General features: G+C 50.1%; 57 protein-coding genes and 1 pseudogene (1 of these 58 running past the window's edge). 35 read left to right on the top strand and 23 right to left on the bottom strand.

Going from position 1 to position 57,333, the window contains the following annotated elements; genetic code table 11:
• The first annotated feature begins 48 nt into the window (after positions 1-48).
• The 4 genes and pseudogenes from FEK50_RS12140 to clcB all read left to right on the top strand — a co-directional run bounded on the left by FEK50_RS12140 (position 49) and on the right by clcB (position 2,602).
• A complete protein-coding gene (locus tag FEK50_RS12140) occupies positions 49-354 on the top strand; it encodes a DUF1161 domain-containing protein (protein WP_131161936.1) in 306 nt (101 codons plus the stop codon).
• Between the two features lie 52 nt (positions 355-406).
• Positions 407-493: pseudogene (locus FEK50_RS24510) on the top strand (hypothetical protein); the annotation flags it as partial.
• Between the two features lie 42 nt (positions 494-535).
• On the top strand, positions 536-1,150 hold the full coding sequence (dmsD, locus tag FEK50_RS12130; RefSeq protein WP_131161914.1) for a Tat proofreading chaperone DmsD: 615 nt from the start codon (positions 536-538) through the stop codon (positions 1,148-1,150).
• 159 nt (positions 1,151-1,309) lie between these two features.
• Entirely contained in the window at positions 1,310-2,602 is a 1,293-nt protein-coding gene (gene clcB, locus FEK50_RS12125) for a voltage-gated ClC-type chloride channel ClcB (protein ID WP_131161915.1), read from the top strand.
• Here clcB and bioD read toward each other — a convergent pair.
• From bioD to FEK50_RS12110, 3 genes are all read right to left on the bottom strand, one after another.
• Entirely contained in the window at positions 2,555-3,250 is a 696-nt protein-coding gene (bioD, locus tag FEK50_RS12120; protein ID WP_130209293.1) for a dethiobiotin synthase, read from the bottom strand. The genes clcB and bioD overlap by 48 nt on opposite strands.
• A gap of 125 nt (positions 3,251-3,375) precedes the next feature.
• Complete coding sequence (mlc, locus tag FEK50_RS12115) at positions 3,376-4,596, bottom strand: sugar metabolism global transcriptional regulator Mlc (RefSeq protein WP_130209295.1); 1,221 nt, start codon at positions 4,594-4,596, stop codon at positions 3,376-3,378.
• 134 nt (positions 4,597-4,730) lie between these two features.
• On the bottom strand, positions 4,731-5,624 hold the full coding sequence (locus FEK50_RS12110; protein WP_130209297.1) for a LysR family transcriptional regulator: 894 nt from the start codon (positions 5,622-5,624) through the stop codon (positions 4,731-4,733).
• A gap of 106 nt (positions 5,625-5,730) precedes the next feature.
• Here FEK50_RS12110 and FEK50_RS12105 point away from each other — a divergent pair, with 106 nt between their 5' ends.
• From FEK50_RS12105 to FEK50_RS12090, 4 genes are all read left to right on the top strand, one after another.
• The gene (locus tag FEK50_RS12105) at positions 5,731-6,984 is read left to right on the top strand and encodes an MFS transporter (RefSeq protein ID WP_130209299.1); all 1,254 of its coding nucleotides are present in this window, start codon (positions 5,731-5,733) and stop codon (positions 6,982-6,984) included.
• A gap of 413 nt (positions 6,985-7,397) precedes the next feature.
• The gene (gene asr, locus FEK50_RS12100) at positions 7,398-7,706 is read left to right on the top strand and encodes an acid resistance repetitive basic protein Asr (protein WP_214251102.1); all 309 of its coding nucleotides are present in this window, start codon (positions 7,398-7,400) and stop codon (positions 7,704-7,706) included.
• A gap of 92 nt (positions 7,707-7,798) precedes the next feature.
• Positions 7,799-7,882, top strand: a complete 84-nt coding sequence (locus FEK50_RS12095) for a hypothetical protein (RefSeq protein WP_000233091.1) — start codon at positions 7,799-7,801, stop codon at positions 7,880-7,882.
• 99 nt (positions 7,883-7,981) lie between these two features.
• Positions 7,982-8,803: a serine protease gene (locus FEK50_RS12090; RefSeq protein WP_130209303.1), complete on the top strand. Its 822-nt coding sequence runs from the start codon at positions 7,982-7,984 to the stop codon at positions 8,801-8,803.
• Between the two features lie 38 nt (positions 8,804-8,841).
• On the opposite strand, the gene mdtI is transcribed toward FEK50_RS12090, so the two are convergent.
• Both mdtI and mdtJ read right to left on the bottom strand, forming a co-directional pair.
• Positions 8,842-9,171 carry a multidrug/spermidine efflux SMR transporter subunit MdtI gene (mdtI, locus tag FEK50_RS12085; RefSeq protein WP_130219061.1) on the bottom strand — a complete coding sequence of 110 codons (330 nt, stop codon included), beginning with the start codon at positions 9,169-9,171 and terminating at the stop codon, positions 8,842-8,844.
• Positions 9,158-9,523: a multidrug/spermidine efflux SMR transporter subunit MdtJ gene (mdtJ, locus tag FEK50_RS12080; protein WP_130209307.1), complete on the bottom strand. Its 366-nt coding sequence runs from the start codon at positions 9,521-9,523 to the stop codon at positions 9,158-9,160. The genes mdtI and mdtJ overlap by 14 nt, the downstream gene beginning before the upstream one ends.
• Positions 9,524-9,929: 406 nt before the next feature.
• On the opposite strand from mdtJ, the gene tqsA reads away from it, so the two are divergent.
• Complete coding sequence (tqsA, locus tag FEK50_RS12070) at positions 9,930-10,964, top strand: AI-2 transporter TqsA (protein WP_130209311.1); 1,035 nt, start codon at positions 9,930-9,932, stop codon at positions 10,962-10,964.
• Positions 10,965-10,988: 24 nt separating this feature from the next.
• On the opposite strand, the gene pntB is transcribed toward tqsA, so the two are convergent.
• On the bottom strand, positions 10,989-12,377 hold the full coding sequence (gene pntB, locus FEK50_RS12065) for a Re/Si-specific NAD(P)(+) transhydrogenase subunit beta (RefSeq protein ID WP_131161917.1): 1,389 nt from the start codon (positions 12,375-12,377) through the stop codon (positions 10,989-10,991).
• Positions 12,378-12,387: 10 nt separating this feature from the next.
• A complete protein-coding gene (gene pntA, locus FEK50_RS12060) occupies positions 12,388-13,920 on the bottom strand; it encodes a Re/Si-specific NAD(P)(+) transhydrogenase subunit alpha (protein WP_131161918.1) in 1,533 nt (510 codons plus the stop codon).
• Between the two features lie 521 nt (positions 13,921-14,441).
• On the opposite strand from pntA, the gene ydgH reads away from it, so the two are divergent.
• The 3 genes from ydgH (at position 14,442) to folM (ending at position 17,717) form a co-directional block, all read left to right on the top strand.
• The gene (ydgH, locus tag FEK50_RS12055) at positions 14,442-15,386 is read left to right on the top strand and encodes a DUF1471 family protein YdgH (protein WP_130209317.1); all 945 of its coding nucleotides are present in this window, start codon (positions 14,442-14,444) and stop codon (positions 15,384-15,386) included.
• A 188-nt stretch (positions 15,387-15,574) separates the two neighbouring features.
• Positions 15,575-16,957: an amino acid permease gene (locus FEK50_RS12050; RefSeq protein ID WP_130209319.1), complete on the top strand. Its 1,383-nt coding sequence runs from the start codon at positions 15,575-15,577 to the stop codon at positions 16,955-16,957.
• A gap of 37 nt (positions 16,958-16,994) precedes the next feature.
• Positions 16,995-17,717, top strand: coding sequence for a dihydromonapterin reductase (gene folM / locus FEK50_RS12045; protein ID WP_131161919.1), 723 nt, complete (start codon positions 16,995-16,997; stop codon positions 17,715-17,717).
• Here the strand turns inward: folM and FEK50_RS12040 are convergent.
• On the bottom strand, positions 17,714-18,049 hold the full coding sequence (locus FEK50_RS12040; protein ID WP_130209323.1) for a GlpM family protein: 336 nt from the start codon (positions 18,047-18,049) through the stop codon (positions 17,714-17,716). The two genes, folM and FEK50_RS12040, sit on opposite strands and share 4 nt — an antisense overlap.
• Before the next feature lie 128 nt (positions 18,050-18,177).
• On the opposite strand from FEK50_RS12040, the gene rstA reads away from it, so the two are divergent.
• The 3 genes from rstA (at position 18,178) to tus (ending at position 21,206) form a co-directional block, all read left to right on the top strand.
• Positions 18,178-18,897 (top strand): two-component system response regulator RstA, encoded by a 720-nt coding sequence (gene rstA, locus FEK50_RS12035; protein ID WP_135524355.1) that lies wholly within the window; start codon positions 18,178-18,180, stop codon positions 18,895-18,897.
• A 3-nt stretch (positions 18,898-18,900) separates the two neighbouring features.
• Positions 18,901-20,202, top strand: a complete 1,302-nt coding sequence (gene rstB, locus FEK50_RS12030) for a two-component system sensor histidine kinase RstB (RefSeq protein WP_130209327.1) — start codon at positions 18,901-18,903, stop codon at positions 20,200-20,202.
• 74 nt (positions 20,203-20,276) lie between these two features.
• A complete protein-coding gene (tus, locus tag FEK50_RS12025; protein ID WP_130219049.1) occupies positions 20,277-21,206 on the top strand; it encodes a DNA replication terminus site-binding protein in 930 nt (309 codons plus the stop codon).
• Here tus and fumC read toward each other — a convergent pair.
• Positions 21,203-22,606 carry a class II fumarate hydratase gene (fumC, locus tag FEK50_RS12020; RefSeq protein WP_131161920.1) on the bottom strand — a complete coding sequence of 468 codons (1,404 nt, stop codon included), beginning with the start codon at positions 22,604-22,606 and terminating at the stop codon, positions 21,203-21,205. The two genes, tus and fumC, sit on opposite strands and share 4 nt — an antisense overlap.
• Before the next feature lie 139 nt (positions 22,607-22,745).
• Positions 22,746-24,392 (bottom strand): class I fumarate hydratase, encoded by a 1,647-nt coding sequence (gene fumB / locus FEK50_RS12015; protein WP_130209333.1) that lies wholly within the window; start codon positions 24,390-24,392, stop codon positions 22,746-22,748.
• Between the two features lie 198 nt (positions 24,393-24,590).
• Between fumB and manA the strand changes: the two genes are divergently transcribed.
• The gene (gene manA, locus FEK50_RS12010) at positions 24,591-25,766 is read left to right on the top strand and encodes a mannose-6-phosphate isomerase (RefSeq protein WP_131161921.1); all 1,176 of its coding nucleotides are present in this window, start codon (positions 24,591-24,593) and stop codon (positions 25,764-25,766) included.
• Between the two features lie 100 nt (positions 25,767-25,866).
• On the top strand, positions 25,867-27,375 hold the full coding sequence (locus tag FEK50_RS12005; RefSeq protein ID WP_131161922.1) for a YdgA family protein: 1,509 nt from the start codon (positions 25,867-25,869) through the stop codon (positions 27,373-27,375).
• A 44-nt stretch (positions 27,376-27,419) separates the two neighbouring features.
• Here FEK50_RS12005 and uidC read toward each other — a convergent pair whose 3' ends face one another.
• The 6 genes from uidC to malI form a co-directional block, all read right to left on the bottom strand.
• Entirely contained in the window at positions 27,420-28,685 is a 1,266-nt protein-coding gene (uidC, locus tag FEK50_RS12000) for a glucuronide uptake porin UidC (protein ID WP_131161923.1), read from the bottom strand.
• Between the two features lie 38 nt (positions 28,686-28,723).
• Positions 28,724-30,097, bottom strand: coding sequence for a glucuronide transporter (uidB, locus tag FEK50_RS11995; protein ID WP_130209341.1), 1,374 nt, complete (start codon positions 30,095-30,097; stop codon positions 28,724-28,726).
• The gene (gene uidA, locus FEK50_RS11990) at positions 30,094-31,905 is read right to left on the bottom strand and encodes a beta-glucuronidase (RefSeq protein WP_130209343.1); all 1,812 of its coding nucleotides are present in this window, start codon (positions 31,903-31,905) and stop codon (positions 30,094-30,096) included. The genes uidB and uidA overlap by 4 nt, the downstream gene beginning before the upstream one ends.
• A 384-nt stretch (positions 31,906-32,289) precedes the next feature.
• Entirely contained in the window at positions 32,290-32,877 is a 588-nt protein-coding gene (gene uidR, locus FEK50_RS11985) for a DNA-binding transcriptional regulator UidR (RefSeq protein ID WP_130209345.1), read from the bottom strand.
• A gap of 232 nt (positions 32,878-33,109) precedes the next feature.
• Complete coding sequence (gene hdhA, locus FEK50_RS11980) at positions 33,110-33,877, bottom strand: 7-alpha-hydroxysteroid dehydrogenase (protein WP_131161924.1); 768 nt, start codon at positions 33,875-33,877, stop codon at positions 33,110-33,112.
• A 111-nt stretch (positions 33,878-33,988) separates the two neighbouring features.
• Positions 33,989-35,017, bottom strand: a complete 1,029-nt coding sequence (malI, locus tag FEK50_RS11975; RefSeq protein ID WP_131161925.1) for a mal regulon transcriptional regulator MalI — start codon at positions 35,015-35,017, stop codon at positions 33,989-33,991.
• Positions 35,018-35,191: 174 nt separating this feature from the next.
• Between malI and malX the strand changes: the two genes are divergently transcribed.
• The 3 genes from malX to add all read left to right on the top strand — a co-directional run bounded on the left by malX (position 35,192) and on the right by add (position 39,071).
• Positions 35,192-36,784, top strand: coding sequence for a PTS maltose transporter subunit IICB (gene malX, locus FEK50_RS11970; protein WP_131161926.1), 1,593 nt, complete (start codon positions 35,192-35,194; stop codon positions 36,782-36,784).
• A 9-nt stretch (positions 36,785-36,793) separates the two neighbouring features.
• Complete coding sequence (malY, locus tag FEK50_RS11965; RefSeq protein WP_131161927.1) at positions 36,794-37,966, top strand: bifunctional maltose regulon transcriptional repressor/cystathionine beta-lyase MalY; 1,173 nt, start codon at positions 36,794-36,796, stop codon at positions 37,964-37,966.
• Positions 37,967-38,069: 103 nt separating this feature from the next.
• Entirely contained in the window at positions 38,070-39,071 is a 1,002-nt protein-coding gene (gene add / locus FEK50_RS11960) for an adenosine deaminase (protein WP_130209355.1), read from the top strand.
• A gap of 35 nt (positions 39,072-39,106) precedes the next feature.
• Here add and FEK50_RS11955 read toward each other — a convergent pair whose 3' ends face one another.
• Entirely contained in the window at positions 39,107-40,147 is a 1,041-nt protein-coding gene (locus FEK50_RS11955) for an oxidoreductase (RefSeq protein ID WP_064530016.1), read from the bottom strand.
• Positions 40,148-40,389: 242 nt separating this feature from the next.
• Between FEK50_RS11955 and blr the strand changes: the two genes are divergently transcribed.
• From blr to gstA, 12 genes are all read left to right on the top strand, one after another.
• On the top strand, positions 40,390-40,515 hold the full coding sequence (blr, locus tag FEK50_RS11950) for a division septum protein Blr (protein ID WP_032147885.1): 126 nt from the start codon (positions 40,390-40,392) through the stop codon (positions 40,513-40,515).
• 272 nt (positions 40,516-40,787) lie between these two features.
• Positions 40,788-41,003, top strand: coding sequence for a transcription modulator YdgT (gene ydgT / locus FEK50_RS11945; RefSeq protein WP_064530017.1), 216 nt, complete (start codon positions 40,788-40,790; stop codon positions 41,001-41,003).
• Positions 41,004-41,089: 86 nt separating this feature from the next.
• A complete protein-coding gene (locus tag FEK50_RS11940) occupies positions 41,090-41,530 on the top strand; it encodes a DUF2569 domain-containing protein (protein WP_130209359.1) in 441 nt (146 codons plus the stop codon).
• Between the two features lie 76 nt (positions 41,531-41,606).
• A complete protein-coding gene (rsxA, locus tag FEK50_RS11935) occupies positions 41,607-42,188 on the top strand; it encodes an electron transport complex subunit RsxA (RefSeq protein WP_000133193.1) in 582 nt (193 codons plus the stop codon).
• Positions 42,188-42,766, top strand: coding sequence for an electron transport complex subunit RsxB (gene rsxB / locus FEK50_RS11930; RefSeq protein ID WP_130209361.1), 579 nt, complete (start codon positions 42,188-42,190; stop codon positions 42,764-42,766). Before rsxA ends, rsxB begins: the two co-directional genes overlap by 1 nt.
• Positions 42,759-44,981 (top strand): electron transport complex subunit RsxC, encoded by a 2,223-nt coding sequence (gene rsxC / locus FEK50_RS11925; RefSeq protein ID WP_131161928.1) that lies wholly within the window; start codon positions 42,759-42,761, stop codon positions 44,979-44,981. Before rsxB ends, rsxC begins: the two co-directional genes overlap by 8 nt.
• Positions 44,982-46,040 (top strand): electron transport complex subunit RsxD, encoded by a 1,059-nt coding sequence (rsxD, locus tag FEK50_RS11920; RefSeq protein ID WP_131161929.1) that lies wholly within the window; start codon positions 44,982-44,984, stop codon positions 46,038-46,040. It begins immediately after the preceding gene.
• A gap of 3 nt (positions 46,041-46,043) precedes the next feature.
• Entirely contained in the window at positions 46,044-46,664 is a 621-nt protein-coding gene (rsxG, locus tag FEK50_RS11915; protein WP_131161930.1) for an electron transport complex subunit RsxG, read from the top strand.
• A 3-nt stretch (positions 46,665-46,667) separates the two neighbouring features.
• Positions 46,668-47,363, top strand: coding sequence for an electron transport complex subunit RsxE (gene rsxE, locus FEK50_RS11910; protein ID WP_064530022.1), 696 nt, complete (start codon positions 46,668-46,670; stop codon positions 47,361-47,363).
• A complete protein-coding gene (gene nth / locus FEK50_RS11905) occupies positions 47,363-47,998 on the top strand; it encodes an endonuclease III (protein WP_001030332.1) in 636 nt (211 codons plus the stop codon). Before rsxE ends, nth begins: the two co-directional genes overlap by 1 nt.
• Before the next feature lie 609 nt (positions 47,999-48,607).
• A complete protein-coding gene (dtpA, locus tag FEK50_RS11900; RefSeq protein ID WP_064530078.1) occupies positions 48,608-50,110 on the top strand; it encodes a dipeptide/tripeptide permease DtpA in 1,503 nt (500 codons plus the stop codon).
• A gap of 105 nt (positions 50,111-50,215) precedes the next feature.
• Positions 50,216-50,821: a glutathione transferase GstA gene (gene gstA, locus FEK50_RS11895; RefSeq protein ID WP_130208170.1), complete on the top strand. Its 606-nt coding sequence runs from the start codon at positions 50,216-50,218 to the stop codon at positions 50,819-50,821.
• A 44-nt stretch (positions 50,822-50,865) separates the two neighbouring features.
• Here the strand turns inward: gstA and pdxY are convergent, their stop codons facing one another.
• The 5 genes from pdxY to anmK all read right to left on the bottom strand — a co-directional run bounded on the left by pdxY (position 50,866) and on the right by anmK (position 55,442).
• Positions 50,866-51,726 carry a pyridoxal kinase PdxY gene (gene pdxY, locus FEK50_RS11890; RefSeq protein WP_130208172.1) on the bottom strand — a complete coding sequence of 287 codons (861 nt, stop codon included), beginning with the start codon at positions 51,724-51,726 and terminating at the stop codon, positions 50,866-50,868.
• 61 nt (positions 51,727-51,787) lie between these two features.
• Positions 51,788-53,062 carry a tyrosine--tRNA ligase gene (gene tyrS / locus FEK50_RS11885; protein WP_131161931.1) on the bottom strand — a complete coding sequence of 425 codons (1,275 nt, stop codon included), beginning with the start codon at positions 53,060-53,062 and terminating at the stop codon, positions 51,788-51,790.
• Positions 53,063-53,190: 128 nt separating this feature from the next.
• Entirely contained in the window at positions 53,191-53,847 is a 657-nt protein-coding gene (pdxH, locus tag FEK50_RS11880) for a pyridoxamine 5'-phosphate oxidase (protein WP_064530026.1), read from the bottom strand.
• Positions 53,848-53,905: 58 nt separating this feature from the next.
• Entirely contained in the window at positions 53,906-54,235 is a 330-nt protein-coding gene (mliC, locus tag FEK50_RS11875; protein WP_130208174.1) for a C-type lysozyme inhibitor, read from the bottom strand.
• Positions 54,236-54,320: 85 nt separating this feature from the next.
• Positions 54,321-55,442: an anhydro-N-acetylmuramic acid kinase gene (anmK, locus tag FEK50_RS11870; RefSeq protein WP_131161932.1), complete on the bottom strand. Its 1,122-nt coding sequence runs from the start codon at positions 55,440-55,442 to the stop codon at positions 54,321-54,323.
• Between the two features lie 274 nt (positions 55,443-55,716).
• On the opposite strand from anmK, the gene slyB reads away from it, so the two are divergent.
• Positions 55,717-56,184, top strand: a complete 468-nt coding sequence (slyB, locus tag FEK50_RS11865) for an outer membrane lipoprotein SlyB (RefSeq protein WP_064530029.1) — start codon at positions 55,717-55,719, stop codon at positions 56,182-56,184.
• Between the two features lie 46 nt (positions 56,185-56,230).
• On the opposite strand, the gene slyA is transcribed toward slyB, so the two are convergent.
• The gene (gene slyA, locus FEK50_RS11860; protein WP_064530079.1) at positions 56,231-56,665 is read right to left on the bottom strand and encodes a transcriptional regulator SlyA; all 435 of its coding nucleotides are present in this window, start codon (positions 56,663-56,665) and stop codon (positions 56,231-56,233) included.
• A 200-nt stretch (positions 56,666-56,865) separates the two neighbouring features.
• Between slyA and FEK50_RS11855 the strand changes: the two genes are divergently transcribed.
• Positions 56,866-57,102, top strand: coding sequence for a DUF1656 domain-containing protein (locus FEK50_RS11855; protein ID WP_130208178.1), 237 nt, complete (start codon positions 56,866-56,868; stop codon positions 57,100-57,102).
• Positions 57,103-57,104: 2 nt separating this feature from the next.
• A protein-coding gene (locus FEK50_RS11850) for an HlyD family secretion protein (protein WP_131161933.1) crosses the window boundary here: on the top strand, positions 57,105-57,333 show its start. It continues 629 nt past the right edge of the window; only the first 229 of its 858 coding nucleotides appear in the window; its start codon is at positions 57,105-57,107; its stop codon lies off the right edge, out of view.

The following is a 57,333-nucleotide window of genomic DNA, read 5'->3' as shown; positions in this document are numbered from 1 at the left end:
ACGTGAAATGCTATGCTTAGTGAGTAATATTCATTTAAGGAGCCAATGATGAAAATCTCAACTTATTGCGCCGCGCTACTGCTCACAATTGCCTCACCCGCCGTGCTGGCCGCGCCAAATTCTTGTGAACGGATAAAGAGCGATATTTCACAGCGTATTATCAATAACGGTGTGCCAGAAAGTAGCTTTACTTTAAGTATTGTGCCAAATGATCAGATCGATCAACCTGACACCAGGGTGGTTGGCCATTGTGCCAATGATACTCATAAAATTCTCTATGACCGCACCACCAGCGGTAACAATTCTGCCCCTGCACAACCGACTCAAGATGGCGCGCCTGCCGAACCGCAGTAAAAAGTATGATGGACGCTGGCGCGTCTTATCAGGTCTACATACTGCAACGTGCTTGTGTCTCATACCGGGCGGTGAGATGATCGGGCGAGCGCGATTTTATGGCCTGCATATGACGGTAGGAATGGCCGTCGCAGGTTAACAACTTGGTGCGGGGCAAGCCGCACGTTTCAGGATGATAAGAATGACGCATTTTTCACAACAAGATAATTTTTCTGTCGCGGCGCGTGTGCTGGGGGCGCTGTTTTATTACGCCCCAGAAAGCGAGGAAGCCGCGCCTCTGGTTTCTGTAATGACCAGCGATGGCTGGGAAACTCAGTGGCCTCTGCCGCAAACTTCTTTAGTGCCGCTGGTAACGGCTTTTCAGCAACAGAGTGAAGAGTCGCGTACACAGGCCTGGCAGCGTTTATTCGTTGGCCCGTGGGCGTTGCCGTCCCCGCCGTGGGGATCGGTCTGGTTGGATCGTGAATCGGTACTGTTTGGCGATTCAACGTTGGCACTTCGTCAATGGATGCGCGAAAAAGGCATTCAGTTTGAGATGAAGCAAAACGAGCCCGAAGATCACTTTGGCTCCTTGCTACTGATGGCGGCCTGGCTGGCGGAGAGCGGTCGTCAGACTGAGTGCGAAGAGTTGCTGGCGTGGCATCTTTTACCGTGGTCGACGCGCTTTCTCGAGGTGTTTATCGAAAAAGCAGAACACCCTTTTTACCGCTCGCTTGGTGAACTGGCTCGCTTAACGCTGGCTGAGTGGCAGTCACAATTGCTGATTCCCGTCGCAGTTAAGCCACTTTTTCGTTAAGGTTCCCGTAGCATTACCGGATGGCGACATTAGCGCGCCATCCCATATTAAATAAGTTACAGTGTCACACCATTTCCCCACTTAAAGCACGTACAGCTTTTGCGCCTGACGTCTTTTCCCGCAAAATAGATGCCCGTGTTTAACTTGCCATTTCTACTCATGCATCATCTACACCTTTACCCGGATCTGCGCACCATGTTTCGTCGTCTGCTTATCGCAACGATAATCGGTATTCTCGCGGCGTTTGCCGTTGCCGGATTCCGTCATGCCATGCTGTTGCTCGAGTGGATGTTCCTGAGCAATGATTCCGGGAGTCTGGTCAATGCTGCGACAAACCTTTCTCCGTGGCGACGCTTGTTAACTCCTGCGCTCGGTGGTCTGGCGGCAGGTTTATTGCTCATGGGTTGGCAGAGAGTTACGCAGCAACGACCCCATGCACCGACTGATTATATGGAAGCGTTGCAGAGCGAGGGGCAGTTCGATTACGCAGCAAGCCTGGTAAAATCACTTGCCTCTCTGCTGGTGGTGACAAGCGGTAGCGCAATTGGCCGTGAAGGGGCGATGATTCTGCTGGCGGCTCTTGCTGCATGCTGGTTTGCCCAACGTTTTACACCGCGTGAAGAGTGGAAATTATGGATTGCCTGCGGTGCTGCGGCAGGCATGGCTGCAGCCTATCGCGCACCGCTTGCCGGGAGTTTATTTATTGCCGAAGTGCTGTTTGGCACCATGATGCTTGCCTCTCTTGGCCCTGTGGTGATTTCAGCCGTGGTGGCATTGCTTGTCAGCAATCTTATTAATCACAGCGATGCATTGCTCTACAGCGTTCAGCTCGAGGTGACGCTGCATGTGCGGGACTATGCGCTAATTATCAGTACCGGCGTACTGGCTGGTCTTTGCGGACCATTACTGTTGAAAATGATGAGCGCCAGTCATCAAGGTTTTGTTCACCTAAAACTGACGCCGCCCTGGCAGTTGGCGTTAGGGGGGGTGATCGTCGGACTGCTTTCCCTGCTCACGCCTGCCGTATGGGGCAATGGTTATAGTACGGTGCAATCCTTTTTAACCACCCCACCACTGTTTACGGTCATTGCTGCGATCTTCATCTGCAAACTTTTTGCCGTGCTGGCCAGTAGCGGTTCCGGCGCGCCTGGCGGCGTGTTTACGCCAACGCTATTTATCGGGCTTGCAATTGGCATGCTGTATGGACGTAGCCTGGGGTTATGGCTTCCAGGCGGCGAAGAAATGACGCTTTTACTCGGACTAACAGGGATGGCAACTCTGCTGGCTGCGACCACGCATGCGCCAATTATGTCGACATTGATGATATGTGAAATGACCGGGGAGTATCAGCTACTCCCCGGTTTATTGATTGCCTGCGTGATCGCGTCGGTAATGTCGCGGACCTTACACCCTGACTCTATCTACCGACAGCACACTACGCAGCATGGCTAAGCGGATGTATTGACCCAGTTCTCGCTGTTCAGCTCGGGGCAGATAAGGCAGTTCACCAATGAGCGGTGCCGGAAGTTTTTTACCCAGCACATCAATGATTTCAGCATAATGCGCTAACCCAGGGTTAATACGATTAGCCACCCAGCCAATGAGAGGCAGACCGTCGTTCGCAATCGCTTGTGCGGTCAGAAGCGCATGGTTAATACAGCCTTCCTGAATACCCACCACCATCAACACTGGTAGCTGCTCCTGGACCACCCATTCAGAGAGCGGACGCAGATCATTCATCAGGCTACGCCATCCGCCAGTCCCCTCAACGACAACATGATCAACTTTGTCAGTCAGGTTAGCCAGACCATTTGAAATGAGCGTGTAATTGATTGGACAACTGTGCGCCACGCTACTTTCTTCTTCGCTTAACGCAATGGGATTGACTGCTTCATAAGGCAGTTCAATTGATGAAACACTCTGCAACACCAGGGCATCTTTGTTACGCAGCCCCTCAGGTGTCTCTTTGCTCCCCTTCGCTACGGGTTTGTATCCCGCAACTGTTTTTCCCTGGGAGGCTAACGCTTGTAGCAATGCGCGGGAAACCACCGTTTTCCCTACAGAAGTGTCTGTACCTGTTATAAAGAAACGCTTCAGCATCACTAACTCCACCGTTATGCTTCACTAATATAAGCCAGGAAAATAATTCAACGTGGAAAGTCTAAGTTATGCTTTCTGCACTCAATTTGAGATAGCGCAAATTTTGGTAGAACAGTTAAAAAATGTTAACCCTGCAACAGACGAATCAGCAAAGATCCATTATATAGCGCATCTTTTACCAGCGCGGCCCCTGCCATTGTCCCCTGATTGGTGAACTGAGTGCTCTCAACGCTAATATGCTGGCTGTATGCTGGAAGCGCCTGCTGACGGATGCTGTCAGAAATCACAGGGAACAGAATATTTGCCGCTTTGCTTAACGGCGAGCCAATCAGTATTTTTTGTGGGTTAAATAAATTCACCATGATGGCCAGAATGCGCCCAACATGCGCGCCTACGCCAGTGATAATATCCTTTGCCAGCAAGTCACCCTGCAACGCCGCATGGCATAATGAATCCACGCTCAAAGGCTGCCCGTGCAACATCGAACTCATTGACTGATTAAGGCGTAATTGCGCCAGTTCGAGGATGCTGTCCACACTGGCGATGGTTTCCAGACAACCGTGGTTACCGCAATAACAGCGTTTACCATACGGATCCACCTGGGTATGACCAATTTCTACCAGGCTACTGCTTCCAGCATGTAACAAGTGACCGTCGGTAATCACGCCCGCGCCAACATTGTGATCAATTACCACCTGAATCACATCGCGCGCCCCGCGAGAGGCTCCAAATAATGCCTCGGCCATCGTCCATGCACTAATATCATGCTGAATGTAAACCGGTACACCTGTGTGCTGCTCCAGCGCTTCGCCGAGCGGCATCTCTTTCACATCCTCGTAAAACGGCATCCGGTGCACAATACCATTTTCCGTATCAATAATTCCCGGCAAAGTAATGGCGATGGATGTCAGGCGTTCGAGTTTTTTCTGATGACGGATAAAAAACTGATCAATATGCGCAATGATACGTTCCAGCAAAGGCAATTCATCCTGAAGCGCCAGCTCCTGTGTCTCTTCCACCACCAGCTTGCTGCTTAAATCACGCAGGGCAAGAAAAATTAAACCACGACTGATGCGCAGAGAAAGATAATGCCAGGCTTCTGTTTCCACCACCAACCCCACCGCAGGGCGGCCACGGTTTCCCCCTTCTTTAATTTCTAACTCTTGCACCAGATGCGCTTCTAGCATTTCGCGGACAATTTTGGTGATACTGGCGGGAGCCAGTTGCGCCATGCGGGAAAGGTCGATACGCGAAATGGGACCAAGCTGATCAATCAGGCGATAAACAGCACCCGCGTTGGTCTGCTTTATTTGATCAATATGTCCAGGCTGGTTTTCTGCAACCACCTTATACTCCCTATATTTTCGCGCTCCGAAATAATCTGTAGGCTATGGTGAAACACTTCAATGCGTGCCGTCAAATTTTTACTTAGCCATGTGATTAACAGCACACTTTTCGGGTTTTTTAGCTGAATTTTACCTCACCTGAGAGCATTCAGCAGCTGAATACGAAAGTTTCGCGCTGCCGGACTTTGTTCATGATGCGTCGGCCAGACCAACCACATTTCAGAAACCGCATCTTCTTCAGCAATAGGTATCCAACGCATTTCATTAAGCTGAACACGCTTAAATGAGGCGGGCAAAATCGAAACGCCCAAACCGGCAGACACAAGGCCAATGATGGTCATCGCCTCGCCCACTTCCTGGGTAATAACCGGTGTAAGATTGTAGCGTCGCATCAGGCCCAGAATGTCATCATAAAGCCCGGTCCCGACGTGAGGATCAAAGAAAACAAACGGCTCTTTTGCCAGTTCCGCCAACGTAACTACAGATTTACCGGCTAACGGATGATCGTGCGGAATCATCGCCATAAGCGGTTCATGCACAATTACCGCATGGTTCAACGTCTCCGGCAGCAAAGTATTGCGTAACAGTCCCATATCGAGCGTCCCTTCGATAAGGGGCGCAATTTGCTCGCGGGTATTCATCTCGCGCGTCTGCAAATGGACATCAGGAAATTCGCGGCGAAATAACGATAAGGTATCTGACACTGCGCGAATGAATGGCGCCGATGAGGTAAAACCAATGCGTAACTCTCCCGCCTCCCCCTGATGCAGTCGTTCTGCTCGCGCGGCGGCATCGTCTACCAGAGAAAGAATTTGACGACTATCGGCAAGAAATTGTTTGCCTGCAGCGGTGAGCGCGACGCTTCGATTAGTTCTGGCCAGCAGGCGCGCGCCAATTTGTTGCTCCAACGCCTGAATCTGTTGGCTTAGTGGCGGTTGAGAAATATTCAGGCGCGCAGCAGCTCGACCAAAATGCAATTCTTCTGCAACAGCGATGAAGTAACGTAGGTGACGCAATTCGATATTCATATTTCATACATATTATTTGAGACTATTAATATATTAGACATAACAATTCGATTTTCCTACTCTATTCCTGAGCTAACACAACGCGCATATTTAGTAAGGATTTCAAGTGAGTCGTACCACAACTGTTGATGGCGCTCCGGCAAGCGCCACTGACAAGCAAAACGTTTCCCAGCCAAACCTGTTCATTAAACGCGGTACGCCGCAATTTATGCGCGTGACCCTGGCGCTTTTTTCTGCCGGACTGGCAACCTTCGCACTTCTCTATTGTGTGCAACCTATCCTTCCGGTTCTTTCGCAGGAGTTTGGCTTAACACCCGCAAACAGTAGTATTTCACTGTCAATTTCAACGGCAATGTTGGCTATCGGATTGCTGTTTACTGGCCCGCTTTCCGATGCCATTGGTCGCAAACCAGTGATGGTTACGGCGCTGTTATTGGCCTCCATCTGCACGTTACTTTCGACGATGATGACCAGCTGGCACGGCATTTTGGTGATGCGCGCCTTGATTGGCCTTTCATTAAGCGGCGTTGCTGCGGTGGGCATGACCTACCTTAGCGAAGAGATCCACCCGAGTTTTGTCGCCTTTTCGATGGGGTTGTACATCAGCGGTAACTCGATTGGCGGCATGAGCGGACGCTTAATTAGCGGTGTCTTCACCGATTTCTTCAACTGGCGAATTGCACTGGCAGCGATTGGCTGTTTCGCACTGGCCTCGGCGTTAATGTTCTGGAAAATTCTTCCAGAATCTCGCCATTTCCGCCCTTCCTCACTGCGCCCTAAAACATTGTTTATCAACTTCCGTCTGCACTGGCGCGACCAGGGATTGCCTTTATTATTCGCAGAAGGTTTTTTGCTGATGGGCTCATTCGTCACCCTGTTTAATTATATTGGCTATCGCTTGATGCTTTCCCCGTGGCATGTCAGCCAGGCGGTGGTGGGTTTATTATCGCTGGCCTATTTGACCGGTACCTGGAGTTCACCAAAAGCTGGAACCATGACCACCCGCTTCGGACGCGGTCCGGTGATGCTGTCTTCGACAGGTGTCATGCTTGTTGGCCTGTTAATGACATTGTTCAGTTCGATATGGCTGATTTTTGCCGGGATGTTGCTCTTCTCCGCCGGATTCTTTGCTGCTCACTCGGTCGCCAGTAGCTGGATTGGCCCCCGTGCTAAACGCGCCAAAGGCCAGGCATCCTCGCTGTATCTGTTCAGTTACTACCTGGGGTCAAGTATTGCCGGAACATTAGGTGGGGTCTTCTGGCATAACTACGGCTGGAACGGCGTTGGCGCCTTTATTGCGTCGATGCTGGTGGTCGCGATTATAGTGGGTACACGTTTGCACCATCGATTGCACGCCTGAAAAAATAAGCCCGGGCTGAGTAAAATACTCACCCGGGCTTATTGTCTGCTCAACTCAATGTTAATAACCATCCTAAAATAGACGAAGCGCCAGCCAATTCCCGCAGCGCATCTAATGTCATCAGGATAATAAATACCCAAATTAGCGGATTCATTTACTGTGTGTCATTTATTGATGATGCAAAGTAATTCTACCGTTTTGGGAACAGAGAAATAGTAAACTCGATCAAGACTACTGATATTAGTAGGGAATTTACCTTAAGTCACATCGCGTTATTATTTACCAATTTACTTTGTACATATCGTTACATGCCGAAACCAACCACTCACGGAAGCCTCTCATTACCCGAGATATAGTCATTACATCGGCCCCGTAGTGGGGTTGCATAAAAAAACCAAATTGAGGGTATGACAATGAAAAAAGTATTAGCTCTGGTTGTTGCCGCTGCGATGAGTCTCTCTTCTGCCGCTTTTGCCGCAGAGACTGCGACCACACCTGCCCCTGCAACTACTGTCACCAAAGCTGCACCTGCAAAAACCATGCATCATAAAAAACAGCATAAAGCAGCACCTGCCCAAAAAGCGCAGGCGGCTAAAAAGCATCATAAAAAAGCGAAAACCGAACAGAAAGCTCCGGAACAAAAAGCACAAGCCGCGAAAAAGCACACCAAGAAACACAGCCATCAGCAACCTGCAAAACCAGCTGCCCAACCAGCAGCTTAAGTTTTCAGCAGCAATAATGGCGCGCCCCCTCGCGCCTGAAAATTACGGCGCTAGACGGATAACGTTTAGCGCCGCCTTAAGCGGAGGGTACTATGGTGGGCCGTTATCGCTTTGAGTTCATTCTTATCATCCTTATTTTATGTGCATTGATTGCCACTCGCTTTTATCTTTTCTGATCGTAGTTATCTGATTTCACTCCCACTTTAATCCCGTCCCGGCTATAGTATTTATGAGGGTTTGCTTTTAATAATCATAATTACCCACCAGAGTGTGATATGCGTACAACCATTGCTGTAGTACTGGGTGCAATTAGTTTGACATCTGCATTGGTATTTGCAGATAAACCTGACAGTCCTGAATCGGCTAATGATGAAGTCAGCACCCTTTTTTTCGGTCATGACGATCGAGTGCCAGTAATTAACACGACCCAATCTCCGTGGGATGCGGTTGGGCAACTGGAGACTGCCAGTGGAAATCTCTGCACGGCCACCCTGATTGCGCCCAATCTCGCATTAACGGCGGGGCACTGTTTATTAACGCCGCCAAAAGGCAAACCAGACAAAGCAATTGCGCTGCGTTTTGTGTCGAATAAGGGGCTATGGCGCTATGAGATCCACAACATTGAAGGCCGCGTTGATCCGACACTAGGTAAACGGTTAAAGGCTAATGGAGATGGCTGGATTGTCCCGCCTGCTGCCGCGCCGTGGGATTTTGGTTTGATTGTGCTGCGCAATCCGCCTTCTGGCATTACACCCTTACCACTTTTCGAGGGAGACAAAGCAGCACTCACCGCCGCATTAAAAACGGCAGGTCGCAAAGTGACCCAGGCAGGCTATCCCGAGGATCACCTGGATACGTTGTACAGTCATAAAAATTGCGAAGTGACTGGCTGGGCGCAAACGTCGGTGATGTCGCATCAGTGCGATACCCTGCCGGGTGACAGCGGTTCGCCGCTAATGCTGCATACTGATGACGGCTGGCAGTTGATTGGCGTGCAAAGTTCGGCGCCTGCGGCTAAGGATCGCTGGCGGGCTGATAACCGGGCTATCTCTGTTACCGGCTTTCGCGACAAACTGGAAGAGTTATCCCGGCAATAGCGTTTAAATGCTGCCCGAAAATACGGGCAGCATAAACATCAGGCGAGTTTCACCATGATCATTCCGGCTAACAACAGGACCAGACCAACCCAGCCTTTGCGGTTTAACCGCTGACCAAACAGGACCCAACCGGCTGCTAATGTGGCGACAATACCAAACCCACCCCACAGCGCATACGCCACTGACAAGTCGATCCCTTTCACTGCCTGGGATAGTGCACTAAAAGCAGCAAGTACCGCCGCCAGCGACAACAAGCCATAGACTTTACGGCGAAAGCCATCAGAAAATTTCAAAAAGACGTTAGCAATAATTTCCAGCACTATCGCCAGTGCCAACCAGGCGGCGTGAATCCATTCAAACTGAGCCATGATTCTGCTCCAGCGTAGATTTACGCACTTTACGTGTACCCGATTTGATCAAGACAATCCCGGCAACCAGAGTTGTTAACCCGACAATTTTCATCAGCGATAAACTTTCATCAAATAACAGAACGCTAAACAGCGTAATAAATAAAATACCGATACCTTCCCACAGCGCATAGGCTACGCCTAACGCAATTTTTTTAACGGCGAAAGAGAGAAGTATATATGACAGAGAAATCATCACCAGCATTAAAATAAACCCGCTGTTTCCATCACTGACACTAGCCCATTTCATAGATAACGTGCCGGTAATTTCTGTGGCAATTGCCAGACCTAATAAAATCCAATAAAAATACATTACCCTTCTCCTGCAAGAGAATTATTTTAATATTCGCTTAATTCAGCGAAAGTAAAGAGGTCAAGCCCAGCGCATAGCGCAAGCTTCGGCAGAAGAAAGGACTAAAGCGCGTTGCGCCAGTGCTGCTCACCTGCGAGCAAGATAGTGGATGAGGTACGAAGATGGGTAAATGTAGAAAATAACGTCCTGAACAAATTGTCCATAAAATTACAATTATCCGCAGTGTTGCTTCTCGTCATCGCGGATGATAATTGTCCTCGGTAGTTGAACACGTCTGATTTGTATCATAGCTTAAGAATTAACTCAAAACATTTTCATTTCTTTACCTGAGTGGTTTGATTTTCGTTATAATGCCGCCGCTAAAAATAAAATATTATTAGCGAAGGAAGAATATACGGGGATAAGCATGGCAAAGCCGATCATCACACTCAATGGTCTAAAAATCGTCATAATGTTGGGAATGCTGGTCATTATTCTGTGCGGTATCCGGTTTGCCGCCGATATCATCGTCCCCTTTATCCTCTCGCTATTTATCGCGGTAATACTTAATCCTCTGGTACAACGCATGGTTCGCTGGCGAGTGCCGCGCGTACTGGCGGTGTCAATTTTGATGACCATTATCGTGATGGCGATGGTGTTAATGCTGGCCTATCTCGGTTCAACACTCAATGAACTGACCCGCACTTTGCCACAGTATCGCAGCTCAATCATAAAACCGCTGCAGGCTCTGGAACCTTTATTACAGCGCGTGGGTATTGATGTCTCAGTTGACCAACTGGCTCATTACATTGATCCGAACTCGGCAATGACGTTGCTCACCAACTTACTGACTCAGTTATCTAATGCCATGTCGTCAATATTTTTATTGTTGCTGACGGTGTTGTTTATGCTGCTCGAAGTTCCACAACTACCCGGTAAACTCCAGCAAATGATGGCGCGTCCGGTTGAAGGGATGGCGGCAATACAGCGCGCGATTGACAGTGTGTCGCATTACCTGGTACTAAAAACGGCTATCAGCATCGTCACCGGACTGGTCGCCTGGGCGATGCTCGCTGCACTGGATGTTCGCTTTGCTTTTGTCTGGGGATTGCTGGCCTTTGCGCTTAATTACATACCCAATATTGGTTCAGTTCTGGCAGCAATTCCCCCTATTGCTCAGGTACTGGTGTTTAATGGTTTCTACGAGGCGTTACTTGTACTGGCGGGATATCTGCTGATTAATTTGGTCTTCGGCAATATTCTGGAACCACGCATTATGGGGCGCGGGTTAGGACTTTCCACACTGGTGGTTTTTTTGTCATTAATTTTTTGGGGATGGTTGTTAGGACCTGTAGGTATGCTGCTTTCTGTGCCGTTGACGATTATTGTCAAAATTGCACTTGAGCAAACGGCGGGAGGCCAAAGCATCGCCGTTCTGTTAAGCGATCTCAATAAAGAGTGACGGCCTCCGTAGAGGCCGTTGAGGTTACAGAGCTTTGAGGATTGCATCCACGCTGGCTTTGGCGTCACCAAACAGCATGTGGGTGTTCTCCTTGAAGAACAGCGGGTTTTGCACGCCAGCATAGCCGGTGTTCATCGAGCGTTTAAAGACAATCACGTTCTGCGCTTTCCACACTTCCAGAACAGGCATGCCAGCAATCGGGCTCTTCGGATCGTCCTGTGCCGCCGGGTTAACCGTATCGTTGGCACCAATCACCAGTACGGTATCGGTATCAGCGAAGTCCTCGTTGATTTCGTCCATTTCCAGCACGATGTCATACGGTACTTTCGCTTCCGCCAGCAACACGTTCATATGCCCTGGCAAACGCCCCGCAACCGGGTGAATCCCGAAGCGCACATTGATACCGCGCGCACGCAGTTTCTCGGTGATTTCTGCGACCGGATACTGTGCCTGCGCTACCGCCATGCCATACCCAGGAGTAATGATTACTGAATGCGAGTTTTTCAGAAGCTCCGCCGTCTCTTCTGCGGTGATTTCGCGGTGCTCGCCCACTTCCTGATCATCGCCGGTAGAGGAACCATCAGTGCCGAAACCGCCCGCAATGACGCTGATAAAGGAACGGTTCATCGCCTTACACATAATGTAAGAAAGAATCGCGCCCGACGAACCGACCAGCGCACCGGTCACAATCAGCAGGTCGTTACTGAGCATAAAGCCCGCCGCTGCTGCCGCCCAACCGGAGTAGGAGTTCAGCATCGACACCACCACTGGCATATCAGCGCCACCGATGGAAGCCACTAAATGCCAACCGAAGACCAGCGCTATAGCGGTCATTATCAGCAATGCCAGCACCTGCAAGCCAACACTATCGGTACGAACAAACACCATCAACAGCAGGAAGGAAACGACCAATGCAGCCAGGTTCATTTTATGGCGGTTTGGCAGCATCAACGGTTTAGACGAAATCTTTCCGCACAGCTTACCGAACGCCACAACCGAACCGGTAAAGGTTACCGCACCAATAAAGATGCCAAGGAACACTTCCGTCAGGTGAATGTTGGCCAGAATCGGTGCCATTCCCGCGTCATGATGCAGATAGCTGTTAAAGCCAACCAGCACCGCCGCCAGCCCCACGAAGCTATGCAGGATCGCCACCAGTTCCGGCATTTCAGTCATTTCGACTTTCTTCGCCAGACGGATACCAATCGCGCCACCAATGACCATCGCAACCAGGATCCAGCCAACATTGCCAGTATCCGGCCCGAAGATGGTTGCAATTAACGCAATCGCCATCCCGGCGATACCGAAGTTGTTACCACGGCGAGACGTTTCATGTTTAGAAAGCCCGGCCAGACTGAAGATAAACAGGATCGCGGCAACAATGTATGCAGCTGTAACTAATCCTCCAGACATATGTTACCCCTTAGTTTTTGCGAAACATTTTCAGCATGCGCTGAGTCACGGTAAAGCCACCGAAAATATTAATGCTGGCGATAAGCACCGCGATAAAACTAAGGAAGCTAACCCAGCCGCCCTGGCCAATCTGCAATAGAGCTCCGACAACAATAATCCCTGAAATCGCGTTAGTAACCGACATCAGCGGCGTATGCAACGCGTGGGAGACATTCCACACCACGTAATAACCTACGACGCAGGCCAGCGCGAAAACGGTAAAGTGCCCGAGGAATTCTTTCGGTGCTACGCTTGCCAACCAGCCGAAAAGGATGATTGCCAGCGCCATCAGCGCATATTTACGCCACGGTGAGCAGGCACATTTTTCTTCGGTTTTAACATCAGGTGCCGCCTTCTGTGCTGCCTGCGGTTGGACAGAAACCTGAATCGGCGGCGCCGGCCAGGTAATTTCGCCAGAACGGATCACGGTCACGCCGCGAATCACCACATCATCAAAATCAACCGTGATATTGCCGTCTTTCTCTTTGCACAACAGTTTCAGCAGATTGACAAGGTTGGTGCCGTAAAGCTGTGAGGATTGCGTCGGCAGGCGACCAGGAAGATCGGTGTAGCCAATCACTTTGACACCATTCTCCGTGGTGAAGATTTCACCCGGCACGGTGTATTCACAGTTACCACCGTTTTGGGCTGCCAGGTCGACAATCACACTACCCGACTTCATAGAATCAACCATTTCACGGGTAATCAGTTTCGGTGCTGGTTTGCCTGGAATAAGCGCGGTGGTCACAATGATATCGACCTCTTTTGCCTGGGCGGCAAAGAGTTCCATTTCTGCTTTGATGAACGCTTCCGACATCACTTTGGCGTAACCATCGCCGCTACCGGCTTCCTCTTTAAAATCCAGCTCGAGGAATTCCGCCCCCATACTTTGAACCTGTTCTTTCACTTCCGGGCGGGTATCGAATGCACGCACAATTGCGCCGAGGCTGTTTGCTGCGCCAATGGCCGCCAGGCCCGCAACGCCCGCACCAATCACCATCACTTTTGCCGGAGGCACTTTACCTGCTGCTGTGATTTGCCCGGTAAAGAAACGCCCAAACTCATGAGCCGCTTCAACAATGGCGCGATAACCAGCGATGTTCGCCATCGAACTTAACGCATCAAGCGATTGAGCACGTGAGATACGTGGTACAGAGTCCATCGCCATCACGGTTACGTTACGCTCCGCGAGTTTTTGCATTAACTCCAGATTCTGCGCAGGCCAGATGAAGCTCACCAGCGTGGTTCCCGGATTTAGTAACGCAATTTCATCATCTAACGGCGCATTGACCTTCAGAATGATCTCTGACTGCCAGACGTTATTCCCTTCTACAATTTCGGCGCCCGCTTGCACAAACGCTTTATCGTCAAAACTAGCCAGTTGACCTGCGCCGCTCTCTACCGCGACGGTAAAACCTAGTTTCAGCAACTGCTCCACTGTTTTCGGCGTTGCTGCAACACGGGTTTCATTGGTTAACCGTTCTCTTGGTATGCCAATTCGCATGATATTCCCTTCCATCGGTTTTATTGATGATGGTTTGCCTGTGTTTTTGATACACAAGCCGCTCATGTACGAGCTAAATGTTACTCCGTTAAAATAAATTAGTAACAAACGCCTATAACGTACTGAAAATAATGCCTGTGATCTAGCGTCAAAAATCAGTATTTCGGCGTGAACTCGCAAAATATTAACGATTCAGCCTTGATAGCGGGATAAACACCATAGAACACAGGATAATGGGCGATAATTGTCTTTGATAATCAGGTAAAACATGAGATTTCACCGAGGCCAGCCACCGGTTAACATTAAATTAACTTATACAATTCAGCCAGTTCAGTCATTCTTCTGTTATTGTGGCTATTTTTTAAGCGCGATGCTCATTCGATCAGATTTAAAATCAAATCAAGAAGTCTGATATGAAAAAATCACGCAGACAGTTACACACTTTAAATGCAATAATCAGCCACGTTTCTCGTTAATAACAATACCAGTACCTGGTTTGCGCAAGGCGAAGGATTATTTTTATGAAGCTTAAGAACACCCTCCTGGCGTCGGCACTGCTTTCTGCTACGGCATTTTCCGTTAACGCAGCAACAGAACTGACACCGGAGCAAGCGGCAGCGGTTAAACCTTTTGACCGTGTAGTGGTTACCGGTCGTTTTAATGCCATTGGTGAAGCGGTTAAAGCCGTTTCCCGTCGCGCTGATAAAGAAGGCGCCGCCTCTTTTTATGTTGTCGACACTTCAGATTTCGGTAACAGCGGTAACTGGCGTGTAGTTGCCGATCTTTATAAAGCCGATGCTGAAAAAGCAGAAGCTGATAAGAATCGCGTTTTTAATGGCGTTATTGAACTGCCTAAAGACCAGGCTGTTTTGATCGAACCGTATGACACCGTGACCGTCCAGGGCTTCTTCCGCAGCCAACCGGAAGTGAACGATGCCATCACCAAAGCAGCAAAAGCGAAAGGTGCCTACTCTTACTACATCGTTCGCCAGATAGATGCCAACCAGGGCGGCAACCAGCGTATTACTGCGTTCATCTACAAACAAGATGCTAAAAAACGCATCGTCCAGAGCCCGGATGTGATCCCTGCGGATTCTGATGCTGGTCGCGCGGCACTGGCCGCAGGTGGCGAAGCCGCGAAGAAAGTTGAAATCCCGGGCGTTGCCACCACTGCATCACCAAGTGCTGAAGTTGGTCGTTTCTTTGAAACTCAGTCCTCAAAAGGCGGACGTTACACTGTCACGCTTCCTGACGGCACCAAAGTAGAAGAACTGAACAAAGCGACCGCAGCAATGATGGTTCCGTTCGATAGCATTAAGTTCTCGGGTAACTACGGCAACATGACCGAAGTCTCCTACCAGGTTGCTAAACGTGCCGCGAAGAAAGGTGCTAAGTATTACCACATCACCCGCCAGTGGCAGGAACGTGGTAACAACCTGACCATCAGTGCAGACCTGTATAAATAAATAACTATTCAGTATCACATTAAGGCGGCTTTATGCCGCCTTTCAGATTTTTAGCTACAAATTTTCCCGCAACCATTGCATGCCGCCACTTCTCTTCGTAAAATCCCGCGCTTTAGTGGCATTCACCATTTTTATGCGTTTTGCCCTAATATTTATTCTTCTGAACACGTTTTAAACACTGGATATCGATGGAAAAGAAACTGGGACTGAGCGCACTCACCGCGCTGGTATTAAGCTCAATGCTGGGCGCGGGTGTTTTCAGTCTGCCGCAAAATATGGCGGCGGTTGCCAGCCCGGCAGCACTGCTCATCGGCTGGGGTATTACTGGCGCTGGCATCTTATTGCTGGCCTTTGCCATGCTGATCCTGACACGCATTCGTCCCGACCTTGACGGCGGTATTTTTACCTATGCACGGGAAGGGTTTGGTGAGTTAATCGGCTTCTGCTCCGCGTGGGGATACTGGCTATGTGCGGTTATCGCCAACGTCTCTTATCTGGTTATCGTCTTTTCCGCATTAAGTTTCTTCACCGATACGCCGGAACTACGCCTGTTTGGCGATGGTAACACCTGGCAATCGATCGTCGGTGCATCGGCATTGTTGTGGATTGTTCACTTTTTGATCCTGCGCGGCGTACAAACCGCCGCCAGCATTAACCTGGTGGCGACATTGGCAAAATTATTGCCGCTTGGTTTGTTTATTGTGCTGGCGATGATGATGTTCAAACTGGACACCTTCAAGCTCGACTTTACTGGCCTTGCGCTTGGCGTGCCGGTATGGGAACAGGTGAAAAACACCATGCTGATCACACTGTGGGTATTCATTGGTGTGGAAGGTGCGGTGGTTGTTTCTTCACGGGCGCGGAATAAACATGATGTTGGCAAAGCGACGCTTCTGGCGGTGCTTTCTGCACTGGGCGTTTATTTATTGGTCACGCTGCTTTCGCTGGGGGTGGTTGCTCGTCCTGAACTGGCTGAGATTCGTAACCCGTCTATGGCCGGTCTGATGGTGAAAATGATGGGGCCGTGGGGCGAGATTATCATCGCTGCCGGATTGATCGTTTCTGTCTGTGGCGCGTATCTAAGCTGGACCATTATGGCGGCAGAAGTCCCCTTCCTGGCAGCGACGCATAAGGCATTCCCGCGTATTTTTGCGCGCCAGAATGCACAAGCCGCACCGTCTGCCTCGCTGTGGCTGACCAACATCTGCGTGCAAATTTGTCTGGTTCTGATCTGGCTGACCGGCTCTGATTACAACACGTTGCTGACCATCGCCTCAGAGATGATTCTGGTGCCCTATTTCCTGGTTGGCGCGTTCTTGTTGAAAATCGCTACTCGTCCACTGCATAAAGCGGTAGGTGTCGGTGCCTGCATTTATGGCTTATGGTTATTATACGCTTCAGGCCCAATGCACCTGTTGTTGTCCGTCGTTTTGTATGCGCCAGGGCTACTGGTCTTCCTGTACGCGCGTAAAACGCATACACATGATAATGTATTGAATCGTCAGGAAATGGTGCTGATTGGCATGTTGTTAATTGCCGCAGTTCCGGCCACCTGGATGCTGGTGGGATAACTTTCGTCCCATCGTTTGCTTGCAAAGGAGATTAACGATGGGGAAAACCCAGCCCTTGCCAATATTAATCACTGGCGGAGGCCGTCGTATCGGCCTCGCTCTCGCCTGGCATTTCATTAATCAAAAGCAACCGGTGATTGTCAGCTATCGGACGCACTATCCTGCCATTGATGGACTGGTTAATGCAGGTGCGCAGTGTATTCAGGCTGATTTTTCAACGAACGACGGCGTGATGGCGTTTGCCGATGAAGTGTTAAAAACCACCCACGGCCTGCGTGCCATTTTGCATAACGCCAGTGCGTGGATGGCAGAAAAACCAGGTATGCCACTGACTGATGTTCTGTCCTGCATGATGCAGATCCATGTTAATACCCCTTACCTGCTCAACCATGCGCTGGAAAGATTACTGCGCGGTCACGGACACGCTGCCAGCGATATCATTCACTTCACCGATTATGTGGTGGAGCGCGGAAGCGACAAACATATTGCCTATGCTGCAAGCAAAGCGGCACTGGATAATATGACCCGTTCATTTGCCCGCAAGCTGGCACCGGAAGTGAAAGTGAATTCTATTGCACCATCGCTGATCTTGTTTAACGAGCATGATGATGCCGAATATCGCCAACAGGCTCTGAATAAATCACTGATGAAAACCGCGCCCGGTGAGAAAGAAGTTATCGATCTTGTCGATTACTTACTCACCAGTTGCTTTGTAACCGGACGCAGTTTCCCGCTTGATGGCGGTCGTCATTTGCGTTAATGCAGTTTCATCCAGCAAATAATTAGCACCCATGCGCTTAGCCCCCAGCACGCAACAGAACCCACAAAAGCAGCGGGCAAGCGCATGATTCCGGTGAAATACCACAACGACGCCAGATAAACAAAATAGGGAATAATCGACCACATACTGAAAACGATTGTGGCGCGTAAGGCTTCAATCCCACGTTCACTGACAACAATATAATGCGCGATGAGCGCAAAAGTCGGGAAAAGCGGGATCAGCCCGGCGATATAGTAATTTTTCGTTTTGGCTAATACACCAATCAACACCACCACCAGCGCACCAAGCGCAGCTTTGATTACCAGCCCCATTGTTTTACCTTAACACTTCCATAACAAGTCATCTGTAGAATACCCGATGCAACCTTGTTTAGAAACGATTGATAGTAAGTAAAATCAGCGCGGTGTATTGTGACGTTTTTATATCTGCCGTGAATAATATGAACACTATCGTTTTTGTGGAAGATGACACAGAAGTTGGTTCACTGATTGCCGCGTACCTGGCAAAGCATGATATGCAGGTTACCGTGGAACCGCGCGGCGACCATGCCGAAGAGACAATTCTGCGGGAAAATCCGGATCTGGTGCTGCTTGATATCATGCTGCCTGGCAAAGACGGAATGTCCATCTGCCGCGATTTACGCACAAAATGGTCCGGGCCGATTGTTCTGCTGACCTCTCTCGATAGCGATATGAACCACATTCTGGCGCTGGAAATGGGCGCCTGCGACTATATTCTCAAAACAACGCCCCCCGCTGTTCTGTTGGCGCGTTTACGTTTACATTTGCGTCAGAACGAACAAGCGACGCTGACCAAAGGTATTCAGGAAACATCTCTGACACCTTACAAACCATTGCATTTCGGTACGTTAACTATCGACCCCATCAACCGCGTAGTGACACTTGCTAACCATGAGATTTCACTCTCGACGGCTGATTTTGAATTGTTATGGGAACTAGCCACCCATGCCGGACAAATTATGGACCGCGATGCGCTGCTGAAGAATTTACGCGGCGTCAGTTATGACGGGCTGGATCGTAGCGTGGATGTAGCTATTTCGCGGTTACGAAAAAAACTGCTCGATAACGCTGCCGAACCCTACCGCATTAAAACCGTGCGTAACAAAGGCTATCTTTTTGCGTCTCATGCGTGGGAATAAACGATGAAAAAACTGTTTATCCAGTTTTATCTTTTGCTGTTTGTCTGCTTTCTGGTGATGTCTCTACTGGTTGGCCTGGTGTACAAATTTACCGCCGAACGTGCAGGCAAACAGTCGCTGGATGATTTGATGAACAGTTCGCTGTATCTGATGCGTAGCGAATTACGCGAGATCCCTCCACACGACTGGGGAAAAACGTTGAAGGAGATGGATTTAAATCTCTCTTTCGATCTGCGCGTCGAGCCGCTGAGTAAATATCATCTCGATAATAACGCCATGCACCGATTGCGTGGCGGAGAGATTGTTGCTCTGGATGATCAGTACACCTTTTTACAGCGTATCCCGCGCAGCCACTACGTTCTCGCCGTGGGTCCCGTTCCTTATCTTTATTTCCTCCATCAAATGCGTTTGCTGGATATCGTGCTGATCGCCTTTATTGCCATCTCCCTCGCCTTTCCGGTGTTTATCTGGATGCGTCCGCACTGGAAAGACATGTTAAAACTGGAAGCGGCGGCGCAACGATTCGGCGATGGGCATCTCAATGAACGTATTCACTTTGATGATGGTTCAAGCTTTGAACGACTTGGCGTGGCGTTTAACCAGATGGCGGACAATATCAACGCGTTGATTGCCAGTAAAAAGCAGCTTATTGATGGCATTGCCCATGAACTGCGAACACCATTAGTGCGCCTGCGTTATCGGCTGGAGATGAGCGACAACCTGAACGCCACCGAGTCCCAGGCCTTAAATCGCGATATCAGTCAACTGGAAGCCTTAATTGAAGAACTGCTGACTTATGCCCGGCTCGATCGCCCGCAAAATGAACTGCATTTTAGCGAACCAGACCTGCCGTTGTGGCTGTCAACACATCTGCAAGATATTCAGGCCGTGACCCCCGACAAAACGGTACGGATAAAAACGATCACGCCAGGTAATTACGCGGCACTGGATATGCGCTTAATGGAGCGCGTGCTGGATAACTTACTCAACAACGCCCTGCGCTACTGCCATTCAACCGTTGAAACCAGCCTGCTACTGGCAGGAAACAGAGCAACATTGATTGTTGAAGATGATGGTCCGGGAATTGCGGCAGAAAATCGCGAGCATATCTTTGAACCCTTTGTTCGCCTCGATCCCAGCCGGGACCGTGCAACTGGCGGCTGTGGGCTGGGGCTGGCGATTGTCCACTCCATCGCTCTGGCAATGGGCGGCACGGTCAATTGTGACACCAGCGAACTGGGGGGCGCCCGCTTCTCGTTCAGCTGGCCACTGTGGCACAACATCCCGCAATTTACTTCTGCCTGACACCAAACGCACGGTGGTTAAGTTGTCGTCAATGTGCTATAAATAAAGTATGTTGTAACTAAAGTGGTAATTTTATGGCCCGTTACGATCTTGTTGACCGACTCAATACGACTTTTCGCCAGATGGAACAAGAACTGGCAGCGTTTGCCGCTGAACTTGAACAACACAAGTTGCTGGTTGCCCGCGTGTTCTCGTTACCGGAGGTCAAAAAGGAGGATGAGCATAATCCGCTTAATCGCATTGAGGTTAAGCAACATCTCGGGAAAGAAGCGCAGGCGCTCGCACTGCGTCATTTCCGCCATTTGTTTATTCAACAACAGTCCGAAAATCGCAGCAGCAAGGCGGCTGTTCGTCTGCCTGGCGTGTTGTGCTATCAGGTCGATAATCTTTCACAAACGGCGCTGGCAAGTCATATACAGCGCATCAATCAACTTAAAACCACTTTCGAGCATATCGTCACGGTTGAGTCAGAACTGCCTACGGCAGCGCGTTTTGAATGGGTACATCGTCATTTGCCGGGGCTGATTACCCTTAACGCTTATCGCACGCTCACCGTTCTGCACGACCCCGCCACTTTACGTTTTGGCTGGGCGAATAAACATATCATTAAAAATTTGCATCGTGATGAGGTGCTGGCGCAGTTGGAAAAGAGCCTGAAATCGCCACGTAGCGTTGCACCGTGGACGCGCGAGGAGTGGCAGGGAAAACTGGAACGCGAGTATCAGGATATTGCCGCCCTGCCACAGGATGCGAAGTTAAAAATCAAACGTCCGGTGAAAGTTCAGCCAATTGCCCGTGTCTGGTACAAGGGGGATCAAAAACAAGTTCAGCACGCCTGCCCGACACCGCTTATCGCGCTGATTAATAGGGATAATGGCGCAGGCATGCCAGACGTTGGTGAGCTGTTAAATTACGATGCCGACAATGTTCAGCATCGTTTTAAACCGCAGGCACAGCCGCTTCGTTTGATCATTCCACGGCTGCACCTGTATGTTGCAGATTAATGCCCTGCTTTCATACTGCCGACCATCTGTTCTGGTCGTACCCAGCTATCAAACTCGGCTTCGCTAAGATAGCCCAGCGCAAGGGCGGCAGCTTTTAAGGTCAGCCCTTCTTTGTGCGCTTTTTTGGCGATCTCCGCAGCTTTGTCATAGCCAATATGGGTGTTTAGCGCGGTCACCAGCATCAGCGATTCATTGAGTAATTGGTTGATACGCTCACGATTCGGCTCTATTCCCACCGCGCAGTGTTTGTTAAAACTTTCCATGCCATCTGCCAGCAAGCGTACCGATTGCAGGAAATTGTGGCTCACCATCGGACGGAAGACGTTCAGTTCGAAGTTACCAGAAGCGCCGCCGATGTTGATTGCCACGTCATTCCCCATCACCTGGCAGCAAAGCATGGTTAATGCTTCACACTGCGTTGGGTTCACTTTTCCCGGCATGATTGAACTGCCAGGCTCGTTTTCCGGGATTGAGATTTCGCCAATGCCGCAACGTGGACCGGAAGCCAACCAGCGGACGTCATTGGCAATTTTCATCAGTGACGCCGCCAATCCTTTTAACGCACCGTGCGCCTGAACCAGCGCATCACAGGTCGCCAGTGCTTCAAATTTGTTCGGTGCAGTAACAAACGGCGCACAGGTAATGACCGAAAGCTCGTCCGCCACGCGACGGGCATATTCCGGATGGGTGTTTAGTCCAGTACCCACAGCTGTACCGCCCAGAGCCAGTTCCGCCACGTGAGGCAGGCTGTATTCGATATGTTTGAGATTATGCTCAAGCATTGCTACCCAGCCGGAAATCTCCTGCCCCAAGGTCAGCGGCGTAGCGTCCTGCAAGTGGGTACGACCAATTTTGACGATATCGGCAAACGCGCGGGATTTCTCATTCAGAGTTTGTGTCAGGGTTTTAAGTTGTGGAATGAGTTGCTTACGCAGCGCCAGCAGCGCCGCAACGTGCATTGCCGTTGGAAAGACATCATTGGAACTCTGGCTTTTGTTCACATCGTCGTTAGGGTGAACTTTACGCTCCATCCCGCGCACACCGCCGAGCAGTTCACTCGCCCGATTGGCCAGCACTTCGTTCATGTTCATATTACTTTGCGTGCCGGAACCGGTCTGCCAGATTGCCAGTGGGAATTCATCATCATGCAGCCCCGCCAGCACTTCATCCGCCGCCTGACGAATGGCGCTCGCTTTCTCTTCAGACAGCAAGCCTAAATCTTCATTAACTTTTGCCGCTGCGCGCTTGGTTAGCGCCAGCGCATGAATCAGTGAGGTTGGCATTTTCTCCGTCGAAATGCGGAAATGCTCCAGCGAGCGTTGAGTTTGTGCGCCCCACAGCTTATCTGCCGGGACATCGATCGCACCCATCGAATCTTTTTCGCTGCGTACTGTTTTCATGGCCTGCTCCTCACCTGATTAATTTTTTTCTTCTTTGCTTACGTTAAGCAACTTTTAGCTCACCCATTATTTACTATTTGATAACAAATGTTTGGTATTTCGTGCCATGTAAAAAAGCCGCCCCGAAGGGCGGCTCTGCTTATTTCACGCAGCGGCTACACTGCGTGAGTTGTATCTGCTGGAAGAAGTCATTTCCTTTATCATCCACCAGGATAAACGCTGGGAAATCTTCCACTTCGATTTTCCAGATGGCTTCCATTCCCAGTTCCGGATATTCAACACATTCCAGACTCTTAATACTCCCCTGCGCCAGCACTGCCGCAGGGCCGCCGATACTGCCGAGATAGAAACCGCCATGTTTTTTACAGGCATCCGTCACCTGCTGGCTGCGGTTACCTTTCGCCAGCATGATCATGCTGCCGCCCTGCGCTTGCAGTTGATCGACGTAAGAATCCATACGTCCGGCAGTCGTTGGGCCAAGAGAACCGGAGGCATAACCTTCCGGCGTTTTGGCCGGACCCGCGTAGTAAATTGGATGATCTTTAATATACTGCGGCAGCCCTTCGCCGTTATCCATCCGCTCTTTCAGTTTGGCATGAGCGATATCACGACCGACGATAATCGTGCCGTTAAGCGATAAGCGTGTAGAAACGGGATACTGCGACAACTGTGCGAGGATCTCTTTCATTGGGCGGTTAAGGTCAACGCGTACCGCTTCGCCTTCTCCCGCTTTACGCAGTTCTTCAGGGATGTATTTGCCAGGATTATGTTCCAGTTTTTCGATCCAGATCCCCTGACGGTTAATCTTCGCTTTGATATTACGGTCAGCAGAACAGGAGACGCCCATACCAATCGGGCAGGATGCGCCGTGGCGTGGCAGGCGAATAACGCGAATGTCATGGGCGAAATATTTCCCGCCAAACTGCGCGCCCAGACCGAGATTTTGCGCTTCAATCAGCAATTCGTTTTCCAGTTCCACATCGCGGAACGCCTGACCGTGCTCGTTCCCTTCCGTTGGCAGTTCGTCATAGTATTTAGCGGAAGCCAGTTTCACCGTTTTAAGGTTAGTTTCCGCAGAAGTTCCGCCAATAACGAACGCAATATGATACGGAGGACACGCCGCCGTACCCAGTGTGCGCATTTTCTCAACCAGATAATTTTTCAGTTTCCCCGGCGTCAGTAACGCTTTGGTTTCCTGATAGAGATACGTCTTGTTTGCCGAACCGCCACCTTTGGCGATACAGAGGAATTTGTACTCGTCGCCATCAACGGCATAAAGATCGATCTGCGCTGGCAAGTTAGTGCCGGTATTCACCTCTTTATACATATCCAGCGGCGCGTTTTGCGAGTAGCGCAGGTTATCTTCGATGTAAGTGTTATAGACACCGCGCGCCAGCGCCGCTTCGTCGCCACCACCGGTCCATACACGCTGCCCTTTTTTACCAACGATAATCGCGGTGCCGGTGTCCTGGCAGGTTGGCAGAACGCCTTTTGCGGCGATATCGGAGTTTCGCAGGAATTGCAGTGCCACATACTTGTCGTTTTCGCTGGCTTCCGGGTCACGCAAAATATCGGCTACCTGCTGTTGATGGGCCGGACGCAGCATGAATGACGCATCATGAAACGCCTGACGCGCCAGAAGAGTTAACGCTTCTGGTGCAACTTTCAAAATCTCCTGTCCTTCAAATTCAGATACGCTGACATGTTCGCTGGTCAGCAGGTAATACTCGGTATCATCTTTTTTGAGTGGGAAAGGAGCCTGATAATGAAAGGGTTTGTTTGACATTGTTCTCTCACTTACTGCCTGGTTTGGTTATGCTTTGGGCGGGTGTTCCATTGCCCTGTTAAAAGCGAGTTACATTATCCTACACACTTTTTTAACAAAAACTGAGACTAGTACGACTTTTTGCAGCTCCAGGTTACTTCCCGTAGGATTCTTGCTTTAATAGCGGGATTAATTTCCACATCTAAACAGGGATTGATCATGCAAAAACTCATTAACTCAGTGCAAAACTATGCCTGGGGCAGCAAAACGGCGTTGACTGAACTTTATGGCATGGAAAATCCGTCCAGCCAGCCGATGGCCGAGTTGTGGATGGGCGCGCATCCAAAGAGCAGTTCACGGGTGCACGATGCCGCAGGAGATATCGTTTCACTGCGTGATGTGATTGAGAGTGATAAAGCGACTCTGCTGGGAGATGCCGTTGCCAAACGCTTTGGCGAGTTGCCTTTCCTGTTCAAAGTATTATGCGCAGCCCAGCCGCTCTCCATTCAGGTGCATCCGAACAAACGCAATTCTGAAATCGGTTTTGCCAAAGAAAATGCGGCCGGTATTCCGATGAATGCCGCCGAGCGTAATTATAAAGATCCTAATCACAAGCCTGAGCTGGTTTTCGCCCTGACCCCTTTCCTCGCGATGAACGCATTTCGTGAGTTTTCCGACATTGTCTCCCTGCTTCAGCCAGTCGCGGGCGCACATCCGGCCATTGCTCACTTTTTGCAGCAGCCCAATGCCGAAAGTTTAAGCGAACTGTTTGCCAGCCTGTTAAATATGCAGGGTGAAGAAAAATCCCGCGCGCTGGCGATTTTAAAATCGGCGCTCGACAGTCAGCAGGGCGAACCATGGCAAACGATCCGTTTAATTTCTGAATTTTACCCGGATGACAGCGGTCTGTTCTCCCCGCTGTTGCTGAATGTGGTCAAATTGAATCCTGGCGAAGCGATGTTCCTGTTCGCTGAAACACCGCACGCTTACCTGCAAGGCGTGGCACTGGAAGTGATGGCGAACTCCGATAACGTGCTGCGTGCGGGTCTGACGCCTAAATACATTGATATTCCAGAGCTGGTTGCCAACGTGAAGTTCGAAGCCAAACCGGCTAACCAATTGTTGACCCAGCCGGTGAAACAAGGCTCAGAGCTGGACTTCCCGATTCCGGTTGATGATTTTGCCTTCTCGCTGCATGACCTTAGCGATGAAGAAACCACCATCAGCCAGCAAAGTGCCGCCATTTTGTTCTGCGTCGAGGGCGATGCAACGCTGTGTAAAGGTTCTCAGCAGTTACAGCTTAAACCGGGTGAATCAGCGTTTATTGCCGCCAACGAGTCACCGGTGACTGTCAAAGGCCACGGCCGTTTAGCCCGTGTTTACAACAAGCTGTAAGAGCTTACTGAAAAAATTAACATCTCTTGCTAAGCTTATTAAAGGCTTATAACACCTTCAGGCGGCCAGTCCGCCTGATTTTATTTTATGGATAATCATTATGAATAAATCGCTGGTAGCGGTAGGCGTCATTGTTGCGCTCGGCGTAGTCTGGACAGGCGGCGCATGGTACACAGGCAAGAAGATTGAAACCCATCTCGAAGACATGGTCGCGCAGGCGAACGCGCAACTCAAACTAACAGCTCCTGAATCCAACCTGGAAGTGAGTTATCAAAACTATCATCGCGGCGTATTCAGCAGCCAGTTGCAACTGGTGGTGAAACCCATTGCCGGGAAAGAAAATCCGTGGATTAAAAGCGGTCAGAGCGTCATCTTCAACGAATCGGTTGATCATGGTCCCTTCCCCCTTGCCCAGCTTAAAAAACTGAACCTGATTCCGTCGATGGCATCAATTCAAACCACGCTGGTCAATAATGAAGTAAGCAAACCACTGTTTGATATGGCAAAAGGTGAAACGCCTTTTGAGATTAACTCCCGCATTGGTTACAGCGGTGATTCCAGTTCCGATATTTCGCTCAAGCCACTGAATTACGAGCAAAAGGATGAAAAAATCGCCTTTAGCGGCGGCAAGTTCCAGTTAAATGCAGACAGAGACGGCAAAGCCATCTCCCTGTCAGGGGAAGCACAAAGCGGTCGGGTGGATGCGGTTAACGAATACAACCAGAAAGTGCAGTTGACCTTTAATAATCTGAAAACTGACGGTTCCAGCTCACTGGCAAGTTTTGGTGAACGCGTGGGCAATCAAAAAGTCTCGCTGGAAAAAATGACCATTTCAGTGGAAGGCAAAGAGCTGGCATTGCTGGAAGGCATGGAGATCAGCGGTAAATCGGATCTGGTCAATGACGGGAAAACGATCAATAGCCAACTGGATTACTCGCTAAATAGCCTGAAGGTTCAGAATCAGGATCTGGGCAGTGGCAAGCTGACTTTAAAAGTCGGCCAAATTGATGGCGAAGCCTGGCATCAGTTTAGCCAGCAATATAACGCGCAAACTCAGGCGCTGCTGTCACAGCCAGAAATTGCCAACAATCCCGAACTTTATCAGGAGAAAGTGACGGAAGCCTTCTTTAGCGCCCTGCCGCTGATGTTGAAAGGCGATCCGGTGATTACTATCGCACCACTGAGCTGGAAAAACAGTCAGGGTGAAAGTGCGCTGAATCTGTCGCTGTTCCTGAAAGATCCGGCAACGACTAAAGAAGCGCCGCAAACGCTGGCGCAGGAAGTGGACCGCTCGGTTAAATCTCTGGATGCGAAACTGACCATTCCCGTCGATATGGCAACTGAGCTGATGACTCAGGTAGCGAAGCTGGAAGGATATCAGGAAGATCAAGCGAAAAAACTGGCGAAACAGCAAGTTGAAGGTGCGTCAGCAATGGGGCAGATGTTCCGTCTGACCACCTTGCAGGACAATACCATCACCACCAGCCTGCAATATGCTAACGGTCAGATCACGTTAAACGGACAGAAAATGTCGTTAGAAGATTTTGTTGGCATGTTTGCGATGCCAGCTCTTAACGTTCCGGCTGTACCGGCAATTCCGCAGCAGTAATTCACGGCCAAAACGCCGGAGAATTTTCACTCCGGCGTTTTTTCTCACTTCAGCATAAAGTCATACTGAATACTCATTTTCACATCCCAGTAATTCAGGCGATCGCCCAGCGCGCTGCCGTTGCGCTTTTCACGCCCTTTATCGGCTGCAAGAAAGAAATTCATCCCTTGTAGCGGCCCTTCACTAACCCGATAGTTCATACCACCTAAGATACCCGCGCCTTCAATCCGCACGTCTCGTTTACTGGATTCATAGCCGCGGGTCACAATCGGTGCAAATGTCAGCGTAAACTGCGGAGTTAAACGATAGTTGACGCCCAATTGCCAGGACTGCATTCCTTCACGGTTACGATCAAGACTTAATGAAAAGGGATAGCCAATGTCGGTGTCCACCACGGCTCCATTCATCGCATGACGCAAATAACCGCCACTGCCAAATACGCTTCCCCAAGGCGCACTCCAGGTCAATTGTCCACTAACCAACGCCGTTTCATTGGGCTGGCTGGTATTACGACTTAACCCTTCAAGTTGCGCGTAAAAGCTGAGCAACTCCCCTTTCAACGTATAATTCGGGTCGAGCGGTATGCTTTTCTCGAGAATACTTTGTATCTGGTTGGAAACATCTTTCTGTACCGATGCTCCCAGAGAATAGCGACTGGTATCATCATGCCAACTGGCGGCTAAAAAAGAACGTGCGCGATGTTTATCGTATTTTCCCGTCTGGCTGTTATAAACCCCTTCATCACGAATACCGGTTGTTGAATCGGTCCATAAAAATACTCGTGAACGCCACATTCCCCACAGATCAATATTTGGCGTTAACGCCCAATAACCTAATGCCCCTTCGGAAACAGTCGGCAATGTCCGTTGCGAACTGCCAGCAATTAACGGAATACGATAAGGTAAGCTGCCATAACTATAATCTGTTCCAAAGCGACCTAATTTAAGCAGGCTATTTTCACTGGGTTTTATTTTTACTGCCCCCAGGGCAAAGCCAAAACTTTTATCACCATCAAGATACCATCGGGTACTCATATCAGCGCGAGCACCTAATTTATAAACATAATACGCCCCACCTTCGACACCAATAATATTAGAATAATAGCCACTATTAAAATCGAGTAATCCTCCCTGTACCCATGCGTAAATGTCTCTTCCCGTGCCAGCACTGGGCTTGTCGGCCCTGCGCAATTCATTTTTCAGTCTGATGCGTAGTCCCGCTTCATCGTCAGCCAGTTGTGCAGCGTAAGCGGTGGTAAGGCCAGAGGCAGCCGTCAGGGAAATAACGGCTATGGCCACTATTTTTCTCATAGTTGCACCTTTGATGTTCTGATTATTTTTATGGGATATTAATTAGTGATATCGCTGATTAATTGCTGCTGCATTTGTTTGCGATTATCAATTTCAACTACGATTTCTTTGAATTTTTTATCCGTGAGCGGATAAAACCAGATTATTATAAATGCCAGTAGCATAAACCCGCAGGGTACTAAGGCAATTGATGTGCGGATCCCCATAATAACTTCCGGTGTTTGCACCTGATTGGCAATATATCCGCTTAATCCCAAAATAAAGGCGGGAATTGATCCTCCTATTGCCTGGCCGCATTTGCGCGTAAATGAGAATAGCGAATAGGTAAGTCCTTCAATCCGCACACCGGTCAGGTATTCACCATATTCTACGGTGTCGGCCTCCAGCGCCCACATCACGGTCATGGTAATCCCCTGACCAATTGAAGCGATGGCTAATGCGACCAGTGCCACCGGCAGCGACCAGACGGAAACCCAGAAGAACAGCAGATAACCACAGGTTCCCAGCAGAGCACCAATCAGGAAGGTATTCTTTTTACCGATTCTGGCGACCATCCCCGGCACCAGCGGTGCCGATGCCACGGTACCGACCAGGTTTTGCACCAGCACCAGTACGGTGAACAAGCCGGTATCATTCAACACATAGCGCACATAGAACAACAACGAGGCGCTAACAGCGAAGGTCGAAATCAGCACACACAGCGCTCCGATGCACAACATAAACAGCGGACGATTCCGTTTCAGCGTTTGCAGACTGATCTTCAACGAAGGCTGCGCCACAATACGCACCACATTTTCACGCGTCGATTTAAAGCAGATGAAGTAAAGCACCATTCCGGCCATCGCCAGCACAATCGTCCAGAAATGGTATACCGACACCATCTCCTCCGGGCTGGAGTTCTTAATGCTCGGTCCTATCAGAAATGCCAGGCAGACAAAGGTCAATGAAGCGGCAATCCCGCGAGCCGCGCCCAGACGGGCGCGGGATTGTGGTTGTTGGGTCATCGCGGTAGCAAGTGAACCATAAGGAATATTCACCAGGCTGTAGCAAAGCCCGAGGCCCATGTAGGTCAAATATGCATACACCACTTTGCTGCTATGGCTCCAGTCGGTCGGCACCCAGAATACCAGTACGCTGAAGATCATTAACGGCGCTGTGCCGAAGAGTAAAAATGGGCGGAATTTTCCCCAGCGGGTATTCACACTGTCCACTACTCGCCCGGCCAGGACGTCGGCAAAGGCATCGAATACCCGCACCAGTAACAGCATGGTGCCCGCCGCAGCGGCACCGACGCCTGCGACGTCGGTGTAGTAACTCAACAGGAAGAGCGCCCCCATTGCGAAGGCGAAGTTATTGGCGACGTCACCGAGGCTGTAGCCGACGATGGTGCGCCAGGAGAGTTGTTGATTCATTGTTTGCCTCCCTGCTGCGGTTTTTCACCGAAATTCATGCCAGTCCAGCGTTTTTGCAGCAGGAAAGCCGCCGATTTCGGTTTGCGGTCGCGGGTGAAGATCCCTTTCTTGTTGCCGCCAACGCGCATAATGCCCTGCGAGGTCGCAAAATCAGCGAAGTTCCATACCTGTTCACCGACGACGGCGCTGACGCGATCAAAGACGCGGTGATACATATCCAGCCATGCACACTGATACTCTTCACTCCACATGTCGGTGTACATCGAGTGCAGACCCGCTAACGTATCTACGCCGTATTCGGTGATGATGATCGGCTGATGCAGTTTCTCTTGCCAGGCAAGCAGTTCTTTTTCCAGTACCTTCTCTGCCGTTTCCAAATCGCCGCTTTGGACATACCAACCGTAATAACGATTCAGGCACAGCACATCAAAGAGATCGCTGATGGTATCGGTGTGAGCGTCGCAGAACATTACATTGACGCAGGTGATCGGTCGCGTCGGGTCGAGTTTACGCGTTGCTTCCGCCAGTGGTGCGAAATATTCCCGTGCACCTTGCGGACGGGTATCCGGTTCGTTGGCAATACTCCACATCACCACGCTGGGGTGGTTTTTGTCACGCGCAATCAGCTCTTTAATCGCCTGTAAGTGCGCCTGCTGAGTTTCCCCGTTGACGGCCTCTTCGCTGTAGAGTTCTTTTGGCTTGTTACCCGCTTCAAATCCAATGCCTAAAGAGAGGTTAAAGCCGACGGCAGCAGTTTCATCAATCACCACAATGCCATTTTCATCAGCCCAGTCGAGCATCTCTTCAGCGTAAGGGTAATGCGAGGTACGGTAAGAGTTGGCACCAATCCAGTCCATCAATGCGTGATCGTGCACCATCAGCACGTTATCGAATCCTTTACCGCGTAAATCCGCATCTTCATGACGACCAAAACCAGTGAAGTAGAACGGTTTGTGGTTGATCAGGAACTGTTCGCCCTTCACTGCCACTGACCGGATGCCGACGCGCAGCGGGTAGATATCACACTCTGTCTGGCTTTTGGCTGTGACGCACAGTTCATAGAGATAACCTTCACCCGGTTGCCAGAGGTGCGGATTCACCACTTGCAAAGTCCCGCTGGTACCTTGTCCAGTTGCAACAACCTGTTGATCTGCATCACGCAGTTCAACGCTGACATCACCATTTGCCATCACCTGCCAGTCAATAGACGCGTGGTTACAGTCTTGCGCAACATGCGTCACCACGGTGATATCGCCCACCCAGGTGTTCGGTGTGGTGTAGAGCATTACGCTGCGATGGATCCCGGCGTAGTTAAAGAAATCATGGAAGTAAGACTGCTTTTTCTTGCCGTTTTCGTCGGTAATCACCATTCCCGGCGGGATAGTCTGCCAGTTCAGTTCGTTGTTCACACAAACGGTAATACGTACACTTTTCCCGGCAATAACATACGGCGTGACATCGGCTTCAAACGGCGTATAGCCGCCCTGATGCTCCATCACTTCCTGATTATTTACCCACACTTTGCCGTAATGAGTGACCGCATCGAAACGCAGGACGATACGCTGGCCCGTCCAACCTTTCGGTATAAAGACTTCGCGCTGATACCAGACGTTGCCCACATAATTACGAATATCTGCATCGGCGAACTGATCGTTAAAACTGCCAGGCACAGCAATTGCCCGGCTTTCTTGTAATGCGCTTTCCCACCAACGCTGAGAGATTCCACAGTTTTCCCGATCCAGGCTGAATGCCCACAGGCCGTCGAGTTTTTTGATTTCACGAGTTGGGGTTTCTACAGGACGTAACATAAGGGACTCCTCATTAAGATAAAAATACTGGTCAACCTTTAATCTGATTAGTTGACCAATTCTGTGTTGAACACAGTTATCTGTGAGAAACCCATGGAAGAGAAATGGAAATAAAAAGAACTGGCACCGCGATCAAAAAACCAAAAACTGCAATACCCACAGCGTGATATGGATCGCATTAATCTTTAAAACAGCGTTGACAGAAGACACAAAATAAGCAATCGAACGCTCGTTCGATTGCTTATAAAACGATAAATTCCCATGACATATGGTTTCGACGAATGTTTTAGTGGGATTTTTCGACCAGGTGAGAACGTTTTTTGTTCAGCTGTGTTGAGGCATTGAACGCGGGCACTCTCTTCACCGGCCCGCAGAAAGTGAGGATCAGGATGCGGTCAAGATACCGCCAATCATCGCACGCAGCCCCTGGGCAAATAACGCTTCTCGCGCCAGGTCTTCCGCTTCGATATCGGCCAGCACGCCATAGGTCAGATCCAGCAGTAAACGAGAGGTCATTGCCGTGTTAATGTCAGGGCTTATCTCGCCTTTTTGCTGGGCATCCCTCATGCGCTGGGCAATACATTCCGTGATGGTCAGATGTTTATTCTTAAGCATGGTGGCAACCTGTGGATTGCGCATCCCTTCTGCCATAATTTCGACCACCAGCGCTCGTTGTCCAAAGGCTTCATGGGTGAGAGAGACTATCGACTCGACCATATAGTCAACGAAATGGATCCCTTCAATCGGTTCCCGGAAGCGGGCCAACGCCCTCTCCTGGTCTTGGAGAATAATCGCCTGAATCAAGGCTTCTTTCGAAATGAAGTGGTGATAAAGCGTCCCGGGACTGATAGCGCAGGATTTACAGATGGCTTTCATTGAGGCACTGTGAAATCCATTTTCTGAAAAAATCTCTCTGGCAGCATTGAGGATCCGGGTCCGTGTCGGTTGTGCTTCAGTTTGCATGTTATCCATCGTTAAACCAATATAGTTAGCATGAATAACTAGTTTACCGCGTTGTCCGGTGAGCGCCTATCATTGCAGTTGAATTGTGCGAAGGTACACCCGTTTCGTTTACTATTTGCACGACAATTGGTCAACCAGCAGGCGGAATTTGGCTACCAGTTATCTGGCGGAGGTTTTCCCTACTCGACAAGCGGTGTCGGTAAACAACACTCACTCGGTTGTTTACCGACCTGTTAGCGTATTAATTAAGTTCCTGTACCCCACCGCCGGAGACGGTAAGTATTTGCCCGCTTATCCAGCTGGCAGCTGGTGAACAGAGGAATAGCGCCGCGTTGGCAATATCTTGCGGTTGGCCCAGACGCCTGATTGGCGTGTGCTGCAACATTTTCTGTTCAATTTCTGGTGTAATAACGGATTTCAGGGCATCAGTTAATATTGCCCCAGGCGCTATGCCATTCACCCGAATATTTTTTTCACCCAGGTCAAACGCCATATTCCTGACCAGATGGCTGGCCGCAGCTTTAGATGACGCATAGGAAGTCATGTTTTTATTTTTATTTTCTGCCGCCATAGATGTGATGGTCAAAATAGCGCCTCCGCCATTTTTTTCCATTTCAGGCGCAATGAGTTGTGACAGATGAAAAAAAGAAAACACATTCAGTTCATAAGCGCGGCGGAAATCCGCCATTGGCATATCAAACGGTTTAGGACCACCACCACCAGCATTGTTAACCAGAATATCAACTTTGCCCAACTTACTGATGGCAAAGCCTGCCAGAGCAGATAACTCCTGTTCGGAAGTAATATCACAGCGCCAGGCAAATGCCTGCCCACCCAACTGTTGAATTTCATCTACAACATGATTAGCTGCATCGGCGTTAATATCACTGACCACCACAGATGCGCCAGCTGTCGCGAATGTAATGGCGATTTCTTTACCAATACCTGCACCCGCACCTGTAATGATGGCGCATTTTCCGTCGAGTCTCAGGTTGTCAGAATTAAACACATAAACCTCCTGTGAACTTCAGTAAAAATAAAAGGCACCGCCTGTGTGCCACATTTTTTATCATTAACCTTGAGGAAAGGACACTACCAGGTATAGCAGATAAAGAGAGGATTATTTCGCCGCAATGAGCCGGGCGGGAATAATAAGATTACGTGAATGCGTCTCTTCATGGGAGATTTTTTGCATCATGCGATCCGCAAGTGTCGTACCAAGTTCCCGCGCAGGCGTGCTGGCCCAGGTAACGGGTATATCATCAAGTGCGGTTGGCGTCGCATCGGTAAATGCCGCCAGTGAAACCTGTTGTTCAAAGTAACGATCGACGCCACTTTCGCCACTTTGTCGTCCAGCTTTCAGCAAGCCAAACCATGCCCCCATTGCAATGGTTTCGTTGTAACAAACCACGGCGCTGATGGTCGGGTTATGGCGCAAAAGCGCCGTAATGGCTTCCGCAGCTTGCTTCTGACTCGAGGCACACTCCAGTACCCAATCACTGTGAAACGGCAGGCTGAATTTTAATAGTGTCGCGCAATAGCCACCCACTCGTTCCGCACGGGTTAAAGAGGAACTTTGCCCTCCCAGCCAGGCAATACGCTGGTGTCCATTGCGAATGAGATGCTCCGTCAATAACTGCGCTGCCTGCATGTTATCCGGGCGAACAGTATCAACATCATCAAGATAACTGGCTCGGGAAGCGAAAATCACCGGGATACCTTTTTCTTCTGCCATGCGCCGCAGGTCATCACTGCTACCCGCCGCACCGGCAATGACGACGCCATCGACGCCCTGGTTCAGTAGCAGTGAAAAGCGCTGGGTCAGTTGCTCGCCGTCTTTACCGCCGTGGAGCAAAAAAACCATTCGCCCCTGCGCTTCCAGTGCCTCCGTCAGCCCGGCTGTTAATTCAGCGTAAAACGGCGCAGACAAGTCACGCACAATTAAGCCAACCACACCACTCTGCCCGCCGCGTAGTGCCGACGCCTGGCGATTGCGCACAAACCCCAGTTCTTCAATGGCGGCGTTAACACGTTCTCCTGTAGCGGTAGATATTCGCCCTTTGCCACTTAGCACCAGCGAAACAGTACTGACCGACACGCCCGCAGCCAGCGCAACATCATGAATGGTGATTTTTTTGGCGGTAGCCATGCAGATGACCTACTCCCTGATTTTGTGACAGATAAAACGTTTTACCTTTTATTTATCTTATACCCGCTATTATCGTTGCGTAATGTGATTTATGCCTCACTAAAATTTGATAAAACGTTTTATCTTCTCGCGCAATTTACTGAATCCAGATTGTTCTCTACGAGGAGTCGTTTTATGACGGCGAAAGCAGCACCAAAAGTCACACTGTGGGAATTCTTCCAGCAGCTAGGCAAAACCTTTATGTTGCCTGTCGCATTACTGTCGTTCTGCGGCATTATGTTGGGGATTGGCAGTTCCCTTAGTAGTCACGATGTCATCACACTGATCCCGGCATTGGGTAACCCTATGCTGCAGGCCATCTTTACCTGGATGAGTAAGGTTGGTTCGTTCGCGTTTAGTTTCCTGCCAGTGATGTTCTGTATCGCCATTCCGCTGGGTCTGGCGCGCGAAAACAAAGGCGTCGCGGCGTTCGCTGGTTTTGTTGGTTACGCAGTGATGAACCTGGCAGTGAACTTCTGGTTGACCAATAAAGGCATTCTGCCGACCACCGATGCTGCCGTGCTGAAAGCCAATAACATTCAAAGCATTCTTGGGATCCAGTCGATCGACACCGGGATCCTCGGTGCAGTTATCGCCGGTATTATCGTCTGGATGCTGCATGAGCGTTTCCATAATATCCGCCTCCCGGATGCGCTGGCGTTTTTCGGCGGTACGCGCTTCGTGCCAATCATCTCCTCGCTGGTGATGGGCCTTGTCGGTCTGGTGATTCCATTGGTCTGGCCGATCTTCGCCATGGGCATTAGTGGATTAGGCCATATGATTAACAGCGCGGGTGATTTCGGACCTATGCTGTTTGGTACGGGTGAGCGTCTGCTGTTACCATTTGGTCTGCATCACATTCTGGTGGCATTAATTCGCTTTACCGACGCAGGCGGCACGCAGGAAGTCTGCGGTCAAACCGTCAGCGGCGCACTAACCATCTTCCAGGCGCAATTGAGTTGCCCGACCACTCACGGTTTCTCTGAAAGCGCCACGCGTTTCCTCTCGCAGGGCAAAATGCCTGCATTCCTCGGCGGTCTGCCAGGTGCAGCGTTAGCTATGTATCACTGTGCGCGCCCGGAAAATCGCCATAAAATTAAAGGTCTGCTGATTTCTGGCCTGATCGCCTGTGTCGTTGGCGGCACTACCGAACCGCTGGAATTCCTGTTCCTGTTCGTAGCGCCAGTTCTGTACGTCATCCACGCGCTGTTAACCGGCCTCGGCTTCACCGTCATGTCCGTGCTCGGTGTCACCATCGGTAATACCGACGGCAATATCATCGACTTTGTGGTGTTCGGTATTCTGCATGGACTGTCAACCAAGTGGTACATGGTGCCAGTGGTGGCGGCAATCTGGTTTGTTGTTTACTACGTCATCTTCCGTTTCGCTATCACCCGCTTCAATTTGAAAACCCCTGGCCGCGATAGCGAAATTGCCAGCTCAATCGAAAAAGCCGTTGCCGGTACGCCAGGTAAATCAGGTTACAACGTTCCGGCAATCCTCGAAGCCTTAGGCGGTGCCGATAATATTGTCAGCCTCGATAACTGCATTACTCGTCTGCGTTTGTCAGTGAAAGATATGTCCCTTGTTAATGTGCAGGCACTGAAGGACAATCGGGCAATTGGCGTAGTACAACTTAATCAACATAACCTGCAGGTTGTTATCGGGCCGCAAGTTCAGTCAGTCAAAGATGAAATGGCCGGTCTGATGCGTACTGTTCAGGCATAAGGATAAGATATGTTCGATTTTTCGAAGGTCGTGGATCGTCATGGCACATGGTGCACACAGTGGGATTATGTCGCTGACCGTTTCGGCACTGCTGACCTGTTACCGTTCACGATTTCAGACATGGATTTTGCCACCGCTCCCTGCATTATCGAGGCGCTGAACCAGCGCCTGATGCACGGCGTGTTTGGCTACAGTCGCTGGAAAAACGATGAATTTCTCGCGGCTATCGCCCACTGGTTTTCCACACAGCATTACACCGCCATTGATACGCAGTCGGTGGTATATGGCCCTTCCGTTATCTATATGGTGTCGGAGCTGATTCGTCAGTGGTCCGCTGTCGGTGAAGGTGTGGTGATCCATACCCCGGCCTACGACGCATTTTACAAAGCCATTGAAGGTAATCAGCGCACCGTGATGCCCGTTGCTTTAGAGAAGCGGGTTGATGGTTGGTTTTGCGATATGGGTAAACTGGAAGCCGTGTTGGCGAAACCGGAGTGTAAAATTATGCTCCTGTGTAGCCCTCAGAATCCTACAGGTAAAGTCTGGACTTGCGATGAACTGGAAACAATGGCTGACCTGTGCGAACGCTATGGTGTGCGCGTTATCTCCGATGAAATCCATATGGATATGGTATGGGGCGAGCAACCGCATATTCCCTGGAGCAATGTAGCTCGCGGCGACTGGGCGCTACTGACTTCTGGTTCGAAAAGTTTCAATATTCCGGCTCTGACCGGGGCTTACGGGATTATTGAAAATAACGACAGCCGTGAAGCGTATTTATCGGCCCTGAAAAGCCGTGATGGGCTTTCCTCCCCTGCGGTACTGGCGTTAACCGCCCATATCGCCGCCTATCAGCAAGGCGCGCCATGGCTTGATGCCTTACGCGTTTATCTGAAAGATAACCTGACGTATATCGCAGAGACGATGAACGCCGCGTTCCCTGAACTCAACTGGCAGATTCCCCAATCCACTTATCTCGCATGGCTTGATTTACGTCCGTTGAACATTGATGACAACGCGTTGCAAAAAGCCCTGATTGAACAAGAAAAAGTGGCAATCATGCCAGGATATACCTACGGTGAAGAAGGCCGTGGCTTTGTTCGGCTCAATGCCGGATGCCCACGTTCTAAACTGGAAAAAGGTGTCGCTGGATTAATTAACGCCATCCAAGCTGTACGCTAATTACGATTGCGCAACGCAAATAATCGTTGCGCAATCGTAGATTTTTACCCTGCTTTGTTTTTATAATGGTGCGCACTTTTATATCCAGAAAAAGAGTGCGACCATGATTGATACCACCCTGCCATTAACTGATATCCATCGCCACCTTGATGGCAACATTCGTCCCCAGACCATCCTTGAACTTGGCCGCCAGTATAATATCTCGCTACCTGCACAATCCCTGGAAACGCTAATTCCACACGTTCAGGTCATTGCCAACGAACCCGATCTGGTGAGTTTTCTGACTAAGCTTGACTGGGGCGTTAAAGTTCTCGCCTCGCTCGACGCATGCCGTCGCGTGGCGTTTGAAAATATTGAAGATGCTGCCCGAAACGGCCTGCACTATGTCGAACTGCGTTTTTCGCCAGGTTATATGGCAATGACGCATCAGTTGCCTGTTGCGGGCGTTGTCGAAGCCGTTATTGACGGCGTACGTGACGGTTGCCGCACCTTTGGTGTGCAGGCGAAACTTATCGGCATTATGAGCCGGACCTTTGGCGAAGCTGCCTGCCAGCAAGAGCTGGAGGCATTTTTAGCCCACCGTGATCAGATTACCGCACTGGATTTAGCCGGTGATGAACTTGGTTTTCCGGGGAGTTTGTTCCTCTCTCACTTCAACCACGCGCGTGATGCAGGCTGGCATATTACCGTCCATGCAGGCGAAGCTGCCGGGGCAGAAAGTATCTGGCAAGCCATTCGTGAGCTGGGAGCTGAACGCATTGGGCATGGCGTAAAAGCCATTGAAGATCGGGCGCTGATGGATTTCCTCGCCGAGCAACAAATTGGCATAGAATCCTGCCTGACCTCCAATATTCAGACCAGTACCGTGGCATCTCTGGCGGCACATCCGCTGAAAACGTTCCTTGAGCATGGTATCTGCGCCAGTATTAACACCGACGACCCGGGTGTTCAGGGCGTCGATATCATTCACGAATATACCGTTGCCGCGCCCGCTGCAGGTTTATCTCGCGAGCAAATCCGCCAGGCGCAGATTAATGGTCTGGAAATGGCTTTCCTCAGCGCAGAGGAAAAACGCGCACTGCGAGAAACAGTCGCAGCGAAGTAACAAAAATGGATGGTGCTAATTGCACCATCCCCTTTTCAAGCAAGGCACAAAGTCGAGCGATGTTTGGCGGACTCGATGCCCAGCTCAATCAACTCCATTACCTGAATGGCCTGACTTGCTGGCACCGGGTTTTCACCGTCGCCATTCAACGCATCACGAATGGCAGCATAGTAAGCCGGATAATTCCCCGGCACGGTCAACAGCGTTTCTTCAACACGTTCCTCGCCTTCAACACGGGTTAGTACACCGTCACGCATATCGTAGCCCCAGTCTTCCTGCGGCAGACGCTCACCATTTTTCAACCGCTCTTCCTGCGGATCGAGGCCGTATTTAACATAGCTGCCACGGGAGCCATGCACGATATAACGTGCTGACTCAGCTGCCGCCAACATGGTGCCGTGTAAAATGACCCGCCGCTGTGGGTAGGACAAAATGGCGTGGAAATAATCAGTCGACTGCGCCCCTGGGCGCAACTGTGCTAAATCCACCGTCATACTGACGGGTAAGCCAAAAAGCGTAATAGCTTGATCGAGCAAATGCGGTGCCAAATCGTACCAGATACCGCTGCCAGGGCCGCCCTGTTCACGCCAGCGATCGCGCACCTGCGGCCGAAAGCGGTCAAAATGAGACTCAAAGTACGCAACTTCACCCAGCGAGCCTTCCGCGAGCAAACCTTTTAGTGTCAAAAAATCGCTATCCCAGCGACGATTATGAAACACCGACAATACGCGACCCAGACTTTTTGCCAACGCATCCAGTTCTCGAGCTTGTGACAGTGTCACGGTAAAAGGCTTGTCGACGACCACATGTTTACCCGCTTCAAGCGCCGCTTTGGCTAACGGGAAATGGGTATCATTTGGTGTGGGAATGACAATCAAGTCTATGTTGGGATCATTAAAAAGATGCTTTGGTTCAGAGACAACCGTCACTGTTGGCCAGTCGGCTTTTACTTTTGTTTCGTCACTGCTGGAAATTACTGCCAGTTCTAGTCCGGGCGTGCCCGCAATCAGGGGCGCATGGAAGGTTTTGCTCGCATAACCATACCCAATCAACCCAACACGGATGTTGTCGCTCATGTCATTGCCTCTCAGAGAAGTACGATCGCTATTTGACACTATCCTTTACCCTCTCTCAACAGTTTAATAACCAGCCCGCAATAAGGGATGTTATTTAACTTAAGTCAAAGAAATGGCGAATTTTCTAATGATAAAAGCTAAATATCGCAAAAACCTCAGCAAAAATCTTGCTGGGGCAATTATTGCTAAGTAACATTTACCCCCTGAAGTTAATGGATCACTCAACATAGATGTGGGCAGTAATGAATCGTCTTATTGAATTAACAGGTTGGATCGTTCTTGTCGTTTCTGTCATTCTCCTTGGCGTGGCGAGTCACATTGACAACTACCAGCCGCCAGAACAGAGTACACCAGTACAACATAAGTAATACCTGCACTTGCAGAACAGCATGCAGCCCGTCCGGATGCATGTTTTAACTTGTCGGGTATTAAACCAGGAATTTATTATCTTGTGGTGTGTTGTCGGCGATTGGCAGGGATAGTAAAGCGCGTTACTCTTTTCAGGACAGTATTTCATCCCTGAATATTTACCATCAGCACATTCTTATTATTGTTATTACATAAGCGTTCACTTTTGGTGAAGTTTTATCATTACATATAATACCTACCACTTTGGTATTAATTATTTTATGGGCCTTTTATGACTGTTCAGGACTACTTATTAAAATTTCGCAAAATCAGTTCACTCGAAAGCCTGGAAAAACTCTACGATCATCTTAATTACACACTGACGGACGATCAGGACCTTATCAACATGTATCGCGCCGCCGATCACCGCCGCGCAGAGCTGGTGTCTGGCGGGCGTTTGTTTGACCTGGGCCAGGTGCCGAAGTCCGTCTGGCATTATGTCCAATAAAGAAAGTAGCGATTGATAATAAAAACCTTATAATAACGCCCCTAAAATTAGATTTGCCTGTTTGCTGTCGCTATTCTGGAGAACCTATGACCACCACAACGCCACAACGTATTGGAGGCTGGTTGCTTGGCCCTTTGGCCTGGCTGTTAGTCGCTCTATTGAGTACGACGCTGACGCTGTTACTGTATACCGCAGCGTTATCTTCTCCTCAAACATATAAAACGATCGGCGAACAAGCACTGACAACGCAAATCTTATGGGGCGTTTCTTTTATTACCGCCATCGCCATGTGGTATTACACTTTGTGGTTGACCATCGCTTTCTTTAAACGTCGGCGTTGTGTTCCTAAACACTATATTATCTGGCTACTGATCTCCGTATTACTGGCTGTTAAAACCTTCGCTTTTTCGCCAGTTGCAGATGGCGTAGCCGTGCGCCAGTTGTTGTTCACTTTGCTGGCAACCGCATTGATAGTCCCCTATTTCAAACGCTCGTTGCGGGTCAAAGCGACGTTTGTGAATCCGTAATAACCTTACAGTTAACCTGTTGTCGCCTGCTCTGGATTAACGGATAATAGGCGGCTTTTTTATTTCAGGCCGAAAAATGACTGACTACCTGTTACTGTTTGTCGGAACTGTACTGGTCAATAACTTTGTACTGGTTAAGTTTCTGGGCCTCTGTCCGTTTATGGGCGTTTCCAAAAAGCTGGAAACTGCAATGGGGATGGGGCTGGCAACAACATTTGTGATGACGCTGGCGTCAATCTGCGCCTGGCTTATCGACACGTGGATCTTGATTCCACTCAACCTGATTTACCTGCGCACGTTAGCGTTTATTTTAGTGATCGCTGTAGTGGTGCAGTTCACCGAGATGGTGGTGCGTAAAACCAGCCCGGTGCTTTATCGTCTGCTGGGGATTTTTCTGCCGCTTATTACCACCAACTGTGCGGTGCTTGGTGTCGCGTTGCTGAATATTAATCTCGGGCATAATTTCTTGCAGTCGGCGCTGTACGGTTTTTCAGCAGCTGTCGGCTTCTCGTTGGTGATGGTGCTTTTCGCAGCCATCCGCGAGCGCCTGGCTGTGGCTGATGTCCCGGCACCTTTTCGTGGTAATGCCATTGCGCTGATTACCGCAGGTCTTATGTCTCTGGCCTTTATGGGCTTTAGTGGTTTGGTGAAGTTGTAATGAATGCTATCTGGATTGCCGTTGCCGCCATCAGCCTGCTGGGCCTGGCGTTTGGCGCCATTCTGGGTTATGCCTCCCGCCGTTTTGCGGTGGAAGACGATCCGGTCGTTGAGAAAATTGACGAAATTTTACCGCAGAGCCAGTGTGGTCAATGCGGTTATCCTGGCTGTCGCCCGTATGCGGAGGCTATCAGTTGCAACGGTGAAAAAATCAACCGCTGCGCCCCTGGTGGCGAAGCTGTAATGCTGAAAATTGCCGAGTTGCTCAACGTCGAACCACAGCCGCTGGATGGCGAAGCGCAAGAGTTGACGCCTGCGCGTATGGTAGCGGTTATCGATGAAAATAACTGTATCGGCTGCACTAAGTGTATTCAGGCGTGTCCGGTGGACGCCATTGTCGGCGCTACCCGAGCAATGCATACCGTCATGAGCGATCTGTGCACAGGTTGTAATCTGTGTGTAGACCCATGCCCAACGCATTGCATCTCCTTACAACCGGTTGCAGAAACGCCAGACAGCTGGAAATGGGATCTGAACACCATTCCCGTGCGCATCATTCCCGTGGAACACCATGCTTAAGTTATTCTCTGCTTTCAAAAAAAATAAAATCTGGGACTTCGATGGCGGTATTCATCCACCGGAGATGAAAACTCAGTCCAACGGTACTCCCCTACGCCAGGTTCCGCTGGCGCAGCGATTTGTTATTCCACTGAAACAGCATATTGGTGCTGAAGGCGAGCTGTGCGTTAACGTTGGTGATAAGGTACTGCGCGGACAGCCACTCACCCGTGGACGCGGCAAAATGCTACCGGTTCACGCACCAACGTCTGGCACCGTTACGGCTATTGCGCCCCACTCTACGGCTCATCCTTCAGCGTTAGCTGAATTAAGCGTGATTATTGATGCCGATGGGGAAGATTGCTGGATCCCACGTGACGGTTGGACCGATTATCGCTCACGCACTAGGGAAGAATTAATCGAACGCATTCAGCAATTTGGCGTCGCCGGACTGGGTGGTGCTGGCTTCCCTACTGGCGTTAAATTGCAGGGCGGCGGCGATAAAATCGAAACGTTGATCATTAATGCCGCAGAATGCGAGCCATACATTACCGCCGATGACCGTTTGATGCAGGATTGCGCCGCCCAGGTCGTAGAAGGTATTCGCATTCTTGGGCATATTCTACAGCCACGCGAAATTCTGATCGGAATTGAAGATAACAAACCGCAGGCAATTTCCATGCTGCGTGCAGTGTTGGCGGATTCTCACGATATTTCTCTGCGAGTTATTCCGACCAAATATCCCTCTGGCGGCGCCAAACAGTTAACCTACATCCTGACCGGAAAGCAGGTTCCACACGGCGGTCGTTCATCAGATATCGGCGTGTTAATGCAAAACGTCGGCACGGCTTACGCAGTGAAACGAGCCGTTATTGATGGCGAGCCGATTACCGAGCGTGTCGTGACGCTGACTGGCGAAGCAATTGCACGCCCCGGCAACGTCTGGGCACGACTGGGTACGCCGGTTCGTCATTTATTGAACGATGCAGGATTCTGCCCTTCTGCCGATCAAATGGTGATTATGGGCGGCCCGCTAATGGGTTTTACCTTGCCGTGGCTGGATGTTCCGGTCGTAAAAATCACCAACTGTTTACTGGCACCGTCTGCCAATGAACTTGGCGAACCACAGGAAGAACAAAGCTGCATCCGTTGTAGCGCCTGTGCTGATGCCTGCCCTGCAGATCTCCTGCCGCAACAATTGTACTGGTTCAGCAAAGGCCAGCAGCACGATAAAGCCACCACACATAATATTGCCGATTGTATTGAATGCGGGGCCTGTGCGTGGGTTTGCCCAAGCAATATCCCTCTTGTGCAATATTTCCGTCAGGAAAAAGCCGAGATTGCCGCCATTCGTCAGGAAGAAAAACGCGCAGCCGAAGCAAAAGCGCGCTTTGAAGCTCGTCAGGCACGTCTGGAACGTGAAAAAGCCGCACGTCTTGAACGACACAAGAACGCGGCGGTTCAACCTGCGGCCAAAGACAAAGATGCGATTGCTGCCGCACTGGCACGCGTAAAAGAAAAACAGGCCCAGGCCACACAGCCTATTGTGATAAAAGCAGGCGAACGCCCGGATAACAGCGCGATTATTGCGGCACGGGAAGCGCGTAAAGCGCAAGCCAGAGCGAAACAGGCTGAGTTGCAACAGACTAACGAAGCCGCAACCGTTGCCGATCCGCGGAAAGCGGCAGTGGAAGCCGCAATTGCTCGCGCCAAAGCACGCAAGCAGGAGCAACAGCCTGCTAACGAAGAGCCGCAGGAACAGGTTGACCCGCGTAAAGCTGCCGTCGAAGCGGCTATCGCCCGTGCTAAAGCTCGCAAGCAGGAGCAACAGCCTGCTAACGAAGAACCGCAGGAACAGGTTGATCCGCGTAAAGCTGCCGTTGAAGCCGCTATCGCCCGCGCCAAAGCGCGCAAGCTGGAACAGCAGCCTGCTAACGAAGAACCGCAGGAACAGGTTGATCCGCGCAAGGCTGCCGTTGAAGCTGCTATCGCCCGCGCCAAAGCGCGCAAGCTGGAACAGCAGCCTGCTAACGAAGAACCGCAGGAACAGGTTGATCCGCGCAAGGCTGCCGTTGAAGCTGCTATCGCCCGCGCTAAAGCGCGCAAGCTGGAACAGCTGCAGGCCAACGGAGAGCAGGAAGAACAGGTTGATCCGCGCAAGGCTGCAGTTGCCGCGGCTATCGCCCGGGTTCAGGCAAAAAAAGCCGCTCAGCAAAAGGTTGTAAACGAGGACTAAATGGTATTCAGAATAGCTAGCTCCCCTTATACCCATAACCAGCGCCAGACATCGCGCATAATGCTGCTGGTACTGGTCGCAACCGTCCCTGGTATCGCTGCGCAACTGTGGTTTTTTGGCTGGGGTACTCTCGTTCAACTCCTGTTGGCCTCGGTCAGTGCACTCTTAGCCGAAGCCCTCGTACTCAAACTGCGCAAGCAATCTGTAGCTGGAACCTTAAAAGATAACTCAGCATTGCTAACGGGCTTATTACTGGCGGTAAGTATCCCGCCTCTTGCGCCGTGGTGGATGGTGGTACTCGGCACGGTGTTTGCCGTAATCATCGCTAAACAGCTGTATGGCGGTCTGGGGCAAAATCCGTTTAACCCGGCAATGATTGGTTATGTGGTATTACTGATCTCCTTCCCGGTACAGATGACCAGCTGGTTGCCGCCGCATGAGATTGCGGTCAATATCCCTGGATTCATTGACGCTGTACAGATTATCTTCAGCAGTCATACCGCCAGTGGTGGTGATATGAACACACTTCGCTTAGGTATCGATGGCATTAGCCAGGCGACACCGCTGGATACATTCAAAACATCTGTACGCGCCGGTCATTCGGTTGAACAGATTATGCAGTATCCAATTTACAGCGGTGTTCTCGCGGGCGCTGGCTGGCAATGGGTAAACCTCGCATGGCTGGTTGGTGGCGTGTGGCTGCTATGGCAGAAAGCGATTCGTTGGCATATCCCCGTCAGTTTCTTAGTGACACTGGCCCTGTGCGCAACGCTGGGTTGGTTGTTCTCTCCGGAAACACTAGCTTCACCGCAGATTCATCTGCTGTCTGGCGCGACCATGCTCGGTGCATTCTTTATTCTGACCGATCCAGTCACCGCGTCTACCACCAATCGTGGTCGTCTGATTTTCGGTGCGCTGGCGGGATTATTAGTCTGGCTGATCCGCAGTTTCGGCGGCTATCCTGACGGCGTTGCCTTTGCTGTCCTGCTGGCGAACATCACGGTTCCTCTGATCGATTACTACACGCGTCCACGCGTATACGGCCATCGCAAAGGATAAACCATGCTGAAGACTATCCGAAAACACGGTATTACGCTGGCGCTGTTCGCCGCTGGTTCAACAGGTTTAACGGCTGCCATCAACCAGATGACCAAAGCCACGATTGCTGAACAGGCTAGCCTGCAACAAAAAGCGTTATTTGATCAGGTGTTACCAGCCGATCGCTATAACAACGAGCTGGCCCAAAGTTGCTATATAGTGACTGCGTCTGAGTTAGGAAAAGGCGAGCATCGGATTTACATCGCGAAAAAGGATGATAAACCAGTAGCTGCCGTTCTGGAGGCAACCGCACCAGATGGTTATTCCGGTGCGATTCAGTTGTTGGTTGGGGCCGATTTTAACGGCACGGTACTTGGCACCCGCGTGACAGAACATCACGAAACACCGGGGCTTGGCGACAAAATCGAACTGCGCCTTTCTGACTGGATCACCCATTTCGCGGGTAAAAATATCAGCGGCGCGGATGACGCTCACTGGGCAGTGAAGAAAGATGGTGGTGATTTCGACCAGTTCACCGGAGCGACCATTACGCCTCGCGCGGTGGTGAATGCGGTAAAACGCGCCGGATTGTTTGCCCAAACGTTGCCAGCACAACTTTCTCAACTTCCTGCCTGTGGAGAATAAACCGTGAGCGAAATTAAAGACGTTATTGTTCAGGGGTTATGGAAGAACAACTCCGCACTGGTCCAGTTACTTGGCCTCTGTCCGCTGCTGGCGGTCACTTCCACTGCCACCAACGCACTGGGTTTAGGGCTTGCGACAACGCTGGTGTTGACTCTCACCAACCTGACCATCTCGACGCTGCGTCACTGGACGCCAGCCGAAATCCGAATCCCGATTTACGTGATGATCATCGCCTCGGTGGTCAGCGCCGTACAAATGCTGATTAACGCATACGCCTTTGGCCTGTATCAATCGTTAGGGATTTTTATTCCTCTGATTGTCACTAACTGTATCGTTGTTGGCCGTGCGGAAGCTTTCGCCGCAAAAAAAGGTCCGGCGCTCTCCGCACTTGATGGTTTTTCGATAGGCATGGGCGCAACCTGCGCCATGTTCGTACTGGGTTCACTACGCGAAATCATCGGCAACGGAACATTGTTTGACGGTGCCGATGCGCTGTTAGGTAGCTGGGCCAAAGTACTGCGGGTAGAGATCTTCCATACCGATTCTCCCTTCCTGTTAGCAATGTTACCGCCAGGCGCATTCATTGGTCTGGGGCTGATGCTGGCGGGAAAATATCTGATTGATGAAAGAATGAAAAAGCGCCGTGCTGAAGCAGCTGCTACACGCGAGTTGCCAAACGGTGAAACAGGGAATGTCTGATGAACAAAGCAAAACGACTGGAGATCCTCACTCGCCTGCGTGAGAACAACCCTCATCCTACAACCGAACTTAATTTCAGTTCGCCTTTTGAATTGCTGATTGCTGTACTGCTTTCCGCTCAGGCGACCGATGTCAGCGTCAATAAGGCGACGGCAAAGCTTTACCCGGTGGCCAATACACCTGCCGCAATGCTCGAACTGGGCGTTGATGGGGTTAAAACGTATATCAAAACCATTGGGCTATATAACAGCAAAGCAGAAAATATCATCAAAACCTGCCGTATTTTGCTCGAACAGCATAATGGCGAAGTTCCGGAAGATCGCGCTGCGCTGGAAGCCCTGCCCGGTGTAGGGCGTAAAACAGCAAACGTGGTATTGAATACTGCTTTCGGTTGGCCGACCATTGCTGTAGATACGCACATTTTCCGCGTCTGTAATCGCACCCAATTTGCACCGGGGAAAAATGTCGAACAGGTTGAAGAAAAACTACTCAAAGTGGTTCCGGCAGAATTCAAAGTCGATTGCCACCACTGGTTAATCCTCCACGGGCGTTACACCTGTATTGCCCGCAAGCCTCGCTGTGGCTCCTGCATTATTGAAGATCTTTGTGAATACAAAGAGAAAGTTGACATCTGACGAAAAGGGGTAACATCGTTATCCCATTGATAACTATTTCTCATCCTCTTATAAAACATCTTGTTAACGTCAATGATGCCGCCTCGCGGCATCATTGTCAGGCAATCCGTTTGTGAATAACCAAAAATGCAGGTTAATTGTTTTTTTAATAGCGAAATTTTCTATCTATTCGTGATCAAGATCACATTGATGTCATGATGTAAAAATTTTGCTCTATTTAAGTTAAATTTGACAAGGCATTGATTCAACCAGGGCATAAACCTACAAAACATTACACTGTCTATTTTTCAGATAATGGACTATCTCACTACATAAAACACCTTACAGTAGAACATATCGCCAAATATCAGTATTCCCCCTCTTCTGGTAGTGAAAAAATCTGCCGTTGCGTTTTTTGAAAAATTTAACGCTGGATAACATTTCAATGGGCCGATGATTTCTCCATGCCAGTTATATGTAACAGATTATTACAAAGGACTTGTCTGAAAGTGCAAGATAGTGAACATTACCTGCCGTTTCCCCTCCCACTATAACAATTGCGCGTATGTTTATTAGACATCACGCGAGAAAGCACCCCCGTTAATATGGGATGTAAAAAAAGAGGTAAAAGTGTCCACTGCAAACCAAAAACCAACAGAAAGCGTTAGTTTGAACGCTTTCAAACAACCGAAGGCGTTCTATCTCATCTTCTCGATCGAGTTATGGGAACGCTTTGGTTATTACGGCCTACAAGGAATTATGGCTGTTTACCTGGTTAAACAACTGGGTATGTCCGAAGCGGATTCAATCACACTTTTCTCTTCCTTTAGCGCCCTGGTTTATGGTCTTGTCGCTATTGGTGGTTGGTTAGGCGATAAAGTACTGGGTACAAAACGCGTCATTATGCTTGGTGCTATTGTGCTGGCGATTGGCTATGCGCTGGTTGCCTGGTCTGGTCACGATGCCGGTATCGTCTATATGGGTATGGCGGCAATTGCGGTCGGTAACGGCCTGTTTAAAGCCAACCCGTCTTCACTGCTGTCAACTTGCTACGAGAAAAACGATCCACGTCTGGACGGTGCATTCACCATGTACTACATGTCCGTCAACATCGGTTCATTCTTCTCTATGATTGCAACGCCGTGGTTAGCAGCCAAGTATGGCTGGAGCGTCGCATTCGCCCTTAGCGTAGTTGGTCTGTTGATCACCATCGTTAACTTCGCCTTTTGCCAACGCTGGGTTAAGCAGTACGGTTCAAAACCTGACTTCGAGCCGATCAACTACCGCAATCTGCTGTTAACCATTATTGGTGTTGTCGCGCTGATTGCTATTGCCACCTGGCTGCTGCACAACCAGGACGTTGCGCGTATGGCGCTGGGCGTTGTTGCCTTCGGTATCGTGGTTATCTTCGGTAAAGAAGCCTTTGCAATGAAAGGTGCTGCACGTCGTAAAATGATCGTTGCTTTCATCCTGATGCTTGAAGCAATCATCTTCTTCGTGCTGTACAGCCAGATGCCGACGTCTCTGAACTTCTTTGCAATCCGTAACGTTGAGCACACCATTCTGGGCCTGGCAGTAGAACCTGAACAGTATCAGGCACTGAACCCGTTCTGGATCATCATTGGTAGCCCGATTCTCGCCGCTATCTATAACAAGATGGGCGATACCCTGCCGATGCCGACTAAGTTTGCTATCGGTATGGTGATGTGTTCTGGCGCGTTCCTGATCCTGCCACTGGGCGCGAAATTCGCCTCTGACGCCGGTATCGTGTCTGTAAGCTGGCTGGTCGCAAGCTATGGCCTGCAGAGTATCGGTGAACTGATGATCTCCGGTCTGGGTCTGGCAATGGTTGCTCAGCTCGTTCCACAGCGTCTGATGGGCTTTATTATGGGTAGCTGGTTCCTGACCACTGCCGGTGCAAACCTGATTGGTGGTTATGTTGCGGGTATGATGGCTGTACCGGATAACGTAACCGATCCGCTGATGTCGCTGGAAGTATATGGCCGCGTATTCTTACAGATTGGTGTTGCTACTGCTGTTATTGCAGTGCTGATGCTGCTGACCGCGCCGAAACTGCATCGTATGACTCAGGACGATGCTGCTGATAAAGCGGCGAAAGCTGCCGTAGCGTAAATTTCAGGGAAACTCTTTTACAAGCCGCTAACTTTTCGTTAGCGGCTTTTTTTTTGTTCAGCAACGCACTACCATACTTTAAACCACAGCCAAAAGGAGTTACCGATGAAACTGTTCTACAAACCGGGCGCCTGCTCTCTTGCTTCCCATATCATCCTGCGTGAGAGCGGAAAGGACTTTACGCTCACCAGTGTGGATTTAATGAAAAAACGTCTGGAAAACGGCGATGATTACTTTGCGATTAATCCTAAAGGGCAGGTTCCTGCTCTGCTGCTGGACGATGGCACTCTGCTCACGGAAGGCGTGGCCATTATGCAGTATCTTGCCGACAGCGTCCCCGACCGCCAGTTACTGGCTCCGGTAAACAGTATTTCTCGCTATAAAACCATCGAATGGCTGAACTATATCGCCACTGAGTTGCATAAAGGCTTTACTCCGCTGTTTCACCCGGCTACACCGGAAGAGTTCAAACCGACTGCACGCGCACAGCTGGAGAAAAAACTGCAGTACGTTAACGATGCGCTGAAAGAGGATCACTGGATTTGCGGGCAACGTTTTACTATTGCTGACGCCTATCTGTTTACTGTACTGCGCTGGGCATATGGGGTGAAATTGAATCTGGAAGGTTTAGAGCATATTGCCGCCTATATGCAGCGTATGGCTGAACGTCCGACGGTAAAAGCCGCGCTAACTGCAGAAGGCTTGCAGTAATGGTTTATCGGCCCGCAGGATACTGTGGGCCGACAAGACACTTTTCAGAGCTTCGTCGCACTGAAGTAGTGTTCTGGTTTAGCAATACGATCCTGGGCTGCTACAACTTGCAGCTCATATTCCTGCATTGCTTTGGTGGTTACCATAATTTCGTATACCGCCGCGGTCACATGCTCCAGCGCCTGCTGCAACGTTGCGCCCTGTAGTAGTTTCACCAGCAGTAACCCGCTCGTCACATCACCGACGCCTACTGGCTGACGCGAGCCAAAATCTACCAGAGGACGGTCGATATGCCATGCTTCATCGGCAGTGACCAGCAGCATTTCAAAACGTTCTGTGCTGTAACCGGCACGCGCCAGATGTTTCACCAGTACGATTTCAGGCCCCTGAGCAATAAGTTCGCGCGCAGCTTTAACCGCATCTTCGACGTTATGTACCGGATGCTCGCAGAGGATTTCCAGCTCAACCAGATTTGGCGCGATGATATCGCTGGCAGGAAGACCGTGACGCACGTGGAACTCCGCCACACCTGGCGCAACGATACAGCCTTTTTCGGGGTGCCCCATTACCGGATCGCAAAAATATTTCGCCTGCGGGTTCGCCGCTTTCACCTGACGGACAATACCGAGGATATGCTCGCCCTGCTCGGCCGACCCCAGATAGCCGCTTAATACAGCATCACAAGTGTGCAACTTATCGATGGCAGCAATGCCTTGCACAATTTCGGTTAAATGGCTGGGCGGCATAACACAGCCGGTCCATTTGCCGTATTGGGTGTGATTAGAAAATTGAACGGTGTTGAGCGGCCAGACATTCGCGCCCAGGCGGCGCATTGGAAACTCTGCCGCGCTGTTACCCGCATGACCATAGACAACGTGAGACTGGATAGCGAGAATATTTTTCATCGTGTTCCCTGTATAAAAATCAGGGGGAGTGATTTCTCACCCCCCCTTTCCACTTAATGCATTATTTCCAGCAAATCAGACAGTAATTCTTTTTGCCGCGACGAAGTAAGGTATAACGACCAAACAGACGATCTTCTTCTTTAAAGAAGTATTCTGGATCGGACTGTTTTTCACCATTAATGGTGATGGCATTAGAGGCGATAGTTTTACGCGCCTGACCACGGGAAGGTTGCAGTTCAGAATCAACCAACGCCTGCATCAGATCAGCGCCTTTTTCCATCTCTACCATCGGTACGCCGTCCTGCGCCAGTTGTTCGAAGTCCGCTTCACTCAGCGCACTCAGAGAACCGCTGAACAGGCACTCGGTAATACGTTTCGCAGCTTGCAAACCTTCTTCACCGTGAACCAGACGCGTCACCTGCTCCGCAAGCACATACTGAGCGCGTGGCGCTTTACCGCTGTTTTTGTCTTCTTCTTCGAGGACATTGATCTCTTCAATGCTCATAAAGGTAAAGAACTTCAGGAAGCGGTAAACGTCAGCATCAGCAGTATTGATCCAGAACTGGTAGAACTTGTACGGACTGGTTTTCTTCGGATCCAGCCATACTGCACCACCTTCAGTTTTACCGAACTTAGTGCCGTCTGCTTTGGTGATAAGAGGAACGGTCAGGCCAAACACCTGGTTCTGATGCAGACGACGGGTCAGATCGATACCAGAGGTGATGTTACCCCACTGGTCAGAACCGCCGATTTGCAGCACCACACCGTACTGTTTGTTCAGGCAGGCAAAGTCATAGCCCTGCAACAGGTTGTAGGAAAACTCGGTAAACGAAATCCCCTGATCTTCACGGTTGAGACGCTGTTTAACCGCTTCTTTGTTGATCATCTGGTTAACGGAGAAGTGTTTGCCGATATCGCGCAGGAAGGTCAGCACATTCATATTGCCGAACCAGTCATAGTTGTTCGCTGCGATAGCAGAGTTTTCTCCGCAGTCGAAATCGAGGAACGGGGCAACCTGCTTGCGGATTTTGTCCACCCACTCCTGAACAGTTTCTTCAGTGTTCAGCTTACGCTCGGCAGCTTTGAAGCTCGGGTCGCCAATCAGACCCGTGGCGCCGCCTACCAGCGCAACCGGCTTGTGGCCCGCCTGCTGGAAGCGTTTCAGGCATAACAATGGAACAAGATGCCCCAAATGCAAGCTGTCAGCGGTAGGATCGAAGCCGCAATAGAGCGCGATCGGGCCTTGCGCCAGTCGCTCTGCTAACGCTTCTTCGTCCGTCACCTGGGCCACCAGCCCCCGCTCTTGCAATTGTTTAATCAAGTTACTGCTTGCCATCAAAATCTCCATGTATATAACGACTGCACCTTTGCCGGTACACGACTTTTCGCCAGATGCGAAAGAGACATAGAATAAAGTGCCGGAATCAGGAGTACCAGCGATTAAAGCAAGATTTTTGCATCTTTTCAGGGTGCGAGGCGATCGATTTTCCACGCCTCGTTTTCACGCTGGTACAAAAAGCGGTCATGCAGCCGATGCTCACCGCCCTGCCAGAACTCAATCTGTTCAAGGCTGACGCGAAAACCGCCCCAAAAGCTCGGCAACGGCACTTCGCCCTGCTGAAACTTCTGCTTCAATTCCAGGAATTTGCTTTCAAGGATCCCACGCGCAGAAATACGGCTGGACTGCTTCGATACCCACGCGCCAATCTGGCTATCACGCGGGCGGCTATGAAAATATTTCATCACTTCGAGAGTCGAAAGACGTTCCGCTTTACCGATAACCATCACCTGCCGTTCCAGGGTATGCCATGGGAAAAGCAGGCTAACGCGCGGATTATTTTCGATTTGGTGTGCTTTACGGCTGCCGAGGTTGGTGTAAAACACCATCCCTTTTTCATCGTAATGTTTTAGTAAAACAATGCGCTGATAGGGTTGACCATGTTCATCAACGGTGGCGACGACCATCGCAGTAGGATCGGCCAGTTTGGCTTCACAGGCCTGAGAAAGCCAGCGTTCAAAAAGGGTTAAAGGATCGGCGGGAAGATCGCGGCGGCGTAAACCGCCTTTTGTGTATTCGCGGCGCAGATGCGCGATTTGCTGCAATTCGTCGTTATCAGCCATGGTTTTCTTTACAAATTGTCAGTGGGTGACGCTATTGTGCGCCGCCCCTGGAAAAATCTCAACGCTGCGGATTTTGTAACTGACAGTTATTCAAGACGATGCGGTCACGTTTATAGACCGTCGCCTCATCACCTTTTGACCAGAAAACGTAGATACCGTCGGTATAACGTGCGCCAGACGCTGAAATCCCCTGTTTAAGGTGCAGCAGTTGATTATCATAAACAAAACTAACTTCCTGACGCGGATTATTCAGTTTGACCGTCAACGGTTTTTCATCACACTGGTATTCCAGCGTATCAGTTTGCATGCGCTCAACCAGTTGATTAAACGCGCCACAGCCGGTAAGAAATAGCGGCAGACAAAGTAGTAACAGTTTTTTCATAAACATATCCCGAAGACTTTCCTGGTCCGGAGGGCAAAAACGCCCTCCTCAACTTCCAAGTGTAACGGCAGACGCAGTAAGAAAAATTCAGTTAACTCTGATATCGCGGGTTTGCAGGGAAAATAGCGCCCAATACCGTTTCCTCGCTTGCGCCGGTAACGGAAGGTAGATTGCCGGGCAGCCCAGCCAGCGTTCGCCAGGCAAGCCATGCGAAGGCTAACGCTTCCATGTCATCGCCGCTAATGCCAACGGCATCGGTGGAGGTCACTTCAGTACCGGGCAGTAATGCAGCCAGCCTCGCCATGAGCAGCGGATTGCGACTTCCGCCACCACATACCATCAATCGATCGCAGCCACCGCTCAACAAGACTTGTTCAGAAATGGTCACGGCGGTAAGTTCCGCCAGTGTTGCCTGGACATCTCGCGCATCCAGGCCAGGGAAATCGCGTAGATGGCGCTCCAGCCAGGCATAGTTAAAGTATTCGCGCCCGGTGCTTTTGGGTGCTGGCTGGGAAAAATAGGGATCGCTAAGCATTTTTTGCAGCAGCGGCAGAATAACCTTACCCGCCCGCGCCCACTCAGCGTCTTTATCGTAAGGTTTACCGACCTGACGCCAGATCCATGCGTCCATTAGCATGTTGCCCGGTCCGGTATCGTAGCCACCTACCGGCATCCCTGGTATGAGTAGTGACAGATTGGCAATACCACCAATATTAAGCACCATTCGCCGCTCAGTTGGATGGGCCAGCAATGCCTGATGAAAAGCAGGAACCAGCGGTGCGCCCTGGCCACCTAAGGCGATATCGCGACGGCGAAAATCCCCGACGACGGTAATTCCAGTCCGCGCAACAATTTGATTGTTATCACCAATCTGTAGCGTATGTGGCGCAACGCCCGTGGGTTCGTGCCAGACGGTCTGGCCATGACAACCGATAGCTACGATATCTTTCGGCTGTAAATTTTCTGCTTTTAATAGTGCATTAACGGCATCCGCAAACAAGCAGCCAAGTCGGGTATCCAGTTGACCAAACTGGGAGAGCGTAAGCTGTTGCCCCTGGCAAATATCCAGCACCGCCTGTTTGAGTGATGGGGGAATCGGCCAGCTCAAACTTGCCAGCTGCGCCACCCGGTGTTCATCGATCGTCGCTAACACAACATCGACACCATCCAGGCTAGTACCTGACATAACACCAATAAAGCGGCCTGATTTCATAGTTCATCCTTTTTCAACCTGATGTTTGCGTTCCACTCAAACACAAACCTTTCGCGAATTCCATGCATAAGAGCCGATTTTTATCGTTGGTAGTAAAAGATTATATTCACATCAATAACTAATATGAATGTTTTGTTTATACTTGGTTAACCCTACTCTAATTATGATTTAATCATGTTTTAGTGGAACATGTAATCATGGTTATACTAATGCGGTTTACTTTGACCATTAGGGATGCTTGTGAGGCGTTTCATGGTAATCAGGAGATTTTTCAATGATTAAACGCGTACTGGTTGTATCAATGGTAGGTCTTTCTCTTGTTGGTTGTGTTAACAACGATACCCTATCTGGCGATGTTTATACTGCCTCTGAAGCGAAGCAAGTGCAGAATGTCAGCTACGGCACAATCGTGAACGTACGGCAGGTACAGATTCAGGGCGGTGATGATTCCAACGTCATCGGCGCAATTGGCGGTGCGGTTCTCGGTGGTTTTCTTGGTAATACCGTTGGTGGCGGTACTGGACGCTCTTTGGCTACCGCAGCAGGTGCCGTCGCGGGTGGTGTAGCCGGTCAGGGCGTACAGAGCGCAATGAACAAAACACAGGGTGTGGAGCTGGAAATTCGTAAAGATGATGGCAACACCATCATGGTGGTACAGAAACAGGGCAATACCCATTTCTCTCCGGGACAACGTGTCGTTCTGGCTAGCAACGGCAGCCAGGTGACGGTTTCCCCGCGCTAAACAAGTTGACGTGTGGTCAGCTACCTGGCCACACGCCCCCTTTATTTCACCCTTTGGCCTGTAACTCAGTAATATTATGCTCAAGTTTTGCAATGAGCCTAATCAGTTGTTCCAGTTCCTCTGCTGAAATCCCATCCAAAATTTCCGCCCGGGTCTTGTTAATAACAGCTTCCATTTCGCTAATCAGCGGCTCCGCCTTTTCCGTCAGTTTAATACGTTTGGCCCGCCGATCGCTGGGACAAGTTTGACGCGAAATTAACCCTTTTTCTTCCAGTTGGTCCAACGTACGAACCAGTGATGGCTGCTCAATGCCGATCGCTTTTGCCAGTTGAATTTGCGACTGGTCTGGAGGTAACTGATGTATATTATGCAACGTCACCCAATGGGTTTGCGTTAACTCCAGGGGTTTCAGGCGATGGTCTATCAGAGCACGCCATATGCGCACCAACCGTGCCAGATCAGAACCTAGTGGCGATTCCAATTTCATCTCCTTATAATTAGCTTGCTAAGATATTATACGGCTTTTAGAATAGTGTGCAGCAATTGTATTGCTAAAACAAATGGATTGCTGCATTTGCTTACCGTCAGACATGCTTTTCAGAAATAGCGAGTAATTTTCTCTCACATAAACAATATTTATTAATCTAAAGCAATAAACTCAGCCTCAAAGGAATCTATTTTGTGAAGTTTATGCATAGTGCAACAGGATTGCCCCTACAAGATCTGGTGTTCGGTGCATCCGTCTACTTTCCTCCGTTTTTCAAAGCCTTCGCGCTTGGATTCGTCGTCTGGCTTGTCCTGCACCGCCTGCTTCGCGACTGGATCTACGCGGGCGACATCTGGCATCCCTTGTTAATGGATTTGTCGCTGTTTGCGATCTGCGTATGCTCCGCCCTGGCAATATTGATTGCGTGGTAACTATGTCAATTAAAACCATTAAGTATTTCTCAACAATAATTGTAGCAGTAGTTGCCGTTCTCGCCGGATGGTGGCTCTGGAACTATTACATGCAATCACCATGGACGCGGGATGGCAAAATACGCGCGGAACAGGTCGCTATCACCCTACAAGTGTCCGGACGTATTGTTGCGATGAATATAAAAGACAACCAGTTGGTTAACGCTGGCGATATTCTGTTCACTATCGATA

The sequence above is a fragment of the Escherichia sp. E2586 genome, from assembly GCF_005781105.1.
In the GTDB taxonomy this organism is placed as follows: Bacteria; Pseudomonadota; Gammaproteobacteria; order Enterobacterales; family Enterobacteriaceae; genus Escherichia.
The sequence above is the reverse complement of the archived record's forward strand: the minus strand, read 5'-3'. Positions and strand labels throughout refer to the sequence as shown.

Excerpts from the sequence above, each read along its gene's own strand:
- FEK50_RS12140 (WP_131161936.1), top strand. The coding sequence starts at position 49 with ATGAAAATCTCAACTTATTGCGCCGCGCTACTGCTCACAATTGCCTCA.
- dmsD (WP_131161914.1), top strand. The coding sequence starts at position 536 with ATGACGCATTTTTCACAACAAGATAATTTTTCTGTCGCGGCGCGTGTG.
- clcB (WP_131161915.1), top strand. The coding sequence starts at position 1,310 with ATGCATCATCTACACCTTTACCCGGATCTGCGCACCATGTTTCGTCGT.
- bioD (WP_130209293.1), bottom strand. The coding sequence starts at position 3,250 with ATGCTGAAGCGTTTCTTTATAACAGGTACAGACACTTCTGTAGGGAAA.
- FEK50_RS12110 (WP_130209297.1), bottom strand. The coding sequence starts at position 5,624 with ATGAATATCGAATTGCGTCACCTACGTTACTTCATCGCTGTTGCAGAA.
- asr (WP_214251102.1), top strand. The coding sequence starts at position 7,398 with ATGAAAAAAGTATTAGCTCTGGTTGTTGCCGCTGCGATGAGTCTCTCT.
- FEK50_RS12095 (WP_000233091.1), top strand. The coding sequence starts at position 7,799 with ATGGTGGGCCGTTATCGCTTTGAGTTCATTCTTATCATCCTTATTTTA.
- FEK50_RS12090 (WP_130209303.1), top strand. The coding sequence starts at position 7,982 with ATGCGTACAACCATTGCTGTAGTACTGGGTGCAATTAGTTTGACATCT.
- mdtI (WP_130219061.1), bottom strand. The coding sequence starts at position 9,171 with ATGGCTCAGTTTGAATGGATTCACGCCGCCTGGTTGGCACTGGCGATA.
- mdtJ (WP_130209307.1), bottom strand. The coding sequence starts at position 9,523 with ATGTATTTTTATTGGATTTTATTAGGTCTGGCAATTGCCACAGAAATT.
- tqsA (WP_130209311.1), top strand. The coding sequence starts at position 9,930 with ATGGCAAAGCCGATCATCACACTCAATGGTCTAAAAATCGTCATAATG.
- pntB (WP_131161917.1), bottom strand. The coding sequence starts at position 12,377 with ATGTCTGGAGGATTAGTTACAGCTGCATACATTGTTGCCGCGATCCTG.
- pntA (WP_131161918.1), bottom strand. The coding sequence starts at position 13,920 with ATGCGAATTGGCATACCAAGAGAACGGTTAACCAATGAAACCCGTGTT.
- ydgH (WP_130209317.1), top strand. The coding sequence starts at position 14,442 with ATGAAGCTTAAGAACACCCTCCTGGCGTCGGCACTGCTTTCTGCTACG.
- FEK50_RS12050 (WP_130209319.1), top strand. The coding sequence starts at position 15,575 with ATGGAAAAGAAACTGGGACTGAGCGCACTCACCGCGCTGGTATTAAGC.
- folM (WP_131161919.1), top strand. The coding sequence starts at position 16,995 with ATGGGGAAAACCCAGCCCTTGCCAATATTAATCACTGGCGGAGGCCGT.
- FEK50_RS12040 (WP_130209323.1), bottom strand. The coding sequence starts at position 18,049 with ATGGGGCTGGTAATCAAAGCTGCGCTTGGTGCGCTGGTGGTGGTGTTG.
- rstA (WP_135524355.1), top strand. The coding sequence starts at position 18,178 with ATGAACACTATCGTTTTTGTGGAAGATGACACAGAAGTTGGTTCACTG.
- rstB (WP_130209327.1), top strand. The coding sequence starts at position 18,901 with ATGAAAAAACTGTTTATCCAGTTTTATCTTTTGCTGTTTGTCTGCTTT.
- tus (WP_130219049.1), top strand. The coding sequence starts at position 20,277 with ATGGCCCGTTACGATCTTGTTGACCGACTCAATACGACTTTTCGCCAG.
- fumC (WP_131161920.1), bottom strand. The coding sequence starts at position 22,606 with ATGAAAACAGTACGCAGCGAAAAAGATTCGATGGGTGCGATCGATGTC.
- fumB (WP_130209333.1), bottom strand. The coding sequence starts at position 24,392 with ATGTCAAACAAACCCTTTCATTATCAGGCTCCTTTCCCACTCAAAAAA.
- manA (WP_131161921.1), top strand. The coding sequence starts at position 24,591 with ATGCAAAAACTCATTAACTCAGTGCAAAACTATGCCTGGGGCAGCAAA.
- FEK50_RS12005 (WP_131161922.1), top strand. The coding sequence starts at position 25,867 with ATGAATAAATCGCTGGTAGCGGTAGGCGTCATTGTTGCGCTCGGCGTA.
- uidC (WP_131161923.1), bottom strand. The coding sequence starts at position 28,685 with ATGAGAAAAATAGTGGCCATAGCCGTTATTTCCCTGACGGCTGCCTCT.
- uidB (WP_130209341.1), bottom strand. The coding sequence starts at position 30,097 with ATGAATCAACAACTCTCCTGGCGCACCATCGTCGGCTACAGCCTCGGT.
- uidA (WP_130209343.1), bottom strand. The coding sequence starts at position 31,905 with ATGTTACGTCCTGTAGAAACCCCAACTCGTGAAATCAAAAAACTCGAC.
- uidR (WP_130209345.1), bottom strand. The coding sequence starts at position 32,877 with ATGGATAACATGCAAACTGAAGCACAACCGACACGGACCCGGATCCTC.
- malI (WP_131161925.1), bottom strand. The coding sequence starts at position 35,017 with ATGGCTACCGCCAAAAAAATCACCATTCATGATGTTGCGCTGGCTGCG.
- malX (WP_131161926.1), top strand. The coding sequence starts at position 35,192 with ATGACGGCGAAAGCAGCACCAAAAGTCACACTGTGGGAATTCTTCCAG.
- malY (WP_131161927.1), top strand. The coding sequence starts at position 36,794 with ATGTTCGATTTTTCGAAGGTCGTGGATCGTCATGGCACATGGTGCACA.
- add (WP_130209355.1), top strand. The coding sequence starts at position 38,070 with ATGATTGATACCACCCTGCCATTAACTGATATCCATCGCCACCTTGAT.
- FEK50_RS11955 (WP_064530016.1), bottom strand. The coding sequence starts at position 40,147 with ATGAGCGACAACATCCGTGTTGGGTTGATTGGGTATGGTTATGCGAGC.
- blr (WP_032147885.1), top strand. The coding sequence starts at position 40,390 with ATGAATCGTCTTATTGAATTAACAGGTTGGATCGTTCTTGTCGTTTCT.
- ydgT (WP_064530017.1), top strand. The coding sequence starts at position 40,788 with ATGACTGTTCAGGACTACTTATTAAAATTTCGCAAAATCAGTTCACTC.
- FEK50_RS11940 (WP_130209359.1), top strand. The coding sequence starts at position 41,090 with ATGACCACCACAACGCCACAACGTATTGGAGGCTGGTTGCTTGGCCCT.
- rsxA (WP_000133193.1), top strand. The coding sequence starts at position 41,607 with ATGACTGACTACCTGTTACTGTTTGTCGGAACTGTACTGGTCAATAAC.
- rsxB (WP_130209361.1), top strand. The coding sequence starts at position 42,188 with ATGAATGCTATCTGGATTGCCGTTGCCGCCATCAGCCTGCTGGGCCTG.
- rsxC (WP_131161928.1), top strand. The coding sequence starts at position 42,759 with ATGCTTAAGTTATTCTCTGCTTTCAAAAAAAATAAAATCTGGGACTTC.
- rsxD (WP_131161929.1), top strand. The coding sequence starts at position 44,982 with ATGGTATTCAGAATAGCTAGCTCCCCTTATACCCATAACCAGCGCCAG.
- rsxG (WP_131161930.1), top strand. The coding sequence starts at position 46,044 with ATGCTGAAGACTATCCGAAAACACGGTATTACGCTGGCGCTGTTCGCC.
- nth (WP_001030332.1), top strand. The coding sequence starts at position 47,363 with ATGAACAAAGCAAAACGACTGGAGATCCTCACTCGCCTGCGTGAGAAC.
- gstA (WP_130208170.1), top strand. The coding sequence starts at position 50,216 with ATGAAACTGTTCTACAAACCGGGCGCCTGCTCTCTTGCTTCCCATATC.
- pdxY (WP_130208172.1), bottom strand. The coding sequence starts at position 51,726 with ATGAAAAATATTCTCGCTATCCAGTCTCACGTTGTCTATGGTCATGCG.
- tyrS (WP_131161931.1), bottom strand. The coding sequence starts at position 53,062 with ATGGCAAGCAGTAACTTGATTAAACAATTGCAAGAGCGGGGGCTGGTG.
- pdxH (WP_064530026.1), bottom strand. The coding sequence starts at position 53,847 with ATGGCTGATAACGACGAATTGCAGCAAATCGCGCATCTGCGCCGCGAA.
- mliC (WP_130208174.1), bottom strand. The coding sequence starts at position 54,235 with ATGTTTATGAAAAAACTGTTACTACTTTGTCTGCCGCTATTTCTTACC.
- anmK (WP_131161932.1), bottom strand. The coding sequence starts at position 55,442 with ATGAAATCAGGCCGCTTTATTGGTGTTATGTCAGGTACTAGCCTGGAT.
- slyB (WP_064530029.1), top strand. The coding sequence starts at position 55,717 with ATGATTAAACGCGTACTGGTTGTATCAATGGTAGGTCTTTCTCTTGTT.